This is a genomic window from Dyella sp. 2YAF14 (genome assembly GCF_052114725.1).
GTDB lineage: Bacteria > Pseudomonadota > Gammaproteobacteria > Xanthomonadales > Rhodanobacteraceae > Dyella.
Genome location: NZ_JBFRFH010000012.1, coordinates 57,034 through 114,704, shown reverse-complemented (window position 1 = coordinate 114,704; position 57,671 = coordinate 57,034). Strand labels below are relative to the sequence as shown.

General features: G+C 64.9%; 44 protein-coding genes (2 of these 44 only partly in view). 14 read left to right on the top strand and 30 right to left on the bottom strand.

From position 1 onward, the window contains the following. The 5 genes from uvrD to AB4Y82_RS16515 form a co-directional block, all read right to left on the bottom strand. Window positions 1-1,980, bottom strand: the 5' portion of a protein-coding gene (uvrD, locus tag AB4Y82_RS16535) for a DNA helicase II (RefSeq protein ID WP_441604850.1). 216 nt of this gene lie to the left of the window's left edge; only the first 1,980 of its 2,196 coding nucleotides appear in the window; its start codon is at window positions 1,978-1,980; the stop codon falls past the left edge of the window. A gap of 58 nt (window positions 1,981-2,038) precedes the next feature. Continuing rightward, entirely contained in the window at window positions 2,039-3,994 is a 1,956-nt protein-coding gene (locus AB4Y82_RS16530) for a serine hydrolase domain-containing protein (protein WP_441604849.1), read from the bottom strand. Window positions 3,995-4,112: 118 nt separating this feature from the next. Next, a complete protein-coding gene (locus AB4Y82_RS16525) occupies window positions 4,113-5,285 on the bottom strand; it encodes an FAD-dependent oxidoreductase (RefSeq protein ID WP_441604848.1) in 1,173 nt (390 codons plus the stop codon). A gap of 181 nt (window positions 5,286-5,466) precedes the next feature. Further along, a complete protein-coding gene (locus AB4Y82_RS16520) occupies window positions 5,467-5,685 on the bottom strand; it encodes a hypothetical protein (protein WP_441604847.1) in 219 nt (72 codons plus the stop codon). A gap of 164 nt (window positions 5,686-5,849) precedes the next feature. Then, a complete protein-coding gene (locus AB4Y82_RS16515; protein WP_441604846.1) occupies window positions 5,850-7,466 on the bottom strand; it encodes an alpha-glucosidase family protein in 1,617 nt (538 codons plus the stop codon). A gap of 515 nt (window positions 7,467-7,981) precedes the next feature. Here AB4Y82_RS16515 and AB4Y82_RS16510 point away from each other — a divergent pair. From AB4Y82_RS16510 to AB4Y82_RS16490, 5 genes are all read left to right on the top strand, one after another. Continuing rightward, window positions 7,982-10,867, top strand: a complete 2,886-nt coding sequence (locus AB4Y82_RS16510; protein ID WP_441604845.1) for a TonB-dependent receptor — start codon at window positions 7,982-7,984, stop codon at window positions 10,865-10,867. A 176-nt stretch (window positions 10,868-11,043) separates the two neighbouring features. Then, window positions 11,044-12,618, top strand: a complete 1,575-nt coding sequence (locus AB4Y82_RS16505) for an alpha-amylase family glycosyl hydrolase (RefSeq protein ID WP_441604844.1) — start codon at window positions 11,044-11,046, stop codon at window positions 12,616-12,618. Next, window positions 12,618-14,951, top strand: a complete 2,334-nt coding sequence (locus tag AB4Y82_RS16500) for a TIM-barrel domain-containing protein (protein WP_441604843.1) — start codon at window positions 12,618-12,620, stop codon at window positions 14,949-14,951. Before AB4Y82_RS16505 ends, AB4Y82_RS16500 begins: the two co-directional genes overlap by 1 nt. 11 nt (window positions 14,952-14,962) lie before the next feature. After that, window positions 14,963-17,167: an alpha-L-rhamnosidase-related protein gene (locus AB4Y82_RS16495; protein ID WP_441604842.1), complete on the top strand. Its 2,205-nt coding sequence runs from the start codon at window positions 14,963-14,965 to the stop codon at window positions 17,165-17,167. Then, on the top strand, window positions 17,164-18,651 hold the full coding sequence (locus AB4Y82_RS16490) for an MFS transporter (RefSeq protein WP_441604841.1): 1,488 nt from the start codon (window positions 17,164-17,166) through the stop codon (window positions 18,649-18,651). The genes AB4Y82_RS16495 and AB4Y82_RS16490 overlap by 4 nt, the downstream gene beginning before the upstream one ends. A gap of 99 nt (window positions 18,652-18,750) precedes the next feature. On the opposite strand, the gene AB4Y82_RS16485 is transcribed toward AB4Y82_RS16490, so the two are convergent. Continuing rightward, window positions 18,751-19,776 carry a LacI family DNA-binding transcriptional regulator gene (locus tag AB4Y82_RS16485; protein ID WP_441604859.1) on the bottom strand — a complete coding sequence of 342 codons (1,026 nt, stop codon included), beginning with the start codon at window positions 19,774-19,776 and terminating at the stop codon, window positions 18,751-18,753. A 457-nt stretch (window positions 19,777-20,233) separates the two neighbouring features. Then, window positions 20,234-23,023 carry a DNA polymerase I gene (gene polA / locus AB4Y82_RS16480; RefSeq protein WP_441611485.1) on the bottom strand — a complete coding sequence of 930 codons (2,790 nt, stop codon included), beginning with the start codon at window positions 23,021-23,023 and terminating at the stop codon, window positions 20,234-20,236. 153 nt (window positions 23,024-23,176) lie between these two features. On the opposite strand from polA, the gene AB4Y82_RS16475 reads away from it, so the two are divergent. Together AB4Y82_RS16475 and AB4Y82_RS16470 are read left to right on the top strand one after the other, a co-directional pair. Beyond that, complete coding sequence (locus AB4Y82_RS16475; RefSeq protein ID WP_441604839.1) at window positions 23,177-23,710, top strand: DUF2782 domain-containing protein; 534 nt, start codon at window positions 23,177-23,179, stop codon at window positions 23,708-23,710. Window positions 23,711-23,740: 30 nt separating this feature from the next. Then, on the top strand, window positions 23,741-24,172 hold the full coding sequence (locus AB4Y82_RS16470; protein ID WP_046970238.1) for an EamA family transporter: 432 nt from the start codon (window positions 23,741-23,743) through the stop codon (window positions 24,170-24,172). Here AB4Y82_RS16470 and AB4Y82_RS16465 read toward each other — a convergent pair. After that, window positions 24,169-24,879, bottom strand: a complete 711-nt coding sequence (locus AB4Y82_RS16465) for a glutathione S-transferase (RefSeq protein WP_441611483.1) — start codon at window positions 24,877-24,879, stop codon at window positions 24,169-24,171. The two genes, AB4Y82_RS16470 and AB4Y82_RS16465, sit on opposite strands and share 4 nt — an antisense overlap. Before the next feature lie 207 nt (window positions 24,880-25,086). Then, the gene (locus AB4Y82_RS16460) at window positions 25,087-25,968 is read right to left on the bottom strand and encodes a LysR family transcriptional regulator (protein ID WP_441604837.1); all 882 of its coding nucleotides are present in this window, start codon (window positions 25,966-25,968) and stop codon (window positions 25,087-25,089) included. 95 nt (window positions 25,969-26,063) lie between these two features. Between AB4Y82_RS16460 and AB4Y82_RS16455 the strand changes: the two genes are divergently transcribed. Further along, window positions 26,064-27,065 carry a bile acid:sodium symporter family protein gene (locus tag AB4Y82_RS16455; RefSeq protein WP_441604836.1) on the top strand — a complete coding sequence of 334 codons (1,002 nt, stop codon included), beginning with the start codon at window positions 26,064-26,066 and terminating at the stop codon, window positions 27,063-27,065. A gap of 91 nt (window positions 27,066-27,156) precedes the next feature. Here the strand turns inward: AB4Y82_RS16455 and AB4Y82_RS16450 are convergent, their stop codons facing one another. The 13 genes from AB4Y82_RS16450 to AB4Y82_RS16390 all read right to left on the bottom strand — a co-directional run bounded on the left by AB4Y82_RS16450 (window position 27,157) and on the right by AB4Y82_RS16390 (window position 42,362). Continuing rightward, a complete protein-coding gene (locus AB4Y82_RS16450; RefSeq protein WP_441604835.1) occupies window positions 27,157-30,234 on the bottom strand; it encodes an ESPR-type extended signal peptide-containing protein in 3,078 nt (1,025 codons plus the stop codon). A 214-nt stretch (window positions 30,235-30,448) separates the two neighbouring features. Then, window positions 30,449-32,059: a bifunctional phosphoribosylaminoimidazolecarboxamide formyltransferase/IMP cyclohydrolase gene (gene purH / locus AB4Y82_RS16445; RefSeq protein WP_441611481.1), complete on the bottom strand. Its 1,611-nt coding sequence runs from the start codon at window positions 32,057-32,059 to the stop codon at window positions 30,449-30,451. Window positions 32,060-32,191: 132 nt separating this feature from the next. Next, window positions 32,192-32,479 (bottom strand): helix-turn-helix domain-containing protein, encoded by a 288-nt coding sequence (locus AB4Y82_RS16440; RefSeq protein ID WP_046970233.1) that lies wholly within the window; start codon window positions 32,477-32,479, stop codon window positions 32,192-32,194. Window positions 32,480-32,771: 292 nt separating this feature from the next. Next, window positions 32,772-33,557, bottom strand: a complete 786-nt coding sequence (locus AB4Y82_RS16435; RefSeq protein ID WP_441604833.1) for a zinc-ribbon and DUF3426 domain-containing protein — start codon at window positions 33,555-33,557, stop codon at window positions 32,772-32,774. 101 nt (window positions 33,558-33,658) lie between these two features. Then, a complete protein-coding gene (gene prmA, locus AB4Y82_RS16430) occupies window positions 33,659-34,564 on the bottom strand; it encodes a 50S ribosomal protein L11 methyltransferase (protein WP_441611479.1) in 906 nt (301 codons plus the stop codon). Window positions 34,565-34,765: 201 nt separating this feature from the next. Then, window positions 34,766-35,134, bottom strand: a complete 369-nt coding sequence (locus AB4Y82_RS16425) for a DUF7716 domain-containing protein (RefSeq protein WP_441604831.1) — start codon at window positions 35,132-35,134, stop codon at window positions 34,766-34,768. Window positions 35,135-35,183: 49 nt separating this feature from the next. After that, entirely contained in the window at window positions 35,184-36,551 is a 1,368-nt protein-coding gene (accC, locus tag AB4Y82_RS16420; RefSeq protein WP_441604830.1) for an acetyl-CoA carboxylase biotin carboxylase subunit, read from the bottom strand. Between the two features lie 21 nt (window positions 36,552-36,572). Continuing rightward, window positions 36,573-37,025 carry an acetyl-CoA carboxylase biotin carboxyl carrier protein gene (accB, locus tag AB4Y82_RS16415; protein ID WP_441604829.1) on the bottom strand — a complete coding sequence of 151 codons (453 nt, stop codon included), beginning with the start codon at window positions 37,023-37,025 and terminating at the stop codon, window positions 36,573-36,575. A 69-nt stretch (window positions 37,026-37,094) separates the two neighbouring features. Further along, complete coding sequence (gene aroQ / locus AB4Y82_RS16410; RefSeq protein ID WP_441604828.1) at window positions 37,095-37,553, bottom strand: type II 3-dehydroquinate dehydratase; 459 nt, start codon at window positions 37,551-37,553, stop codon at window positions 37,095-37,097. A 150-nt stretch (window positions 37,554-37,703) separates the two neighbouring features. Beyond that, the gene (locus AB4Y82_RS16405) at window positions 37,704-38,246 is read right to left on the bottom strand and encodes a TlpA family protein disulfide reductase (RefSeq protein WP_441604827.1); all 543 of its coding nucleotides are present in this window, start codon (window positions 38,244-38,246) and stop codon (window positions 37,704-37,706) included. Beyond that, complete coding sequence (locus tag AB4Y82_RS16400) at window positions 38,243-40,447, bottom strand: protein-disulfide reductase DsbD family protein (protein ID WP_441604826.1); 2,205 nt, start codon at window positions 40,445-40,447, stop codon at window positions 38,243-38,245. The genes AB4Y82_RS16405 and AB4Y82_RS16400 overlap by 4 nt, the downstream gene beginning before the upstream one ends. 93 nt (window positions 40,448-40,540) lie before the next feature. Next, complete coding sequence (locus AB4Y82_RS16395; RefSeq protein WP_441604825.1) at window positions 40,541-41,458, bottom strand: DMT family transporter; 918 nt, start codon at window positions 41,456-41,458, stop codon at window positions 40,541-40,543. 205 nt (window positions 41,459-41,663) lie between these two features. After that, window positions 41,664-42,362 carry a glutathione binding-like protein gene (locus AB4Y82_RS16390; RefSeq protein WP_441604824.1) on the bottom strand — a complete coding sequence of 233 codons (699 nt, stop codon included), beginning with the start codon at window positions 42,360-42,362 and terminating at the stop codon, window positions 41,664-41,666. A gap of 110 nt (window positions 42,363-42,472) precedes the next feature. On the opposite strand from AB4Y82_RS16390, the gene pdxR reads away from it, so the two are divergent. The 3 genes from pdxR to AB4Y82_RS16375 all read left to right on the top strand — a co-directional run bounded on the left by pdxR (window position 42,473) and on the right by AB4Y82_RS16375 (window position 45,396). After that, window positions 42,473-43,921 (top strand): MocR-like pyridoxine biosynthesis transcription factor PdxR, encoded by a 1,449-nt coding sequence (pdxR, locus tag AB4Y82_RS16385; RefSeq protein WP_441604823.1) that lies wholly within the window; start codon window positions 42,473-42,475, stop codon window positions 43,919-43,921. 90 nt (window positions 43,922-44,011) lie between these two features. Beyond that, window positions 44,012-45,019: a redoxin domain-containing protein gene (locus tag AB4Y82_RS16380; protein WP_441604822.1), complete on the top strand. Its 1,008-nt coding sequence runs from the start codon at window positions 44,012-44,014 to the stop codon at window positions 45,017-45,019. Between the two features lie 2 nt (window positions 45,020-45,021). Beyond that, on the top strand, window positions 45,022-45,396 hold the full coding sequence (locus tag AB4Y82_RS16375; protein WP_441604821.1) for a cupin domain-containing protein: 375 nt from the start codon (window positions 45,022-45,024) through the stop codon (window positions 45,394-45,396). On the opposite strand, the gene AB4Y82_RS16370 is transcribed toward AB4Y82_RS16375, so the two are convergent. The 3 genes from AB4Y82_RS16370 to AB4Y82_RS16360 all read right to left on the bottom strand — a co-directional run bounded on the left by AB4Y82_RS16370 (window position 45,397) and on the right by AB4Y82_RS16360 (window position 51,519). Next, window positions 45,397-47,415 (bottom strand): sulfotransferase, encoded by a 2,019-nt coding sequence (locus AB4Y82_RS16370; protein ID WP_441611478.1) that lies wholly within the window; start codon window positions 47,413-47,415, stop codon window positions 45,397-45,399. It abuts the gene before it with no gap. 73 nt (window positions 47,416-47,488) lie between these two features. Then, window positions 47,489-50,173 (bottom strand): TonB-dependent receptor, encoded by a 2,685-nt coding sequence (locus tag AB4Y82_RS16365; protein WP_441604819.1) that lies wholly within the window; start codon window positions 50,171-50,173, stop codon window positions 47,489-47,491. Between the two features lie 188 nt (window positions 50,174-50,361). Continuing rightward, the gene (locus tag AB4Y82_RS16360) at window positions 50,362-51,519 is read right to left on the bottom strand and encodes an alpha-D-ribose 1-methylphosphonate 5-triphosphate diphosphatase (protein WP_441604818.1); all 1,158 of its coding nucleotides are present in this window, start codon (window positions 51,517-51,519) and stop codon (window positions 50,362-50,364) included. Between AB4Y82_RS16360 and phnF the strand changes: the two genes are divergently transcribed. Further along, window positions 51,495-52,346, top strand: coding sequence for a phosphonate metabolism transcriptional regulator PhnF (phnF, locus tag AB4Y82_RS16355; protein WP_441604817.1), 852 nt, complete (start codon window positions 51,495-51,497; stop codon window positions 52,344-52,346). The genes AB4Y82_RS16360 and phnF overlap by 25 nt on opposite strands. 3 nt (window positions 52,347-52,349) lie before the next feature. Here the strand turns inward: phnF and AB4Y82_RS16350 are convergent, their stop codons facing one another. From AB4Y82_RS16350 to AB4Y82_RS16330, 5 genes are all read right to left on the bottom strand, one after another. Next, entirely contained in the window at window positions 52,350-53,534 is a 1,185-nt protein-coding gene (locus AB4Y82_RS16350; RefSeq protein WP_441604816.1) for a TIGR03364 family FAD-dependent oxidoreductase, read from the bottom strand. Continuing rightward, a complete protein-coding gene (locus AB4Y82_RS16345; RefSeq protein ID WP_441604815.1) occupies window positions 53,531-54,853 on the bottom strand; it encodes a DUF5690 family protein in 1,323 nt (440 codons plus the stop codon). Before AB4Y82_RS16345 ends, AB4Y82_RS16350 begins: the two co-directional genes overlap by 4 nt. A gap of 8 nt (window positions 54,854-54,861) precedes the next feature. Further along, window positions 54,862-55,560: an HAD hydrolase-like protein gene (locus AB4Y82_RS16340; protein ID WP_441604814.1), complete on the bottom strand. Its 699-nt coding sequence runs from the start codon at window positions 55,558-55,560 to the stop codon at window positions 54,862-54,864. 131 nt (window positions 55,561-55,691) lie between these two features. Beyond that, window positions 55,692-56,009 carry a divalent-cation tolerance protein CutA gene (gene cutA / locus AB4Y82_RS16335; protein ID WP_441604813.1) on the bottom strand — a complete coding sequence of 106 codons (318 nt, stop codon included), beginning with the start codon at window positions 56,007-56,009 and terminating at the stop codon, window positions 55,692-55,694. After that, window positions 56,009-56,656 carry a class II aldolase/adducin family protein gene (locus tag AB4Y82_RS16330; RefSeq protein ID WP_441604812.1) on the bottom strand — a complete coding sequence of 216 codons (648 nt, stop codon included), beginning with the start codon at window positions 56,654-56,656 and terminating at the stop codon, window positions 56,009-56,011. The genes cutA and AB4Y82_RS16330 overlap by 1 nt, the downstream gene beginning before the upstream one ends. A 274-nt stretch (window positions 56,657-56,930) precedes the next feature. Here AB4Y82_RS16330 and groES point away from each other — a divergent pair, with 274 nt between their 5' ends. Further along, on the top strand, window positions 56,931-57,224 hold the full coding sequence (groES, locus tag AB4Y82_RS16325) for a co-chaperone GroES (protein WP_121883670.1): 294 nt from the start codon (window positions 56,931-56,933) through the stop codon (window positions 57,222-57,224). A 54-nt stretch (window positions 57,225-57,278) separates the two neighbouring features. Further along, on the top strand, window positions 57,279-57,671 hold the 5' portion of the coding sequence (gene groL / locus AB4Y82_RS16320) for a chaperonin GroEL (protein ID WP_441604811.1). The gene runs 1,251 nt beyond the window's last position; only the first 393 of its 1,644 coding nucleotides appear in the window; its start codon is at window positions 57,279-57,281; its stop codon lies off the right edge, out of view.

Below are 57,671 nucleotides of genomic sequence, written 5' to 3'. Positions count from 1 at the left end.
GCTCACCTGCACGCGCGGGCGGACCTCGTCGATCAGTTCGGGCGGAATTTCCGCCAGGAAGCGTGATGGGCGCGCGAGCATTTCCACGCCATGCATGCGGCGCGATTCGGCATAGGTGATGAACAGGCGTTCGCGTGCACGCGTGATGCCCACGTAGGCGAGGCGGCGTTCTTCTTCCAGGCGGCCTTCGTCTTCCACCGAGCGCTGGCTGGGGAACAGGCCTTCTTCCATGCCGACCAGGAACACCACCGGGAATTCCAGGCCCTTGGCCGAATGCAGCGTCATCAGCTGCACGCAGTCATCCCAGGCTTCGCCCTGGCCTTCGCCGGCTTCCAGCGCGGCGTGCGAAAGGAAGGCCGACAATTCGCTCAGGCCTGCTTCCTCGTCATCGGGCGTCAGCTCGAAACGGCTGGCGACGTTGACCAGTTCGTCCAGGTTTTCCACGCGCGATTCGGCGTTGCCGCGGCTGTCCTTTTCGTAGAAGTCGCGCAGGCCGGTGTGGGTGATGGCGTGGTCGATCTGTTCGGCCAGGGCGAGCGCGTCGCCAACGCCTGCGCCCGCGAAGGCACGCGCCATGTCCTCGATCATGGTGAGGAAGGCCTTCACCGCGTTCTTTGCGCGGCCGGCCAGCTCGCTGCCGCCGCTGAGTTCGCTGAGCGCGGCCTCCCACATGGAGCTGCGTTCGGTGCGGGCACGACGGCGCAACACATCCAGCGTGCGATCACCAATGCCGCGCGGCGGTGTGTTCACCGCGCGCTCGAACGCGGCGTCGTCCTGCCGGTTGGAGGAGAGGCGTAGATAGGCCAGCGCGTCCTTGATTTCCGCGCGATCGAAGAAGCGCTGACCACCATAGACGCGGAAGCGGATATCCCGCTGCATCAGCTGTTCTTCGAAGTTGCGCGACTGCGCATTGGAGCGATAGAGAATCGCGCAATCGCGCGCCTGGCCATGCTCGGCGACGTACTCGCGGATGCGCTCGATGACGAAGCGTGCCTCGTCCTGTTCGTTGTAGGCCGCGTACAGCGCGATACGCTCGCCTTCGCCGCCATCCGTCCACAGCTGCTTGCCGAGGCGGCCGCCGTTGCGGGCGATCACGCTGTTGGCGGCTTTGAGAATGGTCGAGGTGGAGCGGTAGTTCTGTTCGAGCTTGATGGTCTTGGCGCCGGGGAAATCGCGCAGGAACTGCTGCACGTTTTCCACTTTCGCGCCGCGCCAGCCATAGATGGCCTGGTCGTCGTCGCCCACCACGAACACCTGGCCGGTGTGGCCGGCGAGCACGCGGATCCACGCGTACTGCAGCGTGTTGGTGTCCTGAAATTCGTCGATCAGCAGGTGGCGCCAGCGATCGCGGTAGTGATCGAGGATGGACGGGTTGTGCAACCACAGTTCGTGCGCGCGCAGCAGCAGCTCGGCGAAGTCCACCAGGCCGGCTCGGCGGCAGGATTCTTCATAGGCCTGGTAGATCTGCACCAGGGTGCGCGTCATCGGGTGGTCGCGATGCTCGATGGTGTCCGCGCGCTTGCCTTCGTCCTTCCATTGGTTGATCTGCCACGTCGCCTGGCGCGGCGGAAAGCGTGCCTCGTCGAGGCCAAGCCCGGCGATCACGCGCTTGATGATGCGCTGCTGGTCATCCGCGTCGAGGATCTGGAAACCTTCCGGCAGGCCCGCCTCGCGCCAGTGACGGCGCAACAGGCGATGCGCGATGCCGTGGAAGGTGCCCACGGTCAGGCCCTGGGTACCGCCCGGGATCAGCTGGTCCAGGCGGGCGCGCATTTCGCCGGCGGCCTTGTTGGTAAAGGTGACGGCGAGCACCGACCACGGCGACACGCCCACCACCTGGGTGAGCCAGCCGATGCGGTGCGTGAGCACGCGCGTCTTGCCGGAGCCGGCGCCCGCAAGCACGAGATAGTGGCCAGGAGGCGCGCATACGGCTTCGCGCTGCGCGTCGTTGAGCTTGTCGATCAGGTGGGAGACATCCATCCTGCCTATTGTACCGGGGGAGGCAAGGCCGTTCCCGCCAGGGTGCCCGAGTCGGGCCTCAGTAGTTGAGACCCGGGCTCAGCAGGTGCCAGCAGGCGATGAACGCGATGGCGGCGAGACACGTCAACAGCAGGATTGTGGCGCTGATCCGGCGCCACCAGCTGCCGCCACGGCGCCAGGCGCGCCAGCATTCCATGGCGACTCCCAGCGTACCCAGCACCGCCAGGATGCCGACCATGTGGAGCAGTCGCAGCCGCGTGTCCAGCTGGGCCACGCCCAGCCGCGGCAGCAGCAGGCACCAGCCACCCGCAAACAGCAGGTAGAGAATGGCGGTGAGCCGGCTGAGGCGATACCAACGCAGGTCCTGGTCCGTGAGCGTCGATATCTCGCGCCGACGAAGCAGCGCCACGACGGGCCACGACAAGGCGATCAGGGCGAACGCGCCGAGCATCGCGATGACCATGCCAAGGACACGCGAGGCCGGCCAGCCGCTGGCCGGCAGATACACCTCGATCGGCGACACCGTATCCACCGACAGCATGCTCACCTTGCCGTTGCGCACCAGCGCGCCGAGGTGCCGGCCGCTGGCATCATCCAGCCACAGATACGGCTTCACTTCACGCCAATGCGCTGCGCCGAACATCGGCGTAAGCAGCGTGCCGTCCGGCGCGATGCTGATGATGGTCTGGCGAAACAGGTTGCGCAGCGCGAGCAGGTTGTCGGTCGAGGTGATGCTGGAGGTATAGCGACCTGCCAGTTGCGCCGCATGTTGTTTGTCGGTGGCCAGCGTGGCCGGCTTCAATTGCGGCAACGGCGGAAAATAGCGATCGGAGAAGCGGTTCACCAACTCGCGCAGCAGAGGGTGGCCCTGGCCGCCATCGGTGGCGAGGAAAATGCCGGTGTGATGATCGGGAAACAACGCGAGCAGGCCGTTGAAGCCGGCATGGGAGCCGCCATAGCCGAGGATGATCTGGTCGCCATGATCCAGATGCGCAAAGCCCAGGGCCATACCAGGAAGACCGGGAATCGCCGCGCGCTGGTAGCTCTGCATCGTTTGCACGGTGGCCTGTTCGAGCAGTTGCGCGTTGCCGGAACGGCCGTACTGCAGGTGCGCGATCATGAAGCGCGCCATGTCCTCGCCGCTTGCAGACAAGGCCGCTGCCGGTACCGCCGTGCGCAAGTCGAACGGATGCGGCGGCGTATCCCGCTTGCCGTAATTGAGCGCCATGTCCGCCTGCAGCGGGGCCGGCAGCGGTTGTCGGAAGCTGGCGTGCTTCATCTCCAGCGGCGCCAGGATATGCCGCTCCATATAGTCGTTGAACGGCTGTCCGGACACGCGCTGCACGATGTATCCGGCGAGCGTGGCGCCGTAGCTGGAATACGCGGGAATTTCGCCTGCGGGATAGATGCGCGACGGCACCCACTGCTTCAACCAGGCGTCATAAGGCATCTGGGATGCGGGATCCGCGGCATAGCGATCCTTCAGCACATCCTCGAAGCCCGCTGTATGCGTCATCAGGTCGCGCAGTGTGATCGGCTTGCCATCGCGCGCGGGGATGCCGAAATCGAGATAGCGATTGATGTCGGCATCGAGATCGAGCTTGTGCTTCTCGACCAGCTGCATCACCGCCGTCCACGTGAACAACTGCGAGATCGAGGCAACGCGGAACATCGTGCTGGCCGGATCAACCGGCTTCTTCGCCTCGGCGTCCGCCTCGCCATAACCCTTGGCATAGAGGATTTCGCCGTCCTTCACCACCACCGCCACGGCGCCGGTCACCTCGCCCTTCTGCATCAGGGCGTTCATTTCGCCATCGAGCCAGGGCTGCAGGCTGCGGGCGTCGAGTTCGGATGCGCCCAGCTGGGTGACGGTGGCGTGCTTGGCCTCCGGCAGTGGCGTGATCTGGATCGGCGCCTGCGCCCACAGGCTGGCCGGCAGCAGCATCAGGGTCAGCGTCGCAGCGCATGTCCGCGAACGGAGACGGCTCATCACGGTGGACGCGATGGCGAGCATGCGGGACTCCTTGAAGCAGATGCGGCGGGGACGATGGGCAAGTATGCACCGCCCCTTGTGGCGTGGCGTCGCCGTGGCGTCAACGCGCGTCAGGTGGTTTTCAGCTGGAAGCGTGCGCTCAGTCGCGTTTCATCTGGGCAACGACATCGGCCAGTTCGCGCACCGCCGCTTCGGAAACCTCGCGCTGCGGCGTGATGTCCGGGTTGTTGTAGTTGCCGCCGTCGCCGATCACCTGGACCATGATGCCGTCGCTGCGTGGCACCACGCTGAGATTTTGCGTACGCAATCCGTACGTGACTTCGGGCTGCGGAATCAGCCTTGCCGTCTGCCCGCGCACGGGGATCACCGTATCGTCGTTGAACAGTGCGCGCGCACCGTAGCCCGTGGCATTGACCAGGGTGTGCTCGGGCAACTGTTGAAGCTGCTCGGCGTGTTCGAATTCGCGGATCTCGATCTTGCCGCCGGCCGCAAGATATTCGCTCATCAGATAGTTCGCATAGCTGCTGATATTGAACATCAGCGTGGTGTAGCGACGCACATAGGGTTCGGGGAACGGATGCTGGCCTAGTGATAATTCCACCGGGCGTGGCGTGAGATCGCGCACGCGGTCGGCAAATTCGCCGTACTCGGGTTCGTCCGCCACCTCACCGTGGAATTTGCCGAACGGCGCGTCGGCCAGCGAATACCCGTCGATCCATTCGATCGGCTGGCCCGGCAGGCCGAGCAGGCTCTGGTAACGCGCGTAGGAAATGCGCGTCATCATTTCCCAGCGGTCCGCCAGGGCGGGGGCGTGTGCGGCGTCGCAGATGCGCGAGTCGGGTGTCCACAGGCCCGATGCCCGCATGGAGAACACCTCCGGCGGCAAGGCCTTGGCATAGATGCGCGTGGCCAGCCCGGCGCGCTGGGCGAGCAGGGCGGTCGTGAGTCCAATCGCACCGCAGCCGACTACGCCCAATTCGCGTGCGCCGCTCGCCTGCACCATCTGCAGCGCCAGCGTGCCCGAGCCCCACGACAGCGACCAGCCGCTGCCGCCATGGCCATAGTTGTGCACCAACGTTTTCTTGCCGATTTTTTCCAGTTCGATGCGCGGACCTGCCGCACGGAACGGGCGCGTGCACACATAGACGCCGGTGATGCGGTCGGTGCTGGCGCGGATGGGGGCCAGCGATGGGGAGCAGGCGGTAGAGGCCGAGCGCGATTTCACTGCTGGCGCGGTGCAGGCGGCCAGTCCCGCGGTCGAGGCCACGGCGAGCGTGGCGCTGGCTTGGCGCAGGAATTGGCGGCGTTCCATGGGCGTTCCGAGAGGTTGCGGCGCGAAAAGCTTACACGCTCGTCATTCCGGCGCAGGCCGGAATCCAGTAGCGACGGGCAGCGGTCTTCGCGCGAACGTAAGAGATCTTCGACGCATCGCGAGAACCGAATGCACGGCAACTGGATTCCGGCCTACGCCGGAATGACGAGCTAAGGAGGCATCAGCCCTTCTTGAAGAACCCACCGAGCGCCAACAACGCGCCCACCACGATCCCCGCAATACCCACCCACTGCGGCAACGCCTTGTCATGCGTGGCGCTGACTTTAGCCGAGCCGATCTGCACGAGGGTGTCGGTGGTCTGATAGCTGCCATGGCCCAACAGGACCCAGATGCCGCCGGCCAGCAAAATGACGCCGAGGATGATCAGCACTGCACGCATGGAAAGCTCCTTGAAAAGGTGGACGGACGAAGAATCGCCAGAGCGCGTCACGCCGCTGTGAAACCGCGCCAAGTCGTCGACGCGCCACCATAGGAGCAGAGGGAAAGGGAAAAGTCGACGGCGGCGTGAAGCATGGCTGCCGCCGTCGAGAGGGGAAAGCGAGGTCAGTCCACGCGGGCGAACAGCGCGCCGTGGCCAGGCAGGCTCAGGCCATCGGCCGTCGCCGTGCCCTGGCTCAGTCCATGACCATCGATGGCAGTGAGCTTGCCCAGGCCGGCCAGCGGCAGCGCTGCCGCCGTCTTGGACAGGTTGAACGCGACCAGCAGCGTCTCATCGCCGTGCTTGCGGGTGAAGGCGAGCACGGGTTCGGGCGTATCGATGAACTGGATGCTGCCCCAGCGCAGCGCCGGCTGGGTCTTGCGCCATGCCATGAACTGACGGAAGCCGTTGAGGGTGGAATCGGGCGTCGCGTCCTGCAGCGTCACGGCCAGCGCGCGATGCTCGGCGGGCACCGGCAACCACGGATCGCCCACGCTGAAGCCGGCGTTGATGCCGCCGTTCCACGGCATCGGCGTGCGGCATCCATCGCGACCCTTGAAGGTCGGCCAGAAGGTGATGCCGTAAGGATCCTGCAGCGACTCAAACGGCACGTCCGCCTCGGTGAGGCCCAGTTCTTCGCCCTGATACACGCACACCGATCCGCGCAGCGAGCACACCATGGCGCTCAGCAGGTTGGCCAGCTTCGGCGAGGCATGGCCATTGCCCCAGCGACTGAGCACGCGCGACACGTCGTGATTGGAGATGGCCCAGCACGGCCAGCCTTCGAGCATCTGCGCCTCGAGGTTGCGCACCGTGCCGCGGATATAGCCCGCGCTGAAATCATCGGTGAGCAGCTCGAAGCTGTAACCCATGTGCAGGCGATTGCCGCTGGTGTATTCGGCGGTGGTGGCGAGCGAGTCTTCGGAGGAGATTTCGCCGATCGCGGCGACATCTTCGTACTGGTCCATCAAGGCACGCAGTTCTTCCAGGAACGCGATGTTCTCCGGCTGCGTGTTGTTGTAGTAGTGGTATTGGAACGCGTACGGATTGTCCGGGCTGAAGCCGCGGCCGACGCGCTTTTCCTCGGGCTTGGGCGGATTGTCACGCAGCTCGCGGTCGTGGAAGCAGAAGTTGATCGCATCCAGTCGCAGACCGTTGACGCCTTTGTCCAGCCAGTACTTCACCTCGTCGAGCACGGCGCGGCGCACGTCGGGGTTGTGGTAGTTGAGATCGGGCTGCGAGGTCAGGAAGTTGTGCAAGTAGTACTGCCCGCGGCGCGGTTCCCATTGCCAGGCGCAACCGCCGAACAGCGAGAGCCAGTTGTTGGGCGGCGTGCCGTCGGCTTTCGCATCAGCCCACACGTACCAGTCGGCCTTGGGGTTGTCGCGGTTCTCGCGGCTTTCCTTGAACCAGGCGTGCTCCATCGAGGTGTGGCTGAGCACCTGGTCGATCATCACCTTCAGGCCGAGCTTGTGCGCCTTGGCCAGCAGGCGGTCGAAATCCGCATTGCTGCCGAACAGCGGATCGACTTCGCGATAGTCCGCGATGTCGTAGCCGAAGTCGGCCATGGGCGAGCGGAAGAACGGCGAGATCCAGATCGCATCCACGCCAAGGCTCGCGACATAGTCGAGCTTGTCGACGATGCCCGGCAGGTCACCGACGCCATCGCCGTTGGTGTCCATGAAGCTGCGTGGATAGATCTGATAGGTGACGGCTCCTCGCCACCAGGGTGCTTCACTCATTCGCTTGTCCCGTTCCCGCCCAATGCCTGCGTCGCGCGCAGATCTAATCGCTCCGATTGCGAAGCGCGGGGGGCAGCTTAAAGGCAGAGTGCAAAGCGGACGCTTCGACTGCATACGTATTCAGAAAATCGGGATATTGCGATGCAGCAGGTAGCAAAAGGTTTCGTCGCGGAGCGGCGAAACTTGCGCTCGGCGAGGTGCGCTGAAGCTCCGCAAGCCGCGCCGTCATCCGTTTTCCGAGCGCAATGCGCAGTGGCGGCCAACCGTACGCAGACAACGGCCGTGAGACTCGCACCCCTTAGAATTTTGTCAAAGGTGCACAAAAAAACCGGGTCATGAATACGTATGCATAGGCCTGTTCGGGGTTTTTTGCAGCCCTACCATGGCCGCCACGCGACGGGGCCCTCCGAAGATTTCTCGGCTTGCACTGGCGCGTAGCCCGCGGCGGTCTGTGGGGATCGCTGCGGCAACTACAAAACCAAAGATGAAGTGCAAACCCGTGGGAGGGGAAGACGGTGGAACTGAAACGTAATGTGCTGGCCCTGGCGCTGGCGTCCGGTCTTTGTTTGACGGCGAATATTCATGCAGCGCCGGCGGATGCGGGCGCAAACGCGACCGGCACTGCCGCCGCCAACAGTGCGCAAGACGCAGGCCCGCAGACCAATCCGTCCACCAAGAAGGACGATCAGGGCAAGCCGACCCAGGACGAGCAGCTGGCCAAGAGCCTGTCCACCATCACGGTGACGGGTTACAACCAGGGCATGGAAAAGGCGATCGACTATCAGCGTTATGCCGATACGATCCAGAACGTCATCACCCCGGCCGACATCGGCGGTCTGCCTGACCAGTCCATTGCCGATGCACTGACCCGCCTGCCGGGCGTGTCCGCTGAGCGCATCGCTGGCCAGGCTTCGCAGATCAATATCCGCGGCCTCTCGGGCAACTTCATCCAGACCACGCTCAATGGTCGCGAGCAGCCGTCCACCAGCGGCAGCAACTACATCCAGTTCGACCAGTACCCGTCCGAGCTGATCAACATGGCCACGGTGTACAAGTCCTCGCAGGCTTCGCTGATCACCGGCGGCGTCGGCGGCACCATCGGCATGGAGACGGCCAACCCGCTCAATGCGCCGAAGGAGCAGAACCTCAACATCGACGCGCGCGGCAGCTACAACAGCCAGGCGGGCGATGTGGCAGGCGCCAATTCCACCGGCTATCGCGTGAGCGCGGCATGGCAGGGCAAGTTCCTCAATGACACCCTGGGCGTGGGCCTGGGCGTGGCGCAGATGTACCAGCCGCACGTGGCCGAGCAGTTCGTGGGCGAAGCCTCTGATGGCAACAAGGTCACGCTGCCCAGCGGTCAGCAGGCGTATCTGACCCAGGGTCTTCAGCTGCAGCAGAACGGCGGCACCGAGCGCCGCACCGGCGAAGTCGCCACCATCGTGTGGAAGGCCACCGACGAACTGCAGTTCGGCGCTGATGCGTTCTACTCCAAGTACAAGAACACCTCGTTCGGCTACGGTTTCCGTTCGCAGAACATGTACGGCAACCAGGCGCTGATCTCCAATGCCGTGCTTGGCCCCTACGGCACGATGACTGGCGGCACGATCACCAGCACCGGCGGCGGCAACTTCTCCAACGAGACCACGGCCGACAACTACTCCACCGACACCAGCGTGTTCTCCGGTGGCCTGAACATGAAGTGGAACCACGACCGCTGGCACGTCAACACCGACCTGTCGCTATCGCGCGCCACCAGCAACGAGATCAACGTGGACACCACGGCTGATCCGTACACGGGTCTTGGCACCGCCAACCCGCAGCTGATGGGACAGTCCACCACCTACCAGCTGGCTGGTCGCAGCCTCGGCACGGTGTCGTTCGCCAATCCGGGCGCGTACACCAACCTCAACGACCTGGCGCTGTCGCGTTACGGCGTGTACCCCTACATCTATCACGACAAGATGAAGGCGTTCCGCACCGACGTGAAGTACGACCTGCCCAACAGCGGCTGGTTCTCCGCGCTGGAAGCAGGTGTGTACGTCAACAATCACACCTACAACGCGGACCGCGAGGTCTACGTGTATGGCAATGAGTGGGGTGGCAGCGGCACCCTGCCGCTCACCATTCCGGCCAGCGCCGCCAAGGTCACCTGCTGGAGCGGCAAGTTCTCGGGCTACCCGTGCTTCATGCAGCTCAACGGCCCGGCGATTCTTGCCGCCCATGGCATCACGGCCAATCCGGTGAAGAACATCACCGACCAGAGCTGGTCGGAGATCCAGAGCGGCTCGGTCGACGAGAAGACCCGCGATGTCTACTTCATGGCGGACATCGATGCGCAGGACGTGTTCGGCCACGAGCTGACCGGTAACGTCGGCTTCCGTTACTCGCACCAGTCGCAGTACAGCAATGGCCTGCAGCAGGTGGGCAATGGCGCCGGTATTCCGATCACCGACGGCAACGGCAACACCAGCCTCGACTACGCGCCGCTCACCGTCGGCAAGACCTATTCCGACTGGCTGCCGTCGCTCAACCTGATCTACCACTTCACCGACGAAGATCAGATGCGCTTCGCCGCCGCCAAGGTGCTCGCGCGTCCGCCGATCAACCAGATGCTGGCCGGTTCGGGTTCGTGGGTGTCGACCGCAGGCAACCAGAACTATTACAACGTCTGGGGCGGCACCAGCCCGCTGCTCGATCCGCTGCGCGCGACGCAGTATGACCTGACGTACGAGCACTACTTCCAGGACTCCAGCGGTCTGGTCAGTGCCGGCGTGTTCTACAAGGACATCAAGTCGTTCGTCCAGGCAGTCACGTACAACAACTTCGACTTCGCCTCGGCAGGCATCCCGGTGCCGACCGATCCGACCACGGGCAAGCCGTACCTCAATGGCGAGTACCAGACGGCATTCAACGCCAAGGGTGGCGAAGTCACCGGCCTGGAAATGTCGTTCGCCAAGAACCACATCTTCCCGGGCATCTGGGAAGGTCTGGGTGTGCAGGCCAACCTCGCGCTGACCCACAGCACGGTGAGCAACCCGACCACGCTGGGCGGTCCGACCTCGTATATCGGTCTGCCGGGTCTGTCCAAGCGCGTGGCGAGTGCGGCGGTGTTCTATGACTACGGTCCGTTCTCGGCCCGACTGTCCGGCAACTACCGCTCGAAGTTCGCCTCCGACACGCAGATGTCGGTGACCAACCAGATGGTCACCTTCGCCGCTGAAACGGTGTACGACTTCCAGGCCTCGTACAACATCACCGACCAGTGGAGCGTGGTCTACCAGATGCTGAACCTCAGCAATCAGCCGACCCGTACCTACTTCGGTTCCGACCCGTCACAGACCGGCACGATCCAGTACTTCGGTCGTACCAGCTACCTCGGCGTCAACTTCAAGCTGTAAGCCACGATCGCGCCGGCCTCCTTAAGGAGTGCCGGCGCGATGCTTTCCGGTGCTGTGTGTTCTGCACGGCATCCACACACCGCGAGGCCCGGCGTAGCGGTTTCCGGTCCGATGCGATGTCTGCGTTCCGGTGTACCGTTCCGTCGATGGCCAGTCGCCTTCGAATGGAGCTCAGCATGTCCCGGAATCGCCTGTTCAGTTCTCTTGCGCTCGCCCTCTCTCTTGCGCTCGGCGCCGCGCCGATGGGCGCACGCGCAGCCGACGCAACACCGCCGCCTGCTTCCAATATCCAGCCATCGTCCGGCGTCTACTACGAGATCTTCGTGCGCGCCTGGTACGACACCAACGGCGACGGCATCGGCGATCTCAACGGCGTCACGGCCAAGCTCGATTACCTCAAATCGCTGGGCATCAGCGGTATCTGGCTGATGCCGATCAACAGCTCGCCCAGCTATCACGGCTACGACATCACCGATTACTACGGCATCAATCCGCAGTACGGCACGACGGCTGACATGGAGCATCTCGTCGCCGAAGCGCACAAGCGCGGCATCGCCGTGACCATGGACATGGTGATCAACCACACGGCCAAGGAACATCCGTGGTTTGTCGACGCGCAGAAGGCCGATGGCGCGCATCGCGACTGGTATAGCTGGACGTCCAAACAGCCGGATCTCAAGGCCATCAGCGCCACCGATACGCCGATCTGGCACGCCGGCAACGATGGCTGGTACATCGGTGTTTTCGGCGGCCATATGCCGGACCTCAACTACGACAATCCGGCCGTGCGCGCGGAGATGATCAAGGTGGGCCAGTACTGGCTGGGCAAGGGCGTGGACGGTTTCCGCCTCGATGCCGCCAAACACATCTACGTCGACTTCAAGTCGGACGTGCACAGCGCCAAGGCGCTGGACAAGAACGTGGCATGGTGGACCGAGTACCACGATGCGCTGGCCAAGACGCACCCGAACGTGACCCTGGTGGGCGAAGTCAGCGCCACCTCGCCGAAAGAACTCGCGCCCTACCTCAAGCCGCTGGGTTCGATTTTCGACTTCCCGCTGGCCGAGCAGCTGATCGTCAGCGCCAAGAGCGAGCGTGCGGGCCAGCTGGGCAATCTGCTCAAGGCCACCTACGACGCTTATAAAGTCGCTGGTGACACCCCGCATATCGACTCCACCTTCCTGTCCAACCACGACCAGGAACGCGTGATGAGCCGCCTCAACGGCAACGTCGAGCATATGCGCATGGCCGCCGCGTTGCTGCTGACCCTGCCGGGCCGGCCGTATATCTATTACGGCGAAGAGCTGGGCATGGAAGGCAAGAAGCCCGACGAGAACTTGCGCGAGCCGATGCGCTGGACGCGTGAAGCAGGCCCGGGCGAGTCTCGCTGGAAGCCTTCGAGTGTGAACCAGGGGCAGGCCGTGTCCGTGCAGGCCGAGCAGGACGATGCCAGCTCGCTGTACAACACCTATCGCACGCTGATTGGCTGGCGCGCCCAGAACGGCGCACTGCGCGACGGCGACCTGACCGTGGTCGCCACCGGCCTGCCCAACGTGGTCGCCTACTGGCGCAACGACGGCAAGCAGAAGCTGCTGGTGGTGCATAACCTTTCCGGCAAGAGCGCAGTGTGGAAACCTAAGGGGGATCTCCTGCCCAAGGACGCCGCCGTGCAACTGACCACCCAAGCCCACGCCGCACTGGACCATGGCCATCTCCAGCTCCCCGCCTACAGCACCGTCGTGGTGCGCTGATGCGGCCGCGCCTGCTTGCATTGGCGCTGCTGGGCGCCATGGCCGTCACGCCGGCGGCCATGGCCGTGCGTAACGACGCCAGCGCCGACCGGATGGAACTGAGCCTGCCCCAGGGCAAGCTGGAACTGCGCCTGCTGGCGCCGGGCATCGTGCAGTTGCGCGTGGACGGCACGCGCGAGCCGGCCACCCCGGTGATCGATCAGCAGGCCAGTTTCGATCCGGTCGAGGTGATGCGCGAGACGCAGGGCGACGAGCAGATCCTGCGTTCAGCGCAACTGACCATGCGCTGGAATTCGCGCCGCTCGCAACTTCAGGTGGAAGACCCCAAGGGGCGCTTGCTGCTCAGCGCCGATCTCTCGCACGCGATGGACGGCCGCTGGTCGCTGGCGCATACCAAGGGCGATCCGCAGTACGGCATCGGCGGCCTCAATGCCTTCGATGCGCAAACCGGCAATCTCCTGCGCAACAGCAAGCAGATCGCGACTGCAGGGAGGCAGGGCCATACCGGTGCGCCGTTCGTGTGGAGCACGGCCGGCTACGGCGTGCTCGCCGACGCGGAGCCGGCGCAGTTCGATCTGTCGGCCACCCGCATCGGCATCCAGGCCCCGCACACGGCGGTGCACACCATCTATCTGCTGGTGGGCGCGCCCGATGCGCTGTTCGCCCAGGTGCGCCAGATCAGCGGCGCGGCGCCGATGTTTCCCAAGTGGGCGATGGGTTTTACCAACAGCCAGTGGGGCATCGACCAGAAGGAAGCGCTGACCCTGGTGGACACCTACCGGGCCAAGCACATCCCCATCGACAACTTCACCTTCGACTTCGACTGGAAGGCATGGGGCGAGGACATGGGCGAATTCCGCTGGAACACCGACAAATTCCCGGATGGCCCCGACGGCAAGCTCAAGCAGCAGATGGACGAGCGCGGCATGCACATGACCGGCATCATGAAGCCGCGCGTGCATGTGGACACGGTGGAAGGGCGCGAAGCCACCGAACGCGGCTACTGGCTGGCGCAGTCGAAACTGGCCCCCGACTACTTCTCGCACAAGCCCGTGCGCGACGTGGATTTCGACAAGCCCGAAGTGCGCACGTGGTTCTTCAACGATGCGCTCAAGCATTCCTTCGAGACCGGCATCGTGGGCTGGTGGAACGACGAAGCCGACGACAGCGGCGTCGATACGCAATTTCTCAACATGCAGCGCGCCCTGTACGACGGTCAGCGCGGCATCAGCAATAAACGCGTGTGGTCCATCAACCGCAACTACTATCTGGGCGCCCAGCGCTACGCCTATGGCGTGTGGTCCGGCGATATCCAGAGCGGTTTCGCCAGCATGGCCGCGCAACGCCAGCGCATGCTCGCTGCGTTCGATGTCGGCGCGATGCACTGGGGCATGGACGGCGGCGGCTTCAAGGCGCCGATGCCGGTGCCCGAGAACTATGCCCGCTGGATCCAGTTCGGCGCGTTCACGCCGGTGTTCCGCGTGCACGCCGACTTCGGCCAGAAACGCCAGCCGTGGGTCTACGGGCCGATCGCCGAAAAGGCCGCGGCCGAGGCGATCCGCCTGCGCTACTCGCTGATTCCCTATATCTACAGCTATGAGTACCAGTCGCACGCCAACGGCGTGGGTCTGGTGCGTCCGCTGCAGTTCGTCTATCCGAACGATCCCGCCCAGCGCGATCGCATCGACGCATGGATGTTCGGCGATTACCTGCTGGTCTCGCCGGTGGTGGAGCAGGGCCAGACGGTCAAGCATCTGCAGCTGCCGCACGGACGCTGGATCAACTGGTTCGATGGCAAGGCGTACGAGGGCGATCGCGAGATCACGCTGAGCGTCGATGCCACGAACTGGAGCGATGTGCCGCTGTTCGTGCGCGAAGGCGCCATCATCCCGCAGCAGCCGGTGATGGACCATGTCGGCCAGCAGCCAGTGACATCGCTGGATGTGCAGGTGTTCCCGTCCGACAGCGAAACGGCTTTCAGCGTCTACGAAGACGACGGCGACACCTACGGCTACGAGCAGGGGGCTTACTTCCTGCAGGCGCTGTCGGTGCGTCGCGAGGGTAACGTGGTGAACTTCCATGCAGCGGCGGTCAGCGGCAAATTCAAGCCGGCGTTGCAGGATTACGTGCTGGCCATCCACGGCGCTCCGGCCGGCGCCGTGAGCAGTGATGGCAAGCCGCTGCCGGTACTCGGCAGTCTCGATGCCTTGCGCGCATCCACCAGCGAAGGCTGGGCGCATGGCCGTGATCGTTTTGGCGAGGTGACGTACGTGAAAGTGGAAGCGGGCAAGGCAAAGAACATCCAGCTGAACACGTCGGCGGTGCAGCCGTGAGTGGCGCGCCCATGCGTCGTGCGCGTCTCGCGCTGGCTTGCGCAGCATCGCTGCTTGCCGGCGTTGTCCATGCCCAGGCCATCACGCCCCACGGCGATGTGAGCTGGAAGGGCAAAACCGCCAGCATGAGCAGCGAGGCCAACGGCAGCTTCGTGCTCCATGCTCCAAACGGCGACCGCAGCATTGCCGCTCAGAAGTTGTCCGTGCATACGGCGAGCCCGCTGTTCGATGGCCTGTTCGCGATGGCGCAGGACGATCTCAGCCACGATGCGGTATCTGCCATCAAGGACGGTGCCTACGACCACGGCAAGGAAATTCCCTGCCGTTGCTACGCCACGGGCGAGAAGTGGCCGTATGTGTGGACGCGCGACGTCTCGTACTCGATTGACCTCGCACTGTGGCGCATCGATGCGGATCGAGCGCGCGAGTCGCTGCGCTTCAAGCTCTCCGATGTGCGCGAGCCCGCGGCCACGCAAGGCCTCTACGTGATGCAGGACACCGGTTCGGGCGGCAGCTGGCCGATCAGCACCGATCGCGTGGTGTGGTTCCTCGGTGCCAGGCATCTGCTGGGCCAAAAGGCGTTCGCCGAGGACACCTGGCGTGCGCTGAAGGACACGCTGGCGCAGGATCGTCTCTACGTCTTCGACAGCAAGCTGGGCCTTTATCGCGGCGAAACCTCCTTCCTCGACTGGCGCGAACAGACCTATCCCGCGTGGACCGAGAAAGACGTGCGCTATATCGGCGAATCGTTCGCGCTGTCCACCAACGTGTTGCACTACCAGGCCCTGCAACTCGCGGCGCAGCTGGCGGATCAGCAGCACGATGCTTCGGCCAAGGACTTTCGCGTGCAGGCGGCTGCACTGAAGCAGGCGATCAACGCGCACTTCTGGCGCACCGACCGCGGCATGTACATGAGCTACCTCGGTCCCGAAGCCATGCCGGTCGACAGTTACGACCTGCTCGGCATTTCGCTGGCGGTGACCAGCGGCGTGGCCGATACCCCCAGGGCGAAGCAGTCGCTGGACAACTATCCCGCCTGGCAGGCGGGCAGCCCGGTGATCTGGCCGGAGCGCAAGGATCAGCCGGTCTATCACAACCGCGCGATCTGGCCGTTCGTGAGTGCCTACGCGCTGCGCGCCGCGCGCACGGTGAACGACTCGACGCGCATTGCGCACGAGATGGATTCGATCCTGCGCGGCGCCGCGCTCGCCTCGTCCAATATGGAGAACTACGAGCTGGTCTCCCAGGCCGTGCATGTCGACGAGGGCAAGCTCAGTGGTCCGGTGGTCAATTCGCCGCGTCAGCTGTGGTCGGTGGCGGGTTATCTCGACATGGTGATCAGCGGTGTGTTCGGTCTCGACGATGGCGGGCACATTGAACCGAAGTTGCCTGCGTCGTGGGTAGCGCCGCTGTTTGGCGACAAGCAGAAAATCACGCTGGATCTGGCCGGCCAGCGCATCACCCTGGTGCGTCCGGCCAAGCTCGACGGTGATCTGCTGGTGACCCAGTCGCAGCATCGCGAGGGCGACGAGACCATCGTGCAGCTGAAGGCGATTCATTCCGGCGCAAAGCCGCTGCGCACCGATGCGCCGCTGTTCGCTGCGGAGATGCCCGATGCGCCCGCGGTTACCGAAAACGGCAATCGCTGGCAGGTCGGTTTCCAGGGCAAGGGCATGTTGTATCTGGACGGCCATCGCGTGGGCCCGATCGACGGCAGCCTCACGCTGCCCAAGGGCAACACGCGCCAGTGCTTCCAGCTCACGCGCGTCGGAGACGACGGTCTGGAATCCTTGCCGAGCATGGCCACCTGCAAGGGCGAGGAAACGCGCCTTGCAGGGCCAGGACCGTGGGAGTGGAAGGCGCCGAAGGATGGCTCGTTCAGCGTGTCATTCGACTATGTAAACGACCACGGGCCGATCAACACCGGCGTCACCGCCGCGGTGAAGTTGCTGGACGTGTCGTGCGATGGTGCAGCGCCACAGCGCGTACCGGTGGTGATGCCGCATAGTGTGGGCACGCAGCGCTCCGCCACGGCCACCTTCTTGACGCGGGCGGGTGCGATTTGCCGCTACCGACTGGACCAGGGATTCAACATGAGTGACTTGCGCCACAACGCGCACTACACCGGCGAGCAGGGCGGGGCGAGCGGCCCGGTCAACGATACCAAGGTCGAGGCCATGCTGGTGTCGCCGTCGCCGGTCACGGCCAAGCCATGACGCGCAAGCCCGAGCTGTCGTTCTGGCAGATCTGGAACATGTGCTTCGGTTTCCTGGGCATCCAGTTTGGATTCGCCCTGCAGAACGCGAACGTCAGCCGCATCTTCCAGACCCTGGGCGCGGACGTCGGCGATATCCCGGCGCTGTGGATCGCCGCGCCGTTCTCGGGTCTGCTGGTGCAGCCGATCATCGGTTACTTGTCCGATCGTACGTGGACAAAGTTGGGCCGTCGTCGTCCGTATTTCCTGATCGGTGCGGTGCTCACCACGCTGGCGCTGCTGTGCATGCCCAACTCGCCGGTGCTGTGGGTGGCGGCAGGGCTGCTGTGGATCATGGATGCCTCGATCAATATTTCGATGGAGCCGTTCCGCGCCTTCGTAGGCGACCAGCTGCCGCCGCGCCAACGCCCCGTGGGCTATGCGATGCAGAGCTTCTTCATCGGCGTGGGCTCGGTGGTGGCCTCGCTGCTGCCCTGGCTGCTGGCCAAGCTCGGCGTGAGCAATGTGGCGGGCGAGGGCGCCATTCCCGATACGGTGAAATACGCGTTCTATCTCGGCGGCGTGGTGCTGCTGGGCTCGGTGCTGTGGACGGTGCTCACCACGCGCGAATATCCGCCGGGTGAGCTGGAAGCTTTCACCGATGGTCAGGTCGAGACCACCGTGACGAACGCGTCGGGAGCGTGGCGCTTCGGCGTGCTGCTGATCATCGCGGGCGCCGCGCTGCTGGTGGCGATCCGCCACTACGCGCTGGAGAAAGAGCTGTATCTGCTGGCGGGCGGCCTGGTGCTGTTCGGCGCACTGTTTTCATGGCTGTCCATCACACGCAGCAGCGGCATGCTGAAGCAGGTGATGGGCGATCTCTACGGCATGCCCGAATCCATGCGCCGGCTTGCCGTCGTGCAGTTTTTCTCCTGGTTTGCTTTGTTCGCCTTGTGGATCTACACCACGGCTGCGGTGACTTCAGTGCATTACGGCACCACCGATGTCCATTCGGCCGCTTATAACGAAGGTGCCAACTGGGTGGGCGTGCTGTTTGCCGCGTACAACGCCTTCGCGGCGGTGGCGGCTGCCGCCATTCCGTGGATGGTGCGTCGCTGGGGCCTGCGCATCAGTCATCTGCTCAATTGCGCGCTGGGCGGTGCGGGCCTGCTGTCGATCCTGGTGATCCGCGATCCGCAGTGGCTGTTGCTGTCGATGGTGGGCGTGGGTTTTGCGTGGGCCTCGATCCTGTCGCTGCCGTACGCGCTGCTGTCGGACAACCTGCCGGCGTCGAAGATGGGCGTCTATATGGGCATCTTCAATTTCTTCATCGTGATTCCGCAGCTGATGGCGGCCAGTGTGTTGGGCCTGTTGCTGAGGCTGTTCTTCCATGGCCAGGCGATCTGGGCGCTGGCGATGGGCGGGGCGAGCCTGCTGATCGCGGGGCTGTGCACGTTGCGGGTCGCAGAACCGTCGACGCGGTTGGACCCGGTAGTAGCGCATTAATCTCAAAATGTAGGAGCGCACTTGTGCGCGACCGCGGACTACCAGACGTCATCGCCATCGGGTTGTCGCGCACAAGTGCGCTCCTACAGTGGGATTTCTTCAGCGTTTGACGCTGGATTTCCGCACGATCAACTTCGCCGGCAACATCCCGCTTTGTGCCGGCTCGCCGCGAATCAGCGCGAGCAAATTGTCGACCAGGATCTCGCCTGCGAGCTTGGTGTCCTGCAATACCGTCGTGAGCGGCGGACTGACGAAGCTCGCCATCGGGATATCGTCAAAACCCGCCAGCGCCACATCGTCCGGCACGCGCAGACCGTGGTCGGCGAGCGCACGCATCGCGCCAAAAGCGATCAGGTCGCTGGCGGCGAACACCGCATCGAAGCTCACACCCCGCGACAGCAGCGTTTCCAGCGCGTCGTAGCCGGACCGCTCAGTGCTTTCCGCATTGACTTGCAGCAAGGGCTCAACGTGCAGCCCGGCGTCGCTCAGGGCGCGTGCATAGCCGCGATAGCGATCGAAGAATTCAGGATAGTGGCTGGAGGCGTCGCCCAGGAAGGCGATGCGGCGGCAGCCTTGTTCGAGCAGGTGCGCAGTGACCTCGCGGCCGCCGCTGAGGTTGTCGCAGCCCACGGATACATCCGGCTGATCGGGCAGCACCGCGCCCCAGCGCACGCAGCGGGTGCCCTGGTCCACCAGCTTCTGCAGCTTGTCGCGCGTGGCCAGGTAATCGCCGTAGCCGAGCAGGATGATGCCGTCGGCCTTCATGCTGTCCGCGTAGTCGGCGTGCCAGTCGCGCGAGAACTGCTGGAACGAGATCAGCAGGTCGTAGCCGCGCTGCGCGCTGGCGCGGGTGATCGAGCCGAGCATCGAAAGAAAGAACGGATTGATATGGGACTCGTCCGCGGTCGGGTCCTCGAACAGCAGCAGGGCCAGCGTGCCGGTGTGCTTGGCGCGCAGGCCCGAGGCGTTCTTGTCGACCTTGTAGTTCAGCTCATCGACCGCGGCCTGGATGCGCCGGCGCGTCTCCTCGTTGACCAGCGGACTGCCGCGCAAGGCGCGCGACACCGTGGACTGGGAGACCCCGGCCAGGTGGGCGATATCGAATGAGGTGACTTTTCCCTTGATCTGCACGCAGCGGTGACTCTTGAGTCAGTGCGCAGATCCTAGCGGCTTGTGTGCTCGCTGTCCTTTCATGCGTCTGGGCTGGATGCCAGGCAGGAAAAAGCCCCGAGGATTAGGGGGGAATCCTCGGGGCCGGGGTGGAAAGCGAAACCCAGGGGAGAGGTTCGCTTTACCGTTTGGGCTCGTCCAGGGAGGTGGCGAGCCCGCGGATGCCGTTGCGTGCATCCGAGATATAAGAACGCGCCAGACGGCGAAAGTTGCACTGCCGCATCCGATTTTGGTTAGCAGGCGTTCATTTGACGAAAATCGAACATTTCGCTGCGCAGCCCCGCGCCGAAACTGTGGGAGCGCACCCTGTGCGCGACAGCGGCGCTGAGGGCCACCTCTCCGATGGGTCGTCGCGCACAGGGTGCGCTCCCACAGGTGGAGGAAGAGGGTGCTGGAGCCCCCCATCTCACCCTCAGTGCGCCTCATCCCAATTCTTGCCCACCCCAGCCTCCACCAGCAGCGGCACGGACAGCTCCGCGGCCGCCGACATGCGTGAGACAACCCCGGCACGCACCTCCTCGACCACATCCTGACGCACCTCGAAGACCAGTTCATCGTGCACCTGCATCAGCATGTGCGCGTCGTCGCGGGGTTGCAGCCAGTCGTGCACGGCGAGCATGGCGCGCTTGATGATGTCCGCCGCGGTGCCCTGCATCGGCGCATTCACCGCGGCGCGTTCGGCCCCGGCGCGCAGTGCCTGGTTGCGCGACTGCAGGTTTTCCAGATACAGGCGGCGGCCGAACAGCGTCTCCACATAGCCGTCGCGATGCGCCTGCTGGCGCGTCGCTTCCATGAAGGCATGCACGCCCGGATAGCGCGCGAAGTAGCGCGCCATATAGTCGCTGGCTTCGCCGCGATCCACGCCGAGCTGGCGTGCAAGACCAAACGCACTCATGCCGTACATCAGGCCAAAGTTGATCGCCTTGGCCGCGCGGCGCTGGTTGGCGCTCACTTCTTCAGGCGCCAGCCCGAACACTTCGGCGGCGGTGGCGCGATGCACGTCGCCGCCTTCCTTGAATGCCTTGACCAGCCCTTCATCGCCGGACAGGTGCGCCATGATGCGCAGCTCGATCTGCGAATAGTCGGCAGCCAGCACCACCCAACCCGGTGGCGCCACGAAGGCCTGGCGGATGCGGCGGCCCTCTTCGGTGCGGATGGGAATGTTCTGCAGGTTGGGATCGGACGAGGACACGCGCCCCGTGGCCACCGAACCCTGGTGATAACTGGTGTGCACGCGCCCGGTGCGCGGATTGACCATCTCCGCCAGCTTGTCCGTATAGGTCGAACGCAGCTTGGCCAGCCCGCGATAGTCGAGGATCAGGCGCGGCAGCGCGTGATCGTCCGCGATGGCGGCCAGCGCTTCCTCGTTGGTGGACGGCTGGCCAGTCGGCGTCTTCACCTTCGCCGACAGCCCGAGCTCATCGAACAGCACGGCCTGCAACTGCTTGGGCGAATCAAGGTTGAACTCGTGCCCCGCGCCTTTCCACGCTTCCTGCTGCAGTTCCAGCATGCGCTTGCCGAGCTGCTGGCTCTGCATGCGAAGCTCGCTGACGTCGATCAGCACGCCGCGCTGTTCCATCGAGGCGAGCACGGGAATCAGCGGTATCTCGATGTTTTCGTAGACCGAGCGCAGCGACGGCTCGCTCTCCAGCTTCGGCCACAGCGCGTGGTGCAGGCGCAGCGTGATGTCGGCATCTTCGGCGGCGTAGCGGCAGGCGGTGTCCAGATCCACCTGCGAGAACGAAATCTGCTTGGCGCCCTTGCCTGCAACCTGCTCGTACTTGATCGTTTCCACGCCCAGGTATTTGCGCGCCAGCGAATCCATGTCGTGGCGCGTGGCCGTGGCATTCCAGATATACGACTCCAGCATGGAATCGTGCTTGAGGCCGCGCAGATGGATGCCGTAGTTGGACAGGATATTGATGTCGTACTTGGCGTGCTGTCCCATCTTGGGACGGGTCGCGTCCTCGAAGAACGGCTTGAGCGTGGCGAGCACCTGCTCGCGCGACAGCTGCGCGGGCGCGCCGGGATAGTCGTGCGCCAGCGGCACATAACAGGCATGGCCCGGTTCCACCGACAGGCTCAGGCCCACGATGTCGGCCTGCATCGAATCGATCGAGGTGGTTTCGGTATCGAACGACACCAGCGGCGCCGTGGCGATCTTTGCCAGCCAGCTTTCGAACTGCGCCTGCGTGGTGACCAGTTCGTATTGGCCGGCCATCGCAAGATTCGCCGCGTGCTCAGGCTCTTGTGGGAGCGCACCCTGTGCGCGACTGGCCGTGTCGGTAGCGTCGGCTAAGACCGCTGCGCCCGCGTCGCGCACAGGGTGCGCTCCCACAGGTGTGGTTGTTGCGCCGGCTTCGGCATCCATTTCCTTAAGCGCCGCCTTGAAGTCGTAGCGCGTGTACAACTCGCGCAATGCCTCGCTATGCCGTTCGCGGAACGTCAGCTGCGATACCGACTCATCCAGCGGCACATCGAGCTTGATCGTCACCAGGTCGCGCGACAGCGGCAGCTGCGGCAGCGCGGCGCGCAGGCTCTCGCCAATCTTGCCGCCGATCTTGTCGGCGTTGGCAATCAGGTTATCCAGCGTGCCGTATTCGGCCAGCCATTTCGCCGCGGTCTTGGGGCCGCACTTGGGCACGCCCGGCACGTTGTCCACGGTGTCGCCGGTGAGCGAAAGAAAATCCACGATTTGCGAGGGCTCGACGCCGAACTTGTCCATTACGCCCGCGCTGTCGGTGGTGGTGTTGGTCATGGTGTTGACCAGGGTGACGCCAGGGCGCACCAGCTGCGCGAGATCCTTGTCGCCGGTGGAAATCTCCACCTCGATACCTTGCGCGTGCGCCTGCTCGGTGAGCGTGCCGATCACGTCGTCGGCTTCTACCCCGGCCACGCGCAGGATGGGAAAGCCGAGCGCGCCGACGATGGCGAGCATGGGGTCCACCTGGGCGCGCAAATCGTCCGGCATGGGCGGGCGATTGGCCTTGTACTGGTCGTAGAGCTGGTTGCGGAAGGTGGGCCCCGGCGCATCGCTGACAAAGGCCACGTAATCGGGCTTGGCCTTGAGCGTGGCGCGCAGCATGTTCACCACGCCAAACAGCGCGCCGGTGGGCTCGCCCTGCGAATTGGTGAGCGGTGGGAGCGCATGGAAGGCGCGGTAGAGGTAGGAGGAACCGTCGATCAGGATGAGCTTGGCCATGCCGCAATTGTCGCACGCGTGCACCGGGCTGCACGGCTGTGGGTTGAGGCGCGGCGCAACGCCGTCCCGGTCCCTCCGCGACGCTCCGGGGACGCTTCACGAGCCGTGCGGTTCGGCGCTGATATGCTCCACTCTCCACAGGAGGCCATCATCATGAAACCCGTCGCTTTGCTTGCCGTTCTTGGTGTGGCCATCGCGTCCCATGCGCTTGCCCAGTCGTCCGCCAGCCAGTTTCCGCCGGCCCCGCCGCCGCCGGGCATGAACGACCCGGGTGTGAAGGCGACGCCCCCGCCGCCGGCGCCCAAGACAGCCCCCGCGCCCAAGTCCGCCGCCACCAAGAAATCGGCATCGGGCAATGTCTCCGCGGATACGGAAGCCACCCTGAGCGCACCAGAGACTTCCTCCCCGGCCACCTCCGACGCCCAGCCGCGCGATGCCAACGGCAATGCGCCGCCGCAGGTGAGAGTGGTCACGCAGGGCGACCAGACCATCCAGGAATACAGCCGCAGCGGCCAGGTCTACATGGTGGTGGTGACGCCCAAGAGCGGCATTCCGCAGACCTATATCGTCGACCAGAAGGGCGCCTGGTCCAATCAGGCTGGCGAGCCGGTGAAGCCGGTGATGTACAAGGTGATGGAGTGGGGCAAGAGCAAGTCCGCCGAAGACCAGGACAACGGCGGCCAGTAAGTCCGTGCGACTGCCAGCGGCGAGGACCGAATGAATCTGCGCGAGAGCTGGCTGCTGTTTGCGTTGGGTTCGGCGTTCTTCGCCGCGCTGACGGCATTGTTCGGCAAGCTCGGCGTGGCGGGCATCAACTCCAACCTCGCCACTTTCATTCGCACCATCGTGATCCTGCTGGTCACGGCCGGCATTCTCAGCCTGCGCAACGAATGGGCGCGCCCCACGGGGTTGCCCACCAGCAGCTGGGTCTTCCTGGTGCTGTCGGGCATCGCCACGGGCCTCTCATGGCTTTGCTATTACCGCGCGTTGCAGTTGGGTCCGGTGAGCCGCGTCGCGCCCATCGACAAATTGAGCGTGGCCATCGCCATCGTGCTCGGCGTGTTGTTGCTGGGCGAACAGCTGAGCTGGTCGCTGGCGATCGGCGGCGGTTTGATCGTGCTCGGCGCGATCATCATCGCGGTGTTCTAGCGCTCGTCCAGTTCCGGGTAGTGGCGGAAGATGCCGTCCTCGTTGAACGCAATGCGTCGATCCGAGGCCAGATAGGCCGCGATATTCGGCCGCTCGGCCACGCGGTCCTGCAATGCACTGAGTTTCGTGGTGCGACGGCGGATGGCTTTCATCGCATTGGGAAACGCATAGTCCAGTCCCGACATCAGCTGGAACAGCGACAGATCCACATAGGAGTGGCGGCGCCCAATCGCGTGGCGTCCATCGCCACGGTCGAGCACTTGCTCGAAATAGCCCAGGAATTTGGGGATGCGCGCTTCGCAGAACGCGTTGGAACGCTTGCGCGCCTCGCTGCGTTGCTGCTCGTAGTACAGATCACCGGATATCGGGTGATGCGTGTCGTGCACCTCGGCGACGATATCGGTCACCGTCTGCTGCAGTTGCATCGCATAGCGCTGCGCGGATTCTGATGCGGGCACCAGGCCATGGCGAGGCCCCAGGTACGCAAGGATGTTGGCGGCCTGCGCAATCACCTGCTTGCCCGCGGATAAAAAGGGCGGCGCGAATGGCAACGCGCCCGGATGTTTGCCGTGCAGGAACGGCATCATGGCCTGGTCGCCCTGTTCGCGCGCGACATCGTCGTAGTCGGCGGCGGCATCCTCCAGTGCGAGCCGAACAAATTCGCCGCGTCCCTGGATGCCGCTCCAGTAGTAAAGCTTGTAGCGCATGACGAGAGCCTCAGAAGAAGAGGGCGAGGCTAGGTGCTGCGCATTCAACGAAGCGTGATTCCGGCATCGCCTCGATCATCACCGTTCGACCCCCTCAAAAAAACTGTGGGAGCGCACCCTGTGCGCGACAAGCCCTCATGACACTGGAACGTCCGGTTCTAGCCGAGACGCCCAGTCGCGCACAGGGTGCGCTCCCACAGGGCGCGGTTACATCGTGCGGGTCAGCTCGCGCAGCCGCTCCCAAACCAGCATCGCCAACGGCGACAGCGACCGCTGCCGGCGCTTGATCAACACCACCTCGCGACTTTCCTGCGGCGTCAGCGGTCGCGTCACCAGGGTGGGTGGCGGCGGCGCCAGTGCGGGGCTCACGCTGATGCCAAGCCCCGCTTCGACCATGCGGAACGTAGTGAACGTGTGGCCAGTCTGCTGCACGATGTTGGCCTCGATACCGCGGCTCGCCAGCGCGTGATCGATCAGGCGACGGCTGCCGGAGGAATAGTCGAGCAGGATCAATGGCTGCCCCTGCAACTTGCGCCAGGGCACGCGTTCGAGCTGCGCGAGCGGATGATCGGGCCGGCAGACCAGCACAAACGGATCGCGCAACAGGCGTTCGCTATCAAATTCGCCGGTGAGCGGCGGATCGATCGCCACGCCGAAATCCACTTCGCCGCCGCGCACGCTATCCAGCACCATGGTTTGCGCCTGGTCGTGCAACTGGATGGTGAGTTCGGGATAGCGCGCAGCGCAGTCGGCGATGCACTGGGGCATCAAGCCCGCTGACAAAGTGGGCACCGAGGCCACATGCACCTTGCCGCGCTTGCGCTCACTTTCCGAGTGCACGTGCGAGAGCACGCCCTCCAGTTCGTCGAGCACGCGCCCGATCGCGCTTTCCAGATAGCGGCCCGCCTCGGTGGGCAGCACTTCGCGGGTGGTGCGATCGAACAGGCGGATGCCCAGCTCCGCTTCCAGATCCGCGATATGGCGGCTCACCGCCGGCTGGCTCAGGTGCATGCTCTCCGCCGCCCGGCGGAAATGCTGCTGGCGGGCCACGGCAAGAAAGGCACGAAGCTGGCGCAGGCTGATATTCATGCCAATAGTGTATCAGTGGATCAGATAAAACGATTTGATTAATCAATGGTCTGGCAGTCCAATAGCGCAGTCCCCGATTTGCGCGTGCCACGGCCATGTCCCTGAGTCGCTTCCTGCCCGACCGCTTCACCTGCGCCCTGATCGTCACGGTGGTGCTGGCCAGCCTGTTGCCCTGCCGCGGCACCACGGCGAGCGTGTTCAATGTGCTCACCGACATGGCCATCGCACTGCTGTTCTTCCTGCACGGCGCCAAGCTCTCGCGCGAAGCCGTGGTGGCCGGCATGACGCACTGGCGCCTGCATCTGACGGTGTTGGCCAGTACTTTCGTGCTGTTCCCGGTGCTGGGACTGCTGCTGCGTCCCGTGCTGTCCCCGCTGGTGACGCCTTCGCTTTACCTGGGCGTGTTGTTCCTGTGCACGCTGCCCTCGACGGTGCAGTCATCGATCGCCTTCACCTCGATGGCGCGCGGCAATGTGCCGGCGGCGATTTGTTCCGCCTCCGCCTCGAGCATGCTTGGCATCTTCATCACGCCGCTGCTGGTTGGCGTGATGCTGGAATCGCACGGGCAGGGCGGCATGAACTGGGATGCCATCGGCGCCATCGTGCTGCAACTGCTGGTGCCGTTCGTGGCCGGCCAGGTCGCGCAGCGCTGGATCGGCCGCTGGGTGGAACGCAACCGCTCGCTGCTGTCCTTCGTCGACCAGGGCTCGATCCTGCTGGTCGTCTACACGGCCTTCAGTGCGGCGGTGCTGCAGGGCTTGTGGAAGCAGATCCCACTGCCCGTGCTCGGCGGCCTGCTGATCGTCAACGCCGTGCTGCTCGCCATTGCGCTCATCGTTACCCGCTACGGTGCGCGTGCACTGGGCTTTAAGCGCGAGGATGAAATCACCATCGTTTTCTGCGGATCCAAGAAGAGTCTCGCCAGCGGTGTGCCGATGGCCAAGGTGCTGTTTGCCGGCCATCCGCTGGGCGCCATCGTGCTGCCGATCATGCTGTTCCATCAGATCCAGCTGATGACGTGTGCGGTGTTGGCGAAGAAGTATGCCCAGAGGGTGGAAGGGCGTAGCCCCAAGGTCGGTGTCGCCGCGGAAAGCTGAAACGCTGGAGCCGGCCTGCAACGTTGGTGCCGGCCAAGAAAAAGGGCGTCCTTGCTGGACGCCCTTTTCTTTTGCCCGCGTGATTTCCTGCTTACCAGCCCATGCCCACGCCCACGCCGACCGAGCTGTCGCCACCGGTGACCGAGGCACCGACGGTGATGTTGGCGCGCTTGCTGATGGCGCGCTGGTAGCCGACGGAAATCGCCTTGGAGCCGTTGGAGAAGCCGGTGCCGGCACCGAAGCGGTTCTGCGTCTCGATGCCGCCGAGGCTGGCCGCCATCGTCATCATGGAGGTGCTCATGGCGTTGTTGCCGCTGATGCGCTTGTTGACGTTGCGGAACTGGTCGTCCATCTGCTGCTGCATGCCGGCGACCTGTTTGGCAACGTTGCCCACCTGCTGGTCCGTGTAGCTGTTGGCGCTGCTGGTGGCCGAGCTGCTTGCCTGGTTCATCTGGGCGACGTTCACCGCATCCGTGTCGGTCGCACCGGCCTTGACGTTGGTGATCTGGCGCTCGTTGCCCTGCGAACCCACCGACACGGTGTTGTCGCGGTCAGCCACAGAGCCGCCGCCAATCGCCGCCGAGTGCTCGCCGGTCGCCTTGGCCGCAGGTGCAGCGGCATCGTTGGAAGCGATCGCGTTCGACGTGCTGGTGGCCTGGGATACGACCGCGTTGAGCTGCGCCACGTTCACCGCATCCATGTCGGCCGCGCCGGCCGTCACGTTGTGGATGGTCGTGCCGCCAGCCGTCTGACCGTTGCCCAGTGTGACGCTGCCATGGTTGGCCGAGCCGTCCGCGTTGTGGTCGTACGTCACGGCGGCATTGGCCGAGCCGTCGCCGTTGATCACGCCAGCGGCCTTCAGCTGCGCCACGTTCACGGCATCCGTATCGGCGGTACCCGCCTTCACGTTGGTGATCTGGCGCTCGTTGCCCTGCGAACCTACCGACACCGAGTTGTCGCGGTCCGCCACCGAACCCGAACCCAGCGCCACCGACTGGCTCGCCGTCGCCTGCGCACCGCCGCCCACCGCCACCGACTCGCGGCCCGAGGCGACGGAGTCGATGGCTGCTGAGTTGGCGTGGAAGAACTTCACGCCGTTGCCGCCGGTCGTGATGTTGTTGATCGACTGGCTCAGGCTGGCGATGGATGCCGTGTTGCCGGCAATGGCGGCGGTGTTCTGTGCGACCTGCTGGTTGGTGGCGAACAGCTGGCTGCCGTTGACGGCATCCTTGCTGGACGCGCTCACGTCGCCTTCGGCCACGCCTGTCACCGTGCGCTCGCCCTCGGTGCCCGCCATGTCCACTCGCTTGCCGCCGGTGTCCTTGGCCACCGTCACCACCTTGCTGCTGGCGTCCTGCTTCACCAGGCCGAGCTCGCCCTGGTTGATCTGGTTGGTGAGGTTGCTGACTTTGCCTTCCACGTTCGTCACGCGTCCGTCCAGCGAGGAGATGCTGTTGGTGTTCTGGGTGACGCGGGCGTCGATGTTGCTGACGTTGGTGTTGATCGTGCCGATGTCGCCCTCGTTGGTGGTGACACGCTTGTCCAGCGAGGAGATATCCGTGGTGTTCTGCGTCACGGCCGTATTGGTCGCGTTGAGCTGCGACATGTTGACGGCATCCTTGTCGTTCACGCCGGCTTTGACGTTCTTCAGCGTGCGGGCGTTGCCGTTCTTGTCGGCAAAGTCCACCGCCGCGCCATCGGTGGCGTTGCCCACCGTCAGGTCCGCACCGGCCGACGCCTGCTGCACCATGCCCACCGAACCGCTGTTGATCTGGTTGGTGAGGTTGCTGACGCCGCCTTCCACATTCGTCACGCGGCCATCCAGCGAAGAAATGCTGTTGGTGTTCTGGGTGACGCGGGCGTCGATGTTGCTGACATTGGTGGTGAGCGAGCTGATGTCGCCTTCGTTGGTGGTGACGCGCTTGTCCAGCGAGGAGATGTCCGTGGTGTTCTGGGTGACGCGGGCATCGATATGGCTGATGTTGGTGTTGATCGTGCCGATGTCGCCTTCGTTGGTGGTGACGCGCTGGTCCAGCGAGGAGATATTCGCCGTGTTCTGCGTCACGGCGGCGTTGGTCGCGTTGAGCTGCGACATGTTGACGGCGTCCTTGTCGTTCACGCCGGCTTTGACGTTCTTCAGAGTGCGGGCGTTGCCGTTCTTGTCGGCGACGTTCACCGCAGCACCGTCGGTAGCGCCGCCCACGGTCAGGTCTGCACCGGCGGCTGCCTGCTGCACCAGGCCCACGGTACCGTTGTTGATCCGATTGGTGATGTCGTTGATCGAGGTGGTGTTGCCGGCGATGTCGCTGGTCTTCTGAGCCATGGAGGTATTGAGTTTGCCCAGCGCGGCATCGACCGTGCCGAATGCACTGCCCACATCCGTAGCGGCGCCCGTGCTGCCGTTGATGCTGTTGGCATTGGCCAGTGCATAGCTCGGGCCAGTGACGGCGCCTGTGCTGCTGTTGAACGCAGCGCCGCCGCCCAGGGCAGTGACGACCGGGGTGACCTGTGACACGTTGACCGCGTCGGTGGCAGCCGTACCGGCGGCCATATTGATCAGCTGGCGCGTCTGCGGCACAGCGCCGGCATTCGGAGTGGTGCCGCCCGGGTAGTTGGGGGCGATCGGGCCAGCGCCCAGACCCACGGAAACCACGTTGTTGCGTCCATTGTCGTTCGCACCCGCGCCGAGGGCGACGGTGCTGCGGCCGGTGGCGCCTGCCGCCGCACCGAGCGCCAGGCTGTCGACGCCGTTGGAGTACGAGCCGTAACCCATAGCGATGCCGCCTTTGAGGCTGGTCGCATGCGTGCCCATGGCGATGGCCGAATAGCCCCAGTAGACACCACCGGTACTGGCGCAGGCGGCCGATGCGATGGCGCCGGCGCCAATGGCGATACCTTCGGAGTTCGCCGTTGCGTCCGTGCCGCTGCCGTAGGTCATGGTGATCGTCCCGGTTGAGCCGGAGCAGGCATCGGTGTTGCCGATGAATTCGGCGGCGCTGACATGCGTGGATGCGATCGCGCTCATCAGGCCAACCGCGATGGTGGCCGCCACGGCGACAGCACGGCTGCCACGTGCCTTGGACATCTTCTTGCGGCCCTTGGCCAGTTCAGAGGCGACGACCCAGCGGGCGGTGACAGCGTTCCACACAATGCGATAAATGGCGTTCATGACAAGACCCTTAAGCGGAAGAGGAAAGTGATGGCCGTTTCCGTTTGGCTTGCCGGACGTCCTTGCCGTCCACGAAGCACATGGTCCGCTCGAGGGTCTGCGCGAAACATAAGAACTGTCTGATCTGGGGCGATATCAGATTTGTCTCAGGTGGGTATCCACCAAGAAAAAAGGCGCCCAGGGGCGCCTCTTTTCGTATCGCTAAAACTGCTAATCAGTGCCTGAAATGGCGAATGCCCGTGAACACCATCGCCATGCCATGCTCGTCCGCTGCTGCAATCACTTCCGCATCGCGCATCGAACCACCCGGCTGGATCACGGCCTGGATGCCGGCGGCAGCCGCCGCGTCGATGCCATCGCGGAACGGGAAGAACGCATCGGACGCCATCACCGAGCCGCGCACTTCCAGCTTCTCGTCGGCGGCCTTGATGCCGGCGATCTTGGCGCTGTACACGCGGCTCATCTGGCCCGCGCCCACGCCGATGGTCTGGCGGTTCCTGGCATAGACGATGGCATTGCTCTTGACGTACTTGGCCACCTTCCACGCGAAGATCAGGTCGTCGATCTCGGTGGGCGTGGGTGCGCGCTTCGTGACGATCTTCAGGTCCTCGGCCTTGACCATGGCGCGGTCGGCGGTCTGGATCAGCAGGCCCGAACCCACGCGACGGCAATCGTTGCCGGGATGGGCCTTGCTCAGGTCGCCGTCGGCCGGCGGCGGAATTTCCAGCACGCGCACATTGGTCTTCTTGGCGAAGGCCTTGAGCGCTGCGTCTTCGTAGCCGGGCGCGAGCACCACTTCCACGAACTGCCTATCCACGATGGCCTTGGCCGTGGCCGCATCCACCACGCGGTTGAAGGCGATGATGCCGCCGAAGGCCGAGGTGGGATCGGTCTGGTAGGCCAGATCATAAGCACGGCCGATGCCATCCAGGCTCACTGCCACGCCGCACGGGTTCGCGTGTTTGACGATGACGCAGGCCGGCTTGGTAAAACTACGTACGCATTCCCACGCGGCATCAGAGTCGGCGATGTTGTTGAACGACAACTCCTTGCCCTGCAGCTGGCGGAACGTGGCCAGCGTGCCCGGCGCGGGATACAGGTCGCGGTAGAACGCGGCCTGCTGGTGCGGGTTCTCGCCGTAGCGCAGATCCATCATCTTCACGAAGCGACCATTGGCCTGCGCCGGGAACGCGTCATGGCCGGCGATGGTGTCGTAATCGTCATTGAGCTTGAGCGCGGAGAGATAATCGCTGATCGCGCCGTCGTAGTTGGAAACGCGATTGAACGCGGCGACGGCGAGCCTGAAGCGCGTGGCGCGCGTGAGGCCGCCATGCGTTTCGATTTCCGCCAGCGCCTCGTCGTACTGGTCCGGCGAGGTGAGCACGCCCACGTCGTTCCAGTTCTTGGCGGCAGAACGCAGCATCGCCGGGCCGCCGATGTCGATGTTCTCGATCGCTTCTTCCAGCGTGCAATCGGCCCGTGCCACGGTCTGCTCGAACGGATAGAGATTGAGCACCAGCAGGTCGATCGGCGCGATGCCCAGTTCGCTCATCACGGCGTCGTCCGTGCCGCGGCGACCGAGCAGGCCGCCATGCACCTTGGGATGCAGGGTCTTGACGCGGCCATCCATGATCTCGGGGAAGCCGGTGACGTCGCTGACGTCCTTGACCGGGATGCCCGCCTCACGCAACGCCTTGGCGCTGCCGCCGGTGGAGAGCAGCTCCACGCCAGCCTGGTGCAGGCGCTGGCCGAGCGCGATCAGTCCGGTCTTATCGGACACGCTAAGCAGCGCGCGACGAATGGGGGATACGGCAGAGGCAGGCATGACGGCTTCCAGGACGGGGAAGCCGGGCATTATAGCCGCCTGGGGCGGGCGCCGCCTGAAAGCGGGCGGTGCGCCAGTTGGATGGCCAAATGCAAGGGGATGCGCGCCACCGGCGCGCATGATGCAGCAGTGTTACAGCAGGCCGTGTGCGGCGAGCTTCTTGCGCAGCGTGGCGCGATTGATGCCGAGTACGGCAGCCGCGCGACTCTGGTTGCCGTCGTGCCAGGCCAGCACTTCACGCAGGAGGGGGCCTTCGACTTCGCGGATGACGAGCGCGTGCAGACCTTCGTCGCATTCCGTATCGCCGATATCGGCAAGATAGCGGCGCACGGTGCGGCTGACGCATTCGCTCAAGGCGCTCTGCGACGATGTCTCTTTCGGAGACTCGCTGGCAGGCAGTCGTACGGCGTTCACGGGCATTTCCCCTCACGTTCTAACGCAGCGACTACGTGGGCCGCTGCAGTGTTTATGGCAAATACCGCTGGCGGCGGCTCGCATGGAACGCCGGGTGCAGCACAAGACGAAGGAGCGAGTGTACCCTCGCGTGCCGAGAATTTTAAGTACCCGTTTGGCGGGACCGCATTTGGATCACGCAACCAAAATGTCCTATGGACATTCACTTGCATTGGTGGCACGACATGTGCCTGTGTGAATCCGGCGAACCGGCCTGAGACGATGCCGGCCGCTGCATGGCGCGCCATCAAATGGACGTCTATTCGAAATCGAACTCGAACGCCACGGCCTTGCCGCTGGGATCTTCCACTTCAAGCATCAAGGCCGCGCTGCCATCGGGCGGTATGCCTTTTTGCAGAGTGGCGTTGTCGCCGAGGTATTCGCTGGGCCGCAGCCGCCGCATGGCGAGCTTGCTGCCGTTCGCATCGGACAAGGTGATCGACACCACCGGATAAGGCTGTGCGAACGGCGCGTCGTTGTGCACGTTGGCGGTGATCAGCAGCGCGCCCGGCACCGATGGATGGGCCTGCACGTCGCGCGCGACCAGGCTCAGCCGCGTAATGTCCTGCACGAGAGGCAGCTGGCAACCCATCGTGTCGCAGGCCTCTCTCAGCAGCGGGCCCGCCGTGTCGTCGCTGATCAGCGCATCGCGCTTGGCCCATGCCAGCTGCCCGCCCAGTGCCAGCAGCAGCAGGCTGCAGGCGGTGATCCAGGGCCAGCGGCGCTTCTTCTCCGGTTTGCGCGCGAAGCGCGGCGCCACCACCAGGTGGGCGAATTCGTCGAGCACATCGTGTGGTGCCGGCGCCTCCGCCACGACCGCCGGCTCCGCCGATGGCCGATAGACCGCCAGATCCAGCCGCGGTGGCGTCTCGGGCATGCGCGGGGGCAGGTGCTCGAACGGCTCCGGCGGCAGCTGGTCGCTCAGGCTGGCCAAGGCATCGAATACCGTCTCGCAATGTCCGCACACGACCTCGCCGCGCGCCTGCGCAAGCGTTTCCGTGTTCAGCGAGAACACGGTGAGGCATTCGGGACATTGGGCGTACATGCGGACCGTGGTGACCGGATTGCAACAAGCCTAGTGCACCGCGCGAGACAAATCACCCGCGGGCATGCCGGTATCGTGAACGGTCACTCAGTGGCTCTGTACTAGCGCGTCCCTGCGCGTCGGCCGCTGATGCGCACCCAGTCTTCCTGGGTATCCACGCGCAAGTCCTCGAACCACTCCGCATAGCGCGCCAGCAGCTCTTCTTCCTGGCCGTGCAGGATGCCGGAGATGGCAAACGGCGCGCCTGGCTTGGCGGCGGCGGCAAAGGTCGGCGCCAGTTCGCCCAGCGGACCGGCAAGGATATTGGCGATGAAGACGTCCGCCGGTTCTGCAATCAGATCTTCGGGCAGATACACGGTGAGGCGATCGGCCACCTCGTTGCGTTCGGCGTTGTCGGCCGAGGCGATGAGTGCCTGGGGATCATTGTCCACGCCCACCGCGCCGGCGGCGCCGAGCTTGAGCGCGGCGATGGCAAGGATGCCCGAGCCGCAGCCGAAATCCATCACGCTCTTGCCCTGCAGATCCAGGCTGTCCAGCCATGCCAGGCACAGCGCCGTGGTCGGGTGCGTACCGCTGCCGAAGGCGAGGCCCGGGTCCAGGCGCACGACCACGATGTCCTCATCGACGGGCGGCTCGATGTTCCACGGATAAATCCACAGGCGCCGGCCGAACGGCATCGGCTTGAACTGGTCCATCCACGCGCGCTCCCAGTCCTCGTCGGCCACGTCGCGGAACAGCATCTGGTCCGGCTCCAGCCACGGCAGCAGGTCGCCCAGGGCTTCGCCCAGGCCGCGCCGATCCGTCTCGGCTTCGAACAGCGCGTTGAGCGTGATGGTCGGCCACAGCGGCAGTTCGCCCACGCCGGGCTCGAAGATGGCCTGCTCGTCCGGCGTTTCCGCATCGGCGTCCTGCAGCGTGATCGAAAGCGCGCCCAGATCATCGAGCGCCTCTTCGACACGAGGCTGCTGTTCGGCGCGGACGGTGAGGGAGAGTTCAAGCCAGGGCATGGGGCGATCCTGCGATATTAGGCGTGCATTGTCGCCGAAGTGGGGGCTACGGTGTCTCTCTCCCTTGTAGGAGCGCACTTGTGCGCGACCGCGGAGCTTCGGTGCGCCTCGGTGGCTGGTCGTGGCGCGGTTGCCCGGCGAGTTCGCGAATTTKAATGGTGGGGCTAGCGTGCGGTGTTGCGGTCGCGCACAAGTGCGCTCCTACAAGGGGCCTGCGGGCGGCACACCCAAAAAACCATCGTGCTTGCGGTAATACTCCAGCGCACGCGCGAAATCCTCTAGTGTGGGCGACGGCTGCTGCCGCGGCTGCACAAACAGCACTTCGGCGAAATCCGCCGCTTCAAGAAAATGGCCCAGCTCATGTTGCGCAGCGAACTCAGGCAGCGCGGCGCCGTGATCGGCAATCAGCGCTTCTTCCTCATCGCCGACGTGCGAGAGATACAGCCTGCACGAAGGCTCGGTGATCTTGCCGCGGATATAGACCCAGGCATAGCGATCCCAGCCATCGCCTTCGTCGAAGGCCTCGGTGATGGCGTCGATCGCTTCGCGCAGTGTGAGCAGGGCAGACATCGTGGTCAGGCAAACCGGCGAGTCGTCGGGACGACTCGCCGGCCACACATCAGCCGCCGTGGGCGGCCTTTTCCTTCTGTTCGGCCATGCGCTTTTCCAGGTAGTGGATGTTCTGTCCACCCTGCTGGAAACCGGCGTCGGCCATGATGCGCTGCTGCAGCGGGATATTGCACTTCACCCCTTCGATCACCGTCTCGGCGAGCGCCAGGCGCATGCGCGCGATGGCGGTTTCGCGATCCGGGCCGTGCACGATCAGCTTGCCGATCATCGAGTCGTAGTTCGGCGGAATGCGGTAGCCGTCGTACAGGTGCGTATCGACGCGCACGCCCGGGCCGCCCGGCGCCTCGAAACGTTTGACCGTGCCCGGCGAAGGCAAGAAGGAGTCGGGATCTTCCGCGTTGATGCGGCACTCGATCGCGTGACCGTGGATCTTGATGTCCGACTGCTTGATCGACAGCTTCTCGCCACCGGCAATCAGCAACTGCTCGCGCACCAGGTCGATGCCGGTGATCAGCTCGGTCACCGGATGCTCCACCTGGATACGGGTGTTCATCTCGATGAAGTAGAAGCGGCCGTCTTCGAACAGGAATTCGAAGGTGCCGGCGCCGCGATAGCCGATGCGCAGGCACGCATCCACGCACACCTTGCCGATCTGCTCGCGCAGTTCCGGCGTGATGCCCGGTGCGGGTGCTTCTTCGACCACCTTCTGGTGGCGACGCTGCATGGAGCAGTCGCGCTCGCCCAGATGGATGGCGTTGCCCTGGCCATCGGCCAGCACCTGGATTTCCACGTGGCGCGGATTTTCCAGGAACTTCTCCATGTACACCTGATCGTTGCCGAAAGCGGCCTTCGCTTCCTGCTTGGTCATGGTGACGGCGTTGCCCAGGTGAGCCTCGGTGCGCACCACGCGCATGCCGCGGCCACCGCCGCCACCGGCGGCCTTGATGATCACCGGGTAGCCGATCTCGCGCGCAATGCGGATGTTCTCTTCCACATTGTCGCCAAGCGGGCCACCCGAGCCCGGCACGCACGGCACGCCGGCGGCCTTCATGGCGCGGATCGCTTCCACCTTGTCGCCCATCAAACGGATCACGTCCGCGGTGGGGCCGATGAAGATGAAGCCCGACTGTTCCACCTGTTCGGCGAAGTCGGCTCGCTCGGACAGAAAGCCGTAACCCGGGTGGATGGCCTGGGCGTCGGTGATTTCCGCCGCGGCGATGATGCGCGGGATATTGAGATAGCTGTCGATGGACGGCGCCGGGCCGATGCAGATCGACTCGTCGGCCAGGCCTACGTGCTTGAGATTACGGTCTGCGGTGGAGTGCACCGCCACGGTCTTGATGCCCAGACTGTGGCAGGCGCGCAGCACGCGCAGGGCGATTTCGCCGCGGTTGGCGATGACGACTTTTTCGAGCATGGGCATGATCGGTCAGCCGGCTCAGGCGATCACGAACATCGGCTGGTCGAATTCCACCGACTGGCCGTTTTCGAGCAGGATGGCCGTCACGGTGCCGGCCACGTCAGCCTCGATCTGGTTGAACATCTTCATCGCTTCGATGATGCCCAGCGTCTCGCCAGCCTTGACCTGCTGGCCGACCTTCACGAAGGCCGCTGCGCCCGGGCTGGACGAGGCGTAGAACGTGCCGACCATCGGCGCCTTCACCACATGACCGGCGGGCAGGGCGGCCTCGGCAGGCGCGGCTTCCACCGGCGCGGCGACGGCGACGGGCGCGGCCACCATCGGGGCGGCCTGCATTACCGGGGCGGCGGTCATGGTGCCCTTGGGCACGCGCGACAAACGAACGACCTCTTCGCCTTCCTTGATCTCAAGTTCCGCGAGGTTGGATTCCTCGAGCAGGTCGATGAGCTTCTTGATCTTGCGCAGGTCCATGGTTCAAACCTTTTCGTTGAGGCCGCCGCAGCGGCCGGAATGGGAATATGTGGGCGACAGGCCCGGGATTCAGGAGGCGGACGCGCCAGCGCGGTCCAGCCGGTTCAGGGCGGCATCCAATGCCAGCCGGTAGCTGTCTGCGCCAAAACCGCAGATCACGCCCACGGCGATGTCCGAGAGGTAGGAATGCCGGCGGAACGCTTCGCGGGCATGCACGTTGGACAGATGCAGCTCGATGAACGGGATGGCCACGCCCGCCAGCGCGTCGCGCAGGGCGATGCTGGTGTGGGTGAAGGCGCCCGGATTGATCAGGATGATCGCCGTGCCGTCCAGGCGGGCCTGGTGGATGCGGTCGATCAGGGCGTGCTCGGCGTTCGACTGGAACGCTTCCAGGCCGTGTCCGGCGCTCTGGGCACGCTGCATCAGCGAGGCGTCGATATCGGCCAGCGTGTCGCGTCCGTAAACCTCCGGCTCACGACTGCCCAGCAGATTGAGATTGGGTCCGTGCAGGACCAGGATCTTCGCCACGCCCTAACCTTGGGTTGTGCCGGCAGGGCCGGCGTCCGGCGCGGAGTGTGCGCGCCCCGGCGGATGTTGTCCAGTTCGGCGCAGTTCGGCGATGTTTGAAGGAGAAGTTAGCGTTAGACCGTGCGGCGACGTATGGGTGCCGAAACCGCGTCAGGGCGCGGCTGGCGCGGCCCAGGCCTTGAGGTCGTCGGCATCCAGGACACCCCGGCGACTGAACAGCACACGGCCGTTCTCGTCCAGAAGCACGCTGTACGGCAGCACTTCGCCGACGTTACCCAGCCGCAGCGAGGTGCTGGGGCTGTCGAGGCTGCCCAACAGGATCGGATAGTTCACCGGATGGGCGGCCAGGAAGGTTCGCACATTGGCCGGATCGTCCATAGCGACGCCGACGATGATCGGGCCTTTTTCGCCGACGTTGGCCTGTGCCTGCACCAGCGCGGGCATCTCCTTCAGGCACGGCCCGCACCAGCTCGCCCAGAAGTTGATCAGCACGCGGCGGCCGCGGTACTCGGACAGGCGATGTTCCTTGCCGTCCAGGTCGCGCAAGGCCACGTCGGGTGCTATTGCTCCCACCTGGGCGACCTGCACGCCTTGCGGCACACGGGCGCGCTGGCTGGAGTGCTGCAGCCAGCCGCCCACACCGGCGACCAGCACGGCGGCGCCCAGAATGATCCAGTTGCCGCGGCTGATCATGGGTTGGCGGCGACCGGCGTGCCGGCGGCCTTGGTCAGCGCATCCTCGACCAGCGACGAAGTGAGCACCGTCGGCAGCATGCGGCCTTCGCCGCCGTCCTTGGGGAATACCACGTAAAGCGGCACGCCCGGCGAGTGGTACTGCTGCAGGAAGGCGGCAATGGTCGGGTTCACATCGGTCCAGTCGCCCTTCATATAGACCGCGCCGGTCTTCTTGAGCAGGTCGCGGAAGGCGTCGGTGTCGAGCACCGCATGCTCATTCGCCTTGCAGGTGACGCACCAGTCGGCGGTCATGTCGACGAACACCGGCGTGCCGGCCTTGCGCAGTTCCGCGAGCTTCTCCGGCGTATAGGCGACCACGCCGTCCGTTGCGACTGCAGCCTGCGTCGGCGCCTGCACCTTGGACAGATAGAACAGCGGCACGACGGTGAGTGCGAGCAGGACGACCACCGCCACCCGGCTGAACGCGCCCCGCGAACGGCTGCGCTCGAACCACCACAGCGTGGCCGACAGCAGCACCACGGCCACCAGCACCAGGCCCACCGCATCGGCGCCGCGCTGATGCGCCAGCACCCAGATCAGCCACACGGCGGTGAGGTACATCGGGAACGCCAGCACCTGCTTGAGCGTTTCCATCCACGCGCCCGGCCGCGGCAGCATCCGCGCCAGCGCCGGCACGAAGCCTATCGCCAGGAACGGCAGGGCCAGACCGATGCCCAGGGTCAGGAACACCAGCAAGGCATTGATCATCGGCGCGGCAAAGGCATAAGCCAGCGCGCTGCCCATGAAGGGCGCGGTGCACGGGCTGGCCACGGCCACCGCGAGCACGCCGGTGAAGAAGTCGCCCGCATGGCCCGAGCGCGAGGCCAGGCCCGAGCCCACATTGCCCAGCGAAGTGCCAAACTGCACCACGCCCGACATTGACAGACCCACGGCCACCATCACGCAGGCGAGCACGCCCACCACCACCGGCTGCTGCAACTGCGCGCCCCAGCCCAGCGCATGGCCGGCCGAACGCAGCGCGACGATGGCGACGCCGATCAGCGCGAACGTGCTCAGCACGCCAGCCGTATAGAAGAGGGCGTGCGAACGCGCCTTGGTATGGCTCTCGCCACTTTCCAGCAGACCCACCGCCTTGATCGACAGCACGGGCAGCACGCAGGGCATCAGGTTCAGCACCAGGCCGCCGCCCAAGGCCAGCAGCAGCGCGGTGAGCAGGCTCACCTGCAGCGGAGTGGTGGCCAGGCCGGCCGGAGGCATTTCCGGCGCCGGCTCGGCGGCAGCGCCGCTGGTAGGCGTCGTCGCGCTCAGGTCGATGGTGAGCGCGCGGGTCATCAGCGGATAGCAGATGCCGCCGTCCTGGCAGCCCTGGAAACTGGCTTCCAGATTCACGCTCTTGAGCGCCGACGTATCGCCTTCAATGGCCACCGGCAATTCGATCTGGTCGAAATAGACCGTGGTCTTGCCGAAGTGCGCATCCTCATGTTCCACGCCAGCCGGCCACTCGGGCTTGGCAAGGGTCAGGCCGTTGGCATCCTTCAACTTCAGCGCGGTCTGGTCGCGATAGAGGTAGTAGCCCTTGGCCACGGTCCAGCGCAGCAGCAGGTGCTGGCGGTCCTTGGCGAGCGCCTCCAGATGGAAGGCTTGTTCGGCGGGGAGGGTGGCGCCACCGCCGCTCTTGCTGGAACCGAGCTTGCCCAGCGCCGCGCTCATCGCATCGCCGCCGCCGGCCACGCCCGCACCGGCCGGCACCGGCAGGCTCAGCTGCTCGGTATGCGGCGGATAGCAGATCTTGGGATCCACCTCGTGGCAGCCCTGGTACTGCACGCTGAGCTTCAGTTCGGTGGCGCCTGCCGCGACGGTGTACGGCACGGTCGCGTCGACGCCGTGGTGATAAGTCTCCACGTCGCCGAGATACTCATCGTGGTGCTTCTCGCCGTCGGGCAGCTGCGCCTCGCCCAGCGTCGCCCCGTCCGCCGCCTTGAACTTCATGCGGCCGCGGTAGAGGTAGTAGTCCGGCGCAATCGTCCAATGCAGCTTCACCACGCCGGGCGTGGAAGCGTCGGCGGTCAGCTTATAGGCCTCGGTCACCGGCAGCAGGCCGTCCAGATCATCCTGAGCCAGCGCGGGCAAGGCGACCAGCAAGAGGCAGAGCAGGCTGAGGAAGCGGGCGGCCAGTCGGCCAGGGTGGATCAGGCGCATTGCAGCTCCAACAAGGAGAGACCCGCGCCGGGGCGCAGGTGAACCGGGATTATGGCTCAGCTTGCCGGCGGGCCGGGGAAAACCCGCCGGAGCTCAGGAGTGTTCTACAACTACTTCGCTTGACGCGGGCCCGCGGTTACGGCGCAGACGCAGCAAACCGGTGGTGAGTGCCACTCCGAGCAGGATAACGATGCATCCGCCGGCCATCGCCAGGGTGACCGGTTCATGCAGGAAGATCAGGCCCCACACCACGCCGAACACCGGGATAAGAAACATCACCACCATGCTGCGCGAGGCCCCCACGCGGGCCATCAAGCCGTAGAACAGGACGTAGGCGAGCGATGTGCACAAGGCCGCCAGGCCCAGTACGGCCAGCCGTGCCGTCAACCCCGGGGTCCTGACGGGCCACATCCAGACGGTAAAGGGCAGCAGCAATACGGCGGCGGCCAGCTGGCTGCCGGTGGCGACACTGAGCGGCGTGACGCCGCTGCGCAGGCGGCGATGGCTGTAGTGCGCGCCAAAGGTGTAGCAGACATTGGCACCCAGGCAGGCGGCCATCGCCCAACCCATGGCATGCGTGCCACCACCAAAGCCCACCGTGCCGGCCACCAGCCACACCACACCGGTAAAGCCGATCACCAGGCCGCTGGCCTGCATCGGGCTCAGCTTCTCGCCCAGCAGCATCCAGCCCGACAGCGCGACCAGCAGCGGCGCAATCGCATCGGAGATGGCCGAAACGCCTGCCGGCAGACTCTGCGCAGCGAATGAGAACAGCACGAACGGCAGCGCTGAATTGGCGATGCCGACGATGGCGATGTCGCGCCAGTGCGTGCGCATCTCGGTCACCCGTGTGCGTGTCAGCAGCGGGGCCGAGCAGATCGCCGCGCCGATGGCGCGCATGCCGGCCAGTGCCATGCCGCCGAACTCGTTCGCGCCCATGCGCATGAACAGGAACGAGGCGCCCCATAGGGCTCCCAGAACTACGAGTGCAGTGATGTCGGAGGTTTTCATGGCAGTTCTTTGCTCGTCATTCCGGCGCAGGCCGGAATCCAGTAGCAATTAGGTTTGGTTGTCGCGAGTGCGCACACCGGCTCCTCGTGCGAAAGCCCTGCTCATCGCTCCTGGATTCCGGCCTGCGCCGGAATGACGAGGGATGAGAGGTGGCTGTCGATTTGGAAGTCTAGCCGCCCATTGCGTCAGAACCTGTCAGCAGTCTTCAGGCCTTGGGCGCTGCACCCTGGCCAAACAACACGCGGCGTTCCTCGTCCGACAGCGGCTGTTTCGGCGTGTACGCATTCTCGACACCTTCATACGTGCGCACCGTGGCCGGCCGCTGCGAGATGGCGATAAACCAACGCTCCAGGTTCGGGAAATCCGCCAGGTTCTGGCCATGCGCCTCATGCGGCACGATCCACGGATAGCAGGCGATGTCGGCGATGGAAAACTCGCCCGCAATGAACTCGCGTCCTTCCAGCCTGCGATCCAGCACGCCGTAAAGCCGTGCGACTTCGCGGGTGTAGCGGTCGATCGCATACGGCACCGGCTCGGGCGCGTACACCTTGAAATGCCCCGCCTGGCCGGCCATGGGGCCCAGCCCCGCCACCTGCCAGAACAACCACTCCAGCACCTCGATGCGGGCGAGGCTGTTGTTGGGCAGGAATTGGCCGATCTTCTCCGCCAGATAGAGCAGGATCGCCCCGGACTCGAACACCGTCACCGGCGCGCCGCCCCCGGCGGGAGCGTGATCGACGATGGCCGGGATCTTGTTGTTGGGCGAAATGGCCAGGAATTCGGGCTTGAACTGCTCGCCCTTGCTCAGGCTCACCGGGGTGATGAAGTACGGCAGGCCGGCCTCTTCAAGGAATAGCTTGAGCTTCAACCCATTGGGCGTGGCGGCAAAGTACAGCTCGATCATGGCGGGGGCTCCGTGGAGTGGATGGCGACAGTGTCGGGTTTTCACTGGTCTTGAAAAAGATCCAGAACAAGGGAATTCTTTAGGACCAGTCAGCCTTATCGGACACCGCCATGGAACAACCCCTGGCTTTCCCGCTGGATATTCCCCTGCGAGGCCGACTGCAGGCGCTGCATGGACAATTGCGGGCGGCGATCCTGGATGGCCGTCTTCGCATGGGTCAGCCCTTGCCCTCCACGCGCGCGCTGGCGACCTCGCTGGGCCTGTCCCGCAACACCATTGTGGCGGCCTACGACCGCCTGCTCAGCGAAGGCTATATCGTGGCCCGCCAGGGGGCGGGTTATCTGGTCGCCCATGCGGGGCCAACGCAGTCGACGGCACCGCGCTCGACCGGTGGTGAGGAAAAGCGTCTGCAACCGCAATGGCGCGACGCGATCTTTCCCGCGCCGATGAATGCCTTGCCGCCTGCGCGCTACGACCTTCGGGTGGGCCTGCCCGATGCCGCCCGTTTTCCCTTTGAGGCATGGCGCAAATTGTCCGCAAGGGCTCTGCGCTCGTTGTCGCGCACGCCGTCGTTCTATGACGCGGCTACCGGGCGCGAGGCATTGCGCGAGGCTATTGCCGGGCATGTGTCGTTCACCCGTGCTGTCACCTGCAGCGCGGCGGACATCATGGTGGTCGGCGGAGCGCAGCAGGCCTTCGATCTGCTGGCGCGCATTCTGGTCACGCCAGGGCACACGGTGGTGGCGGTGGAAGATCCCGGCTATCCGCCGCTGCGTCAGACCTTCGAAGCCGCTGGCGCGCAGATCGTGCCCGTGCCGGTGGACGACGAAGGCCTGGTGGTCGAGCAGATTCCACGCAACGCACGCGTGATCTACGTGACGCCGTCGCACCAGTTTCCGTCCGGCATGGCGATGTCACCCGCGCGTCGAGCGGCCTTGCTCGACTTCGCGCGACGAAACGACGCGGTGATCATCGAGGACGACTACGACGGCGAATTCCGCTACGGCGGGCGTCCGCTCGATGCACTGCAGACCTTGGATCGCGACGGCTCGGTGTTCTACATCGGCACGTTCTCCAAAAGCCTGTTTCCATCACTGCGGCTTGGCTATGTGGTGGCGCCCGAGTGGGCGATGCCCGCACTGGCCTGCGTGCGGCAGCTCGGCGACCGGCACAGCGACGTGCTGGCGCAGGACACACTCGCGTTGTTCATCAACGAAGGTCATCTCGCGCGGCATGTGCGCAAGATGCGACGCATCTATGCGGAGCGGCGCGAGGCACTGCTCGAAGCGTTGGCGCGGCACGCGGGCGACGCCCTGCAGTCGCTGGCCTCAGATGCCGGGCTGCACATCGCCGTGCAACTGCGCTGGCCGGTTGCGGCGAGCCAGCTGGTCAGGGATGCGCAGGCGGTGAACATGCGTATCGAAGCGCTGGGCGATTACGCCATCGGCAGCACGCGGCCGAACGGCCTGGTGTTCGGCCTGGGAGGCATGCCGGCCACGCGCATGGACGAGGCCGCGCGCGTGCTGGCCCGGTTGCTCCAGGCACATCGCCCGGCTTAGCACTGGTTCTCTCATTTCCGCGAAAACTGGATCTGTTTAAGTACCACCGGGCAGCGGAACATGACCCTATCTTTCCGGGGATGCATCGCCATGCGTTATCTGATCCTTCTTTGCCTGCTCCTGGCCTGCGCGTCGACGCATGCTTCCGAGTCCGGCCAGTCGCGCGCGGAATCGGCCGGGCGCAGCCTGATCGGGCAGCCAGCGCCGCGCATGGTGGTCAAGACCATCGATGGCCAGACCATTGACCTGGGTGCGCTGTACGGCAAGAAGGCGGTCTACCTGAAGTTCTGGGCGACCTGGTGCGTGCCCTGTCGTGAACAGATGCCGCATTTCGAACGCACCTACGAACAGGCCGGCCCGGACATGGCGGTGATTGCGATCGATGTGGGTTTCGACGATAGCGTCGACGAAGTGCGCAAAGTGCAGAAGCAGCTGGGGCTCGGCATGCCGATCGTGTTCGACGACGGTTCGCTGGGCGAGGCCTTCCACTTGCGCGTGACGCCGCAGCACGTGGTGATCGGTCGTGACGGACGCATTGCGTATGTGGGTCATATGGCCGATGAAAAGCTCGACGCTGCATTGGCGCAGGCACGTCGTCCGGCGACCGCCAACCTCGCGTCTGCCGCCGTGCCGAAGGACGAACCGCATTACGACGTGGGCGACCGCGTGCCCGCATTCGAGCTGCACACGCTCGATGGGAAATCGCTGCCGGCATTCGAAGCAGCGCGACCGACCGTGCTGCTGTTCCTGTCGCCGTGGTGCGAGTCGTATCTGGCCAAGAGTCGTCCGGCCATTGCGCAGAGCTGCCGCAGCGCGCGTGAACGCGCCGATGTGCTGGCGCGCGACAGCCATGCGCGCTGGCTCGGCATCGCCTCGGGTCTGTGGGCGAGCCACGACGAGCTCGCCGATTACCAGCGCGAGCACAAGATCGCGATGCCGCTGGCGCTGGACGACACGGGCGCCCTGTTCCGACGCTTCCGCGTGATGCACGTACCGACGCTGATCGTGCTGGATGCGCAGGGTAAAGTGATTCGTCGTACGGAAACGGTCGATGACGTGCTGCCGATACAGGCAGCGGCCACGGCCACGAGGCGTTGATCATGCGGACGACCCTGTTTCTCGCCGCGATGTTGATGCTCGCTGCCGCCGTGCCCGCCAGAGCGACGCAGGACAATACCCTGCTCACAGCAGCGTTGACACAGGCGCCCGGCAAATCGCTGGAAGCGCTGCGAGTAAGCTATGCGCCCGGCGAGGCGTCCAAGCCGCACTCGCATGACCGCGATGCTTATGTTTACGTAGTGAGCGGCCACGTGCGCAGCCAGGTCGAAGGGCAACCGTTGCGGGTCTATGCGACGGGCGACAACTGGTTCGAGCCGGCAGGCGCCCGCCATCTCGTCAGCGCCAACGCCAGCAGCACGGAGCCCGCCACCATCCTGGTGGTGTTCGTCGGCAAGCCGCAGATACCGCACAAGTAGTCAGCGATTCGTGCGGTACCGTTCGAGCGCGTCGCCGAGCTGCTCGCGCAGCGATGCCAGATACGGCGCGTAATGCGTCCACTGGTCGATGCCGTCGCGGAAGATCGGCTGGCGTACCTGCTCGGAGCTTGCCGTGCGCACGCTGCGCCGCGTTTCATGGAATGCCAGGCACGCGGGATCGAACGGAAGCCCGCAGTAATCCAGGATGCGCCGCACGTTGCCTTCAAGATCGTCCACCACATCTTCGTGATGCACGCGCAGTACGCGGCCGGGCAGCACGCGGTCCCAGTGCTCCATCACATCGAGGTAGGTGCGGTAATAACGCGCGATGTCCTCGATGCTGTAAGTGAACTCCTGGCCCGTCGCGAACAGTTGCTTGAGGTTGCTGAAGCAGCAGGCCATCGGCTCGCGTCGCGCGTCGATGATCTTCGCGTTGGGGAACATCAGGTGGATCAGCCCCAGGTGCCGGAAGTTGTTGGGCATCTTGTCGATGAAATAAGGCGCCGCGCCACGATAAGTGCGCGTGTCGCGCAGGTAGGCCTCGCCCATCCCGCGGAATTGCTCCGGCGACATCTGCGCAAGCACGCCCGGATAGCGCGGGTCGTCGAGATCGGGGTCGCGGCCCTGCAGTTCCAGCACGATGCGCCGGATGTCCGCCAGCTCCTGCGTGCCGTCCACCAGTGGATGCGATGCGAGGATCTGCTCCAGCAGCGTGGAGCCCGAGCGCGGCAGGCCTACGATGAAGATGGGATCGGCACTGGGGTCTCCCGCACCGGCGCGTTCGGCGAGGAACTCGCGGGTGCACACCTCGATCTGCCGGCGCGTATTTGTTTCGATGATCTCGGGCCGGTAGCGGCTTTCCGATCGCTTGAGCGCGTTGCCCTTGGCGTAATGCTGCCAAGAGGCGGCATAGTCGCCGCGGTCCTCCAGGGCCTTGCCGAGCGCAAAGTTCAGGTGATAACCATCCACCAGCGACGTAGACGGCATCGCGACCTGCGCGAGCATGCCGTCGATTTCTCCGTCGGTGAAACGGTAGGTCTTGAGGTTCGCCATGCTCCAGTAGGCATCCCCGAAATGGGGCCGCGCGGCGATGGCGGCGCGGTAAGCGTCGATGGCCTCGGCCCGGCGTCCCTGGGTTTTCAGTGAGTGGGCAAGCGACAGATGCAGGTCTGCCGCCTCGGGAACGATTTGCAGAAGTTCGCGGTACAGCCCGATGGCGCGATCGTGTTCGCCCAGGCCGACGTTGGCACTGGCATGCAGCGCGCGATAGTCGAGGTGGTGCGGATCGATGGCGAGAAGCCGCTCCATCTGCACGCAAGCCTCTTTGTACCGATGCCGTTCGAACAGCACCTTGGCGTAGTCGAAGCGTGCGGCGTGGTGATCGGGGGCGAGCTGCAGCACGGCTTCCAGCAGGATGTCTGCGTCGTCGAGCACCTCGCGGGCCACGGCCACACGCGCTAGCAAGCGCATGCCTTCCACATCGTCGCCCACACGCTGCAAATGGCCACGGATGACCCATTCGGCCTGCACCAGATCACCATCAGAGAACAGACTGGTGGCGTGCACCACCGCAGGAGCGAGGCGTTTTAGCGTCGCCACGTGGTCGGCGGCCAGTTGCGCGTTCGCATGGTCACCAGCCATGCGATAGAGCCCCTCGAGCAGATTCCAGCTTGAGGGCAGCGCAGGATTGATGTTCACCGCACGAAGCAAGGCATCGATCGCCTGCGTCGCATCGCGCCGCACGACGTGGCAGTGGCCGCGCTCTTCATGCAGCCGACTGAAGGCAGGATGGTGCTGCTCGAGCACGAGCAGAGTTTGCAGGGCGTCGTCGACCTGTCCCAGATGACGTTGGCTGCGGGCGAGCAGATGCATCACGTCGCGGTTTTCCGGCAGCTCACGCGCCAACCCCAAGGCCAGTTGCAAGGCCTGCGGGTGCTGCCCCTCTTGCTGCAATTGCCGCAGTTGCGCCACCTGCTGTTCGACGGACATCGTGATCGGATCAGTGAGCGCTGCGTTCATGCCTGGCCTGCGGGGAAGATGGGGTGGGCTTGCGCCCACCCCATGCTAACGACGCACTCGCGACGGGCAGATGTCAGAACTTGTAGCCAAACTTCACGCCCACCACGCGCGGGCGCAGCGGCACTTCGGACTTGATGAACTGTGCCGACGAGGTGAACACGCTGGCGTGGCTGTTGCTCAGGTTGGTGCCATAGAGGGACAGGTCCCACGCGTCCTTGGCGATGCCCAGCGAGGCGTCGTAGGTGGTATAGCCCTCCTGCAGGTAGCGCAGGTCCACCGTGGTCGGGTAGATCACGCCTTCGCCGCTGGGATAGGTCGCCGGCTGGTTGTACATCGAACCCATGTGGCTGCCACCCACCATGGCGAATGCCTTGTAGCCGCCGTTGAAGTCCCAGTCGTAGCGGGCGCGCAGGTTGAACTGCGAGCGCGGCGAGAAGGCCGGCACGCTGCCTTCTTCGCCGAACGGGTTGGCGAACGGCTGCAGACCCTGGCCGGCGATGGTCACTTCGGTGATGCACGCGCCGTAGGACGGAGTATTGGGGATGTTGCCCACCAGGCACGGCGAGGTGGTCTGCTTGGAGCGGTTGAACGACCCCGAGCCCATCAGCGAGAAGCCTTGCGTGATGCGGGCGTCGAACTGCAGCTCGATACCATCCACCTTGTAGTCGGGACCGTTGACGCCAAACGTCGTGTTGCCAAGCACCAGCGGGTTGAAGAACTGCATCTGCACGTTGTTCCACTTCATGTGGTACAGCGAGCCGTTGAACAGCAGGTGGTTGTCGAAGAACTCAGTCTTGAAGCCGATTTCGTTGTTGGTCAGCGAGTCGGGCGCGTAGCTGAGCGGCTTCTTGTACTGCGGGCCGTCCGGGCCGGCGGCGACGGCCTTGGTGGTGCGGTTATAAGCGCCGGGGCGGAAGCCCTGCGAGAAGGTGTAGTAGACCATCGCATCGGGCGAGATATGCCACACCAGGTTCGCGCGGCTCTTGAAGCCGTGATACGAACCGTTGAGGCCTTCGGCCGTCATATTGGTGGCATCGCCGCCCGTGCATTGTCCGTTGGGCACGTTCACGCAGTTGGAACCGGTGCCGTACTGCGAACCACGCTGATATTCGGAGTAGTGGTAGTAACGCGTGCCGGCCGTGGCGGTAAGCACTTCGGGAATGATGTCGTACGACAGCGAACCGAAGGCCGCGACCTGGCGATAGCCGCGCTGCTCGTCTTCGCCGAACGCGGTGCTGTCGCTGCGCTGGCCCGGATCCATCTGCGCCGTGCCGGGATAGGGCACCACGTTCGCCACGCACGGCGCACCGCCGGCGAGGGCGCTGGCGAGATTGGTCGGCGTGCACGACGGGATCGTCTTGTAGTTGAAGTTCATGTCGTCGAGGATCTTGAAGTCCTCGAAATACAGGCCACCGATGGCGCGCAGGCGGCTGTCTTCGGGCGTGCTGAAGCGCAGCTCGTGGCTCTGGTGCGTGCTCTTGACCTGGTCGTTCCAGTAGCCGATCGGCGAATAGCAACGCGGCGTGGTGCCAGCACCAAGGCCCGTGCCACCGGTGCAGCTGTAGTACCAGCCGCCCACGGCGCGCGCGTAGTTGGTGTAATCCTGCTGTTGGCTGATGTGGCGGTCGGTGTAGCCACCGGTGTAGACGACGGAGAGATCGCCGATCTTGCCGTTCACCGTCCAGGCCGTGTTGGAGTAACGGTCCTTGTCCCACGCCGGTACGAACACGGTGGTCTGCAGCGGTTGCAGCTGCTGGCCGTCCGAGCCGATCGGATAGGTCGACGACTGGCCTTCCGCATCCATCTCCTGGTAGCTCTGCGCGATCAGCACGTCCCAGTCGTCGTTGATCTTGTAGAGGCCGGAGATGCGCGCGCCCTGGTAATCGACCGGGTTCCAGTCCTTCCTCGCAACGGCGTTATTGTTGGCGACCGGGCTGCCCGGCACCGTGCAGTAGCCGGTCCGGGTGGGCAGGCCGTTCGGGCACAGGCCGCCGGTGGGCTTGATGTTGGCGTAGAAGTTGCCGCCGTCGCTGTTGTTGCGCGTGAACGTGCTCGGCACGTTGTCGATATAGCCGCCGCGGTGGTCGTTGTAGATCACGCCGCGCAGCGCGAAGGTTCCGGGGATGATCGGCAAGTTCAATACCGCGCTGGCCGAGTTGTTCGGACCGCCGCCGGCCGTGACGCCGGTGCTCGCCTCCACGTTGCCGCCGACCTTGTTCAGGTTGGGCTTGTTGGTGATGTAACGCACCGCGCCCGCCTGTGCACCGCCGCCGAACAGCGTGCCCTGCGGACCTTCCAGCACTTCGACGCGCTCCATGTCGACCATGTAGATGTCGAGGTTGCGCGCGGGGAACTGCATCGACTGGTCGTCGAGATACACCGCCACATTCGGGAACGGCGCAATCGACGCGCTCGACTGGTTGCCGAGGAAGCCCGTGCTCAGTCCGCGCATATAGATGTTGCCCTGGCCCGGGCCGTTCGCGGCAAAGGTGACGTTGGGCAGGTATTTGATGATGTCGTCGAACGTGCTGACGTTGAGCTGCTGCAGCGTCGTTCCGGTGAACGCCTGCATGGTGATCGGCACGTCTTGCATGTCCTCGTTGGCATGCTGCGCCGTGACCGTGATGGATCCCAGCGTGGACACCGAAGAATTTTGTGCCGCCGGTGCGGGCGCGGCCGGCGCCGCGTCGTCGGCATAGGACACGCGGGTGACCGCAAGCGCGGCAAGCACCGCGCAAGTGATGGCATTGATCTTCAAGACGCACTCCCCGAGGTTTGATGTCGCCGACCAGCGTCGGCAGGCTTATGGCTACTCGGGCCGGGAGGCTAGGGAGGGGCGATGAAATGCCCGTGACTCGGACTAGGCAACGAATGCCCGCTGTCTATGCTTTCGAAGGGGCGGCCCAGAGCCGGGGCCGCTGTGCGGAGGACGGAGCGTGACGACCGTCACAACCGTTGCCTGCCCGCCACCCACGCCGAGCGCACCACGGGCTCGTCCTGGTGCATGCGTACGCGCAGCAGGTCGGCGCGCAAGCCTTCGGCAAGTTGGCCGCGGTCATCGAAGCCAAGCGTAGCGGCGGGCGTCGTGGTGACTGTAGCGATGGCATCCGGGAGGGACCATCCCGCTTGCCGGTGCAGGATGAAGGCGCCGGGAAGCAGGCTGGTTGGCATGTAGTCGGACGAAAGGACGTCCAGACATCCGCAACGCGCCAGCGCCATGGCGGCGACATTGCCGGCGTGCGAGCCACCGCGCACCAGGTTGCTGGCGCCTGCGACGATAGTGAGTCCGTGTTCGCGCGCAGCCTGTGCCGCGATGAGCGTCGTGGGAAATTCGCAGATCCTCGCACCGAGGAGAACCGCTTCGTCCACGTGTTCAAGGTCGGTATCGTCGTGGCTGGCGACCAGTACGCCGTGACGGCGCGCCAGCTTCATCACGCCAGCCAGCTGCAGGTGGCGATGGCGTGCCTGCTGCTGGCGACGCTGTTCGAGCACGGCGGTGAATTCCTCATCGCTCCAGGTGATGCCGCTGCGGCTGTAGTACGTACGGTACTGGCGCACGTCGTGATACTGGCGCTGGCCAGGCGTGTGATCCATCAACGACAGCAGGCGCAAGTCCTTGCGGGAGACCAGGGGCGCAGCCAGCTCGAGCAGGCCTGGCCAGCTCAGTTCGCAGCGCAGATGGAGATAGTGCTCGCAACGCAGCAGGCCGTGACTGCGCGTTTCATCGAGCGCGGCCAGTGCGCGGTGCAGCGTGTCGATGCGGCCGCCGTCTTCCTCCAGATCGCCCAACGACATGGCGTCGAGCACGGTGGTGATGCCGGCTGCGAGCAGTTGGGCATCGTGCGCCAGCATGGCCGGTAGGGCGGGCCATGCCGCGCCGGCGCGTGGCAGCAAGTGCTTCTCAAGGTTGTCGGTGTGCAGTTCGATGAGGCCCGGCAGCAGGAAATCGCCCTTGAAATCGATGGCGTCGTGCGGACACTCGTCGCCCGGCCCGAGCCATTGGATGCGTTCGCCCTCGATAACCGCGCCGCCGACGATGACCTGGTCGGGCAGCACCAGTCGCGCGCGTGCAATGCGCCATGAATGCTCTTGCCCTGATGTCATGTCTGCGAAAACTGGCCTGCCCATACTCCCTGCTCGATCACCGCTTCCCATGCAGTCTGTGTCAGGAACATGCAGGAATGATGGCAAACCACTTTGAGCCACTGGATCGGTCATGCGATGTGCCCGTGTGGCGGCAGATCGAACAACAGGTATTGCAGCAGATCCGCAGCGGCGAACTTCGAGGAGGCGCAAAGCTCCCTTCGGCACTGGAACTCGCCCGGCGCCTCAATGTGAATCGGCACACCGTGCGCCGGGCGCTCGACTCGCTTGAACAACGCGGCGCCATTCTTGCCGACCCCAGTCGCGGCTTGCGCGTGCGCGAGGAGTGCTACGACTATCCGATCGGTCGTCGCACCAGCTTCAGCCGCAACATGCATAACCTCAACGTCAGCTCGGGCAACAAGGTGTTGGCCACGGCGCTGGTCTTGCCACCGCAGCGCGTGGCCGAGTCGCTGGCCCTGGCGCGCGGCGAGCGCGCGTGGTGGATCGAGTCCTCCGCGCACGCGGAGGGTCGCGTGCTCGATCACGGTCAGGCATGGTTCCCGGCGGCACGTTTCCCCAAGCTTGGCGACGTGTTTCAACGCACCGGCTCGGTGAGCCGCACGCTGGAAGAGTTCGGCATCGCCGATTATTTCCGCAGCTACACCCGCGTGACCGCGCGACTGGCCGGGACGACCACCGCACGTGTACTGGAGCAATCGCCCGACCTGCCCGTACTGGTCGTGGAATCGCTCAACGTCGACGACAAGAATCAGCCCGTGCAATACGGGCTGACCTGTTTTGCGGCGGAACGCGTGCAGCTGGTGATGTCCACTGCCGAGCGCTGAGGTTCATCGCGCATCGGTCGACGGGATTTCAACCTGCTCGGCAGGCAAGCGCCCGCTCACCACTTCTTCGGCCAGGCCGAACGACAGCGTCATGCCCAGGCCGCCTCCGCCCACGCCGTTGACGATGACGACGCCCGGCTCCGCTTCGACCACCAACTCGCTGCGCTGCCCATCGGTGAGCTTGGCGTAGCTGCCGTGCCAGCTTTGCTTCACGTGCCAGCTCGGAAGATCCAGCACGCTGCGCAGATAGTCGACGATCTTGTGGTTGATGGCGCTTTCGTCGAAGGGCTCGTACGTATGCCCGTACTCATGCGAGTCGCCAACGGTGATTTCGCCCAACCCGTTCTGCGCTGCCATCACGTGGATGCCCAGCGCCAGCAGGTCGGCGTATTGATCAGCAAGGCGCTCGCGCAGGCGGTCAATGCTGGGCGTGGCGTGGAAGCCGCTGTAGTGCGCCATGGTAAGGCCGCCGCACACGACCGGACCCAGCTTGAACGGCGCGGGCTGCGCCTCAAGCCGCAGCATCTGCAGCTTGCACTTGGTGATGGCAAGACGTTCGAACAGTTCCGGATACAGGGTTTCGAAATCCGTACCGCTGGCGACATAGATCAGGTCGGCGGTGTAGCGCCGGCGACCGCTCCACACATAGGGATGCTCGATGCGCGTGATCGCCTGTCGCCAGTGGAACTCGACGCCATGGCGCTCCGCCAGCCAGGCTGGCAGTTTGCGGATCGCCTCGCGCGGATCGACCACCATCTCATCGGTGCTCAGCAATGCGCCACGCAAGTCGGCGGCCACGACGCCGGGCGCCTGCTCGCGCACCTGTGCAGCGTTGAGCATGCGGCATGGTCGCAGCCCCTCGTTCATCGCCGCGTATTCGTTCATCACCGCCCACTCGTCCTCGTGGAACGCAGCGATCAGGCTGCCGCTCGGCGCCTGCCAGGTATCGGTGGCGTTGCAGAATTCGCGCCAGATCTCGCGCGAACGCAAGGCACGTGCATACAGCGGCCCGTTCGGCACGCCGATCGGCCAGATGGTGCCGAAGTTGCGCACCGAGGCGCCCACGGCACGCTCATGGCGATCGAATACGGTGACGCGGTAGCCGTCCTCGGCCAGGGCGCGCGCCATGGCCAACCCGACGATGCCTGCACCGATCACGATCGCGGTGCGTGTTTCCGACTTGCTCATAGACGGCTGCTTTCCATCTCAAGAGGTGACAACGATGCCGCTGCGTGTCCGTTCTGTTGGCCATGCCGCCAGAACCAGCGCGCAGCCAGCGCGGTAAGCACGAGTCCCAGCAGGCTGCTTGCCAGCACGGCGCGTTCGAAAAACTGCGTCCAGTTGAGCTGCAAGGCGAGGAACTGGCGGACCAGCAATACCGCGACGCTGCCCAGGTAGCCGGAGGCATCGGCGATATACATCACGAACGACGCGGTGCCGCTGATGCGGAAGGTGGCCATCAGCCGCTCGAAGAACATGCCGTTGAGCGGGATGTAGCCAAGGTAGAGACCAAAACCGACCAGCGTCATCCACAACAGCGGTGGCAGTTCGCCGTGGGCGAACAGCAGCGTGCTGATGCCCGCGCAGCACAGGCCGCCGCCGATCAGTACATGGTTGAGCATGAAGGCGCGCATGTTGTCCCGTACGAGGGTCAGCGACGCGGTAAGCATCAACACGCCGATCCCAATCGGCGTATCCACTTCACCGAACACGATGGCGCTGCGGCCGTAGCCCAGGTCGCGAAAGATTTCGGTGTCGAAGTTCTCGCGGAAATCGCGCAGCACGGTCAACAGCACGTACAGCGGCACGATCAGCAGCAGGCCCGGCAGAAAGCGGCGCACGAAGGCGTGCCGAGCCTCGCGATCCATGCGTCCACGTGGTGCGCGGGCGGCAACGTCGTCGGCGCTGGGCGGCGGCAGGCGCGTGAGTACATGCAGCGACAACAGCAGCGGCGGGATGAACACCAAGCCGGTGAGAAACGGCATCCAGTGCTCGCTGACGCCGGCCAGCAACATCGCCTTGCCCACGCCTTTGACCACGCCCGAGGCGAAGATAAAACTTGAGGCGAGGATGGCGCCCATCAGCTCCGTCGCCTGCCGACCCTCGATGTATCCGAACACCAGGCCCCACACCATGCCCAGCGGCAGGCCATTGAGGAACAGAAACACGATGCCCGGCACCGGCGGCGCCAGCGCAAAACCCAGCAGCGCCAGCCACGACAGGCCGATCAACACCAGAATCGCCACGGCGCGGCGCGATGTCTGCAGCTCGGGCACGAGTCGGATGCCCCACACCTTGCTCAGTGCGTAGCCCATCACCTGGGCGATCACCAGCCAGATCTTGTAGTCGACGCCCAGCCAGCTCATGCCCTCGTAGCTGCCGGCGCTGAACGGTTTGCGGAAGGCATACATGCACGAGTAGGTGCAGAACGCCGCAAAGCCCGCGACCAGCGGCAGCATCGAGGGCGACCAGGGCGACCACGCCCGGCGCGATGGAGGCAAGCGCATGGGTTGCGTCACGCCGGGTTCGGCCGGCCGGCACGAACGAGCAAAGCGGGCAGCTCATCCAAGCTGTCGAGCACGGCATCGGGCTGATAGGCCAGCAACTCGTCGCGGTGATAAGCGCCCGTCGTCACCGCCACCACCAGGCCGCAGCCCGCCGCGCGACCTTCGCGAATATCCACTTCGGTATCGCCCATCTTGATGACGCGCGTGGCATCGCTGACGCCGCACGTCGCCATCAACGCGCGGATCATGTCGGGCGCGGGCCGACCCTGGGCAACGCGATCCGCCGAGATCGCGGCATCGATCAGGCCGCGCTGGCGCCAGCCGAAGCGTTCGATCAGGCATTCGGCGATGTCTTGCGAAAACGCCGTGTTGAGCGCGATCTTCACGCCCTGCTGCCGCAACCAGGCGAACAGCTCTTCTGCCCCGGTCATCGGGCGCACGGCGTCGTGTGTCCGGTAGCAATCGAGCATGCGCTGGACGAAATCCGCGTGCACCTGCGCCACCTGTGAGTCGTCCGCCGGCAGGTCGTGCGCCGCCAGCAAACTGCGAATGGCGGCCGGCTTGGTGTAGCCCATCAGGGCTCGCAGATCCGCCAGCGACGCGTGGCAGCCAGCCTGCGCCAGCGCGTCCTGCAGCGCCTGCGCCACCAGGTCCGGATCGTAGACCGTGGTGCCGGCCATATCGAAAACCGCCAGTTCGAACGTCATATCGCCTCCCTTGATGGAGAGGCATGCTGGCGAGCGGCGATGGCGCGCCGGTGACGCGGACATCGACAGTCGGCGCCGACTGTCTAGTCAATGCGGCGCAGTGGGAATCCCGTCACGCGCGACGCCAAACATCAGCCTGGATTGCGCACCCAGTCGAGGTAAGGCGCATGCCCCTCGGTCACCGGCACCGCGATCAGCTCGGGCAACTCATAGGGATGCAGGCTGAGCAGGCGCTCTTTGAGCGCGGCGAACTGCGCGGCCGTGGTCTTGATCAGCAGCAGTTCTTCATTGTCGGTGACCACCTTGGTCTTCCAGCGATAGGTGGACGACACCGCGGGGATGCGGTTCACGCAGGCAGCCAGGCGTTCGCCCACCAGGGCCTCGGCCAGGTGCTGCGCGCTGGCCACATCGGGACAGGTGCAATAGCAGAGCAGGACGGTTTCAGACATCACGACCTCGACATCAGTCCGTAGTGGGCGAATTTCTCCAGCACCGCGGCCACCTCCTCATCGGTGAGCATGACCGGCGTGCCGACCTGCAAGGACAGGGCGTACTGGCGGGCGAGATTTTCCACCTCCACGGCGCGCCACATGGCCTGCGCCAGCGAACTGCCCAGCGCGATCATGCCGTGGTTGGCCATCAGGCAGGCCAGTCGGCCCTCCAACGCTGCCACCACGGCATCGGACAGGGCCTGGGTGCCATAGGTGTGGTAGCCGGCGCAGCGGATCGAGTCCCCGCCACCCACGGCGATCATGTAGTGGGCGGGCGGAATGTCCCGGCGGCACATGGCCAGCGCCGTGGCATAGGGCGGGTGCACGTGGACGATGGCCTGGGCGTCGGGCCGGGCCAGGTAGATGTCCCGATGGAAGCGCCACTCGCTGGAAGGTCGCTGCGAGCCCGGCCACTGGCCGTCCCGATCCACCAACACGATACCCTCCACCGTGATCTCCTCATACGGCGTGCCGCTGGGCGTGATCAGAAAACCCTCGCCGCAGCGGGCACTTAGGTTCCCCGAGGTGCCTTGGCTGAGGCCGCTCACGGCCAGCCTGGCACCCTGGTTCACGAGCTCCTGGCGCAGCGTCGGCTCATCGCTCACGGGCGGGTCCTGGTGGGGGGCAGGCCGGCATGGTCGGCCGTCCGCAGGCCTCTGTCGATAGCACGATCGGTGACTTTTCGGCCCAATGCGCCTTGAAAGGCCCCCGCCGCTCCCCCATTGGAAGACTCAGCCATCGGACGGGCGCCTCTTGCAGGGGGCATTTGCGTCGTTAGAATTGGCACTCACCTCCGGGGAGTGCTAACAAGCGCCACCCAGGCGCCGCTCCGGGGTCCCGAATCTTGTTCAACCATCCAAACGAAGCTGGAGCCCACCCATGAGCAAACTGCGTCCGCTGCACGATCGCGTCATCGTCAAGCGCCTCGAAGAAGAGCGCGTCTCCGCTGGCGGTATCGTCATTCCCGACAGCGCCACCGAAAAGCCGACCCGCGGCAAGGTCATCGCTGCCGGCTCCGGCCGCATCCTGGAAGACGGCAAGGTCCGCCCGATGTCCGTGAAGGAAGGCGACACCGTGCTGTTCGGCAAGTACGCCGGCCAGGAAATCAAGATTGACGGCGAAGAGCTGGTCTTCCTCAAGGAAGACGACATCGTTGCGGTGATCGAAGGCTAAGCGCCTCTCCCGCACCTCTTCCCACCTACTCAACGCATTTGAAGGAATTACGAAATGGCAGCTAAAGAAGTCCGCTTCGGCGAAGACGTCCGCGCACGCATGCTCAAGGGTGTGAATACCCTGGCCAACGCTGTGAAGGTCACCCTGGGTCCGAAGGGCCGCAACGTGGTGATCGAGAAGAGCTTCGGCGCACCGACCGTGACCAAGGACGGCGTCTCCGTCGCCAAGGAAATCGAACTGGCCGACAAGTACGAGAACATCGGCGCGCAGATCGTCAAGGAAGCCGCTTCCAAGACCTCCGACGTCGCCGGCGACGGCACCACCACCGCCACCGTGCTGGCCCAGGCGTTCATCCAGGAAGGCCTCAAGGCCGTCGCTGCCGGCATGAACCCGATGGATCTCAAGCGCGGTATCGACCAGGCCGTCAACGCCGCGGTTGCCGAGCTG

What these genes read in the sequence shown, in the direction of transcription:
- AB4Y82_RS16370 (WP_441611478.1), bottom strand. Translation starts at nt 47,415, where the DNA reads ATGAACGCAGCGCTCACTGATCCGATCACGATGTCCGTCGAACAGCAG.
- pdxR (WP_441604823.1), top strand. Translation starts at nt 42,473, where the DNA reads ATGGAACAACCCCTGGCTTTCCCGCTGGATATTCCCCTGCGAGGCCGA.
- groES (WP_121883670.1), top strand. Translation starts at nt 56,931, where the DNA reads ATGAGCAAACTGCGTCCGCTGCACGATCGCGTCATCGTCAAGCGCCTC.
- AB4Y82_RS16505 (WP_441604844.1), top strand. Translation starts at nt 11,044, where the DNA reads ATGTCCCGGAATCGCCTGTTCAGTTCTCTTGCGCTCGCCCTCTCTCTT.
- AB4Y82_RS16460 (WP_441604837.1), bottom strand. Translation starts at nt 25,968, where the DNA reads ATGAATATCAGCCTGCGCCAGCTTCGTGCCTTTCTTGCCGTGGCCCGC.
- AB4Y82_RS16390 (WP_441604824.1), bottom strand. Translation starts at nt 42,362, where the DNA reads ATGATCGAGCTGTACTTTGCCGCCACGCCCAATGGGTTGAAGCTCAAG.
- AB4Y82_RS16525 (WP_441604848.1), bottom strand. Translation starts at nt 5,285, where the DNA reads ATGGAACGCCGCCAATTCCTGCGCCAAGCCAGCGCCACGCTCGCCGTG.
- AB4Y82_RS16380 (WP_441604822.1), top strand. Translation starts at nt 44,012, where the DNA reads ATGCGTTATCTGATCCTTCTTTGCCTGCTCCTGGCCTGCGCGTCGACG.
- AB4Y82_RS16425 (WP_441604831.1), bottom strand. Translation starts at nt 35,134, where the DNA reads ATGTCTGCCCTGCTCACACTGCGCGAAGCGATCGACGCCATCACCGAG.
- AB4Y82_RS16515 (WP_441604846.1), bottom strand. Translation starts at nt 7,466, where the DNA reads ATGAGTGAAGCACCCTGGTGGCGAGGAGCCGTCACCTATCAGATCTAT.
- phnF (WP_441604817.1), top strand. Translation starts at nt 51,495, where the DNA reads ATGAATGCTCTTGCCCTGATGTCATGTCTGCGAAAACTGGCCTGCCCA.
- AB4Y82_RS16395 (WP_441604825.1), bottom strand. Translation starts at nt 41,458, where the DNA reads ATGAAAACCTCCGACATCACTGCACTCGTAGTTCTGGGAGCCCTATGG.
- AB4Y82_RS16495 (WP_441604842.1), top strand. Translation starts at nt 14,963, where the DNA reads ATGCGTCGTGCGCGTCTCGCGCTGGCTTGCGCAGCATCGCTGCTTGCC.
- AB4Y82_RS16465 (WP_441611483.1), bottom strand. Translation starts at nt 24,879, where the DNA reads ATGCGCTACAAGCTTTACTACTGGAGCGGCATCCAGGGACGCGGCGAA.
- AB4Y82_RS16360 (WP_441604818.1), bottom strand. Translation starts at nt 51,519, where the DNA reads ATGACATCAGGGCAAGAGCATTCATGGCGCATTGCACGCGCGCGACTG.
- AB4Y82_RS16450 (WP_441604835.1), bottom strand. Translation starts at nt 30,234, where the DNA reads ATGAACGCCATTTATCGCATTGTGTGGAACGCTGTCACCGCCCGCTGG.
- AB4Y82_RS16530 (WP_441604849.1), bottom strand. Translation starts at nt 3,994, where the DNA reads ATGCTCGCCATCGCGTCCACCGTGATGAGCCGTCTCCGTTCGCGGACA.
- AB4Y82_RS16520 (WP_441604847.1), bottom strand. Translation starts at nt 5,685, where the DNA reads ATGCGTGCAGTGCTGATCATCCTCGGCGTCATTTTGCTGGCCGGCGGC.
- AB4Y82_RS16470 (WP_046970238.1), top strand. Translation starts at nt 23,741, where the DNA reads ATGAATCTGCGCGAGAGCTGGCTGCTGTTTGCGTTGGGTTCGGCGTTC.
- AB4Y82_RS16435 (WP_441604833.1), bottom strand. Translation starts at nt 33,557, where the DNA reads ATGTACGCCCAATGTCCCGAATGCCTCACCGTGTTCTCGCTGAACACG.
- prmA (WP_441611479.1), bottom strand. Translation starts at nt 34,564, where the DNA reads ATGCCCTGGCTTGAACTCTCCCTCACCGTCCGCGCCGAACAGCAGCCT.
- AB4Y82_RS16500 (WP_441604843.1), top strand. Translation starts at nt 12,618, where the DNA reads ATGCGGCCGCGCCTGCTTGCATTGGCGCTGCTGGGCGCCATGGCCGTC.
- polA (WP_441611485.1), bottom strand. Translation starts at nt 23,023, where the DNA reads ATGGCCAAGCTCATCCTGATCGACGGTTCCTCCTACCTCTACCGCGCC.
- accC (WP_441604830.1), bottom strand. Translation starts at nt 36,551, where the DNA reads ATGCTCGAAAAAGTCGTCATCGCCAACCGCGGCGAAATCGCCCTGCGC.
- AB4Y82_RS16400 (WP_441604826.1), bottom strand. Translation starts at nt 40,447, where the DNA reads ATGCGCCTGATCCACCCTGGCCGACTGGCCGCCCGCTTCCTCAGCCTG.
- AB4Y82_RS16405 (WP_441604827.1), bottom strand. Translation starts at nt 38,246, where the DNA reads ATGATCAGCCGCGGCAACTGGATCATTCTGGGCGCCGCCGTGCTGGTC.
- AB4Y82_RS16345 (WP_441604815.1), bottom strand. Translation starts at nt 54,853, where the DNA reads ATGCGCTTGCCTCCATCGCGCCGGGCGTGGTCGCCCTGGTCGCCCTCG.
- AB4Y82_RS16375 (WP_441604821.1), top strand. Translation starts at nt 45,022, where the DNA reads ATGCGGACGACCCTGTTTCTCGCCGCGATGTTGATGCTCGCTGCCGCC.
- cutA (WP_441604813.1), bottom strand. Translation starts at nt 56,009, where the DNA reads ATGTCTGAAACCGTCCTGCTCTGCTATTGCACCTGTCCCGATGTGGCC.
- AB4Y82_RS16440 (WP_046970233.1), bottom strand. Translation starts at nt 32,479, where the DNA reads ATGCCCGTGAACGCCGTACGACTGCCTGCCAGCGAGTCTCCGAAAGAG.
- AB4Y82_RS16490 (WP_441604841.1), top strand. Translation starts at nt 17,164, where the DNA reads ATGACGCGCAAGCCCGAGCTGTCGTTCTGGCAGATCTGGAACATGTGC.
- accB (WP_441604829.1), bottom strand. Translation starts at nt 37,025, where the DNA reads ATGGACCTGCGCAAGATCAAGAAGCTCATCGACCTGCTCGAGGAATCC.
- AB4Y82_RS16455 (WP_441604836.1), top strand. Translation starts at nt 26,064, where the DNA reads ATGTCCCTGAGTCGCTTCCTGCCCGACCGCTTCACCTGCGCCCTGATC.
- AB4Y82_RS16350 (WP_441604816.1), bottom strand. Translation starts at nt 53,534, where the DNA reads ATGAGCAAGTCGGAAACACGCACCGCGATCGTGATCGGTGCAGGCATC.
- purH (WP_441611481.1), bottom strand. Translation starts at nt 32,059, where the DNA reads ATGCCTGCCTCTGCCGTATCCCCCATTCGTCGCGCGCTGCTTAGCGTG.
- AB4Y82_RS16340 (WP_441604814.1), bottom strand. Translation starts at nt 55,560, where the DNA reads ATGACGTTCGAACTGGCGGTTTTCGATATGGCCGGCACCACGGTCTAC.
- AB4Y82_RS16475 (WP_441604839.1), top strand. Translation starts at nt 23,177, where the DNA reads ATGAAACCCGTCGCTTTGCTTGCCGTTCTTGGTGTGGCCATCGCGTCC.